At 67.1% G+C, this 57671-nt stretch carries 47 protein-coding genes (2 of these 47 cut by a window edge); 27 read left to right on the top strand and 20 right to left on the bottom strand.

The features are described from left to right. The 7 genes from EAH76_RS19135 to EAH76_RS19105 all read right to left on the bottom strand — a co-directional run. Positions 1 to 1188, bottom strand: partial view of an NtaA/DmoA family FMN-dependent monooxygenase gene (locus EAH76_RS19135; protein WP_140851871.1) — the 5' portion only. 93 nt of this gene lie to the left of the window's left edge; only the first 1188 of its 1281 coding nucleotides appear in the window; its start codon is at positions 1186 to 1188; its stop codon lies off the left edge, out of view. Further along, a complete protein-coding gene (locus EAH76_RS19130; protein ID WP_140851870.1) occupies positions 1188 to 2111 on the bottom strand; it encodes an LLM class flavin-dependent oxidoreductase in 924 nt (307 codons plus the stop codon). The genes EAH76_RS19135 and EAH76_RS19130 overlap by 1 nt, the downstream gene beginning before the upstream one ends. A gap of 8 nt (positions 2112 to 2119) precedes the next feature. After that, complete coding sequence (locus EAH76_RS19125) at positions 2120 to 3427, bottom strand: M24 family metallopeptidase (protein WP_241659794.1); 1308 nt, start codon at positions 3425 to 3427, stop codon at positions 2120 to 2122. After that, entirely contained in the window at positions 3424 to 4758 is a 1335-nt protein-coding gene (locus tag EAH76_RS19120; protein ID WP_140851869.1) for an MFS transporter, read from the bottom strand. Before EAH76_RS19120 ends, EAH76_RS19125 begins: the two co-directional genes overlap by 4 nt. Further along, positions 4758 to 5774: a phosphotransferase enzyme family protein gene (locus EAH76_RS19115; protein ID WP_140851868.1), complete on the bottom strand. Its 1017-nt coding sequence runs from the start codon at positions 5772 to 5774 to the stop codon at positions 4758 to 4760. The genes EAH76_RS19120 and EAH76_RS19115 overlap by 1 nt, the downstream gene beginning before the upstream one ends. A gap of 24 nt (positions 5775 to 5798) precedes the next feature. Continuing rightward, entirely contained in the window at positions 5799 to 6614 is an 816-nt protein-coding gene (locus tag EAH76_RS19110) for an alpha/beta fold hydrolase (protein WP_140851867.1), read from the bottom strand. Between the two features lie 387 nt (positions 6615 to 7001). After that, positions 7002 to 7910 (bottom strand): LysR family transcriptional regulator, encoded by a 909-nt coding sequence (locus tag EAH76_RS19105; protein WP_140851866.1) that lies wholly within the window; start codon positions 7908 to 7910, stop codon positions 7002 to 7004. A gap of 67 nt (positions 7911 to 7977) precedes the next feature. On the opposite strand from EAH76_RS19105, the gene EAH76_RS24010 reads away from it, so the two are divergent. The 5 genes from EAH76_RS24010 (at position 7978) to EAH76_RS19085 (ending at position 11847) form a co-directional block, all read left to right on the top strand. Continuing rightward, a complete protein-coding gene (locus EAH76_RS24010) occupies positions 7978 to 8133 on the top strand; it encodes a hypothetical protein (RefSeq protein WP_161989096.1) in 156 nt (51 codons plus the stop codon). 60 nt (positions 8134 to 8193) lie between these two features. Beyond that, a complete protein-coding gene (locus EAH76_RS19100) occupies positions 8194 to 9738 on the top strand; it encodes an FAD-binding oxidoreductase (protein ID WP_241659793.1) in 1545 nt (514 codons plus the stop codon). Positions 9739 to 9823: 85 nt separating this feature from the next. After that, the gene (locus EAH76_RS19095) at positions 9824 to 10117 is read left to right on the top strand and encodes a DUF1330 domain-containing protein (protein ID WP_140851864.1); all 294 of its coding nucleotides are present in this window, start codon (positions 9824 to 9826) and stop codon (positions 10115 to 10117) included. A gap of 120 nt (positions 10118 to 10237) precedes the next feature. Beyond that, on the top strand, positions 10238 to 11479 hold the full coding sequence (locus EAH76_RS19090; RefSeq protein WP_140851863.1) for a class I SAM-dependent methyltransferase: 1242 nt from the start codon (positions 10238 to 10240) through the stop codon (positions 11477 to 11479). Then, the gene (locus EAH76_RS19085; RefSeq protein ID WP_140851862.1) at positions 11476 to 11847 is read left to right on the top strand and encodes a hypothetical protein; all 372 of its coding nucleotides are present in this window, start codon (positions 11476 to 11478) and stop codon (positions 11845 to 11847) included. The genes EAH76_RS19090 and EAH76_RS19085 overlap by 4 nt, the downstream gene beginning before the upstream one ends. 178 nt (positions 11848 to 12025) lie before the next feature. Here EAH76_RS19085 and EAH76_RS19080 read toward each other — a convergent pair whose 3' ends face one another. Continuing rightward, positions 12026 to 13225, bottom strand: coding sequence for an FAD-dependent oxidoreductase (locus tag EAH76_RS19080; RefSeq protein ID WP_140851861.1), 1200 nt, complete (start codon positions 13223 to 13225; stop codon positions 12026 to 12028). 290 nt (positions 13226 to 13515) lie between these two features. Between EAH76_RS19080 and EAH76_RS19075 the strand changes: the two genes are divergently transcribed. The 4 genes from EAH76_RS19075 to EAH76_RS19055 all read left to right on the top strand — a co-directional run bounded on the left by EAH76_RS19075 (position 13516) and on the right by EAH76_RS19055 (position 17995). After that, positions 13516 to 14274, top strand: coding sequence for a maleate cis-trans isomerase family protein (locus EAH76_RS19075; RefSeq protein ID WP_140851860.1), 759 nt, complete (start codon positions 13516 to 13518; stop codon positions 14272 to 14274). 138 nt (positions 14275 to 14412) lie between these two features. Continuing rightward, a complete protein-coding gene (locus EAH76_RS19065; RefSeq protein ID WP_140851858.1) occupies positions 14413 to 15327 on the top strand; it encodes a polysaccharide deacetylase in 915 nt (304 codons plus the stop codon). Further along, positions 15324 to 16475: an FAD-dependent monooxygenase gene (locus EAH76_RS19060; protein ID WP_140851857.1), complete on the top strand. Its 1152-nt coding sequence runs from the start codon at positions 15324 to 15326 to the stop codon at positions 16473 to 16475. The genes EAH76_RS19065 and EAH76_RS19060 overlap by 4 nt, the downstream gene beginning before the upstream one ends. Next, positions 16472 to 17995, top strand: a complete 1524-nt coding sequence (locus EAH76_RS19055; protein ID WP_140851856.1) for an aldehyde dehydrogenase family protein — start codon at positions 16472 to 16474, stop codon at positions 17993 to 17995. The genes EAH76_RS19060 and EAH76_RS19055 overlap by 4 nt, the downstream gene beginning before the upstream one ends. A gap of 122 nt (positions 17996 to 18117) precedes the next feature. Here the strand turns inward: EAH76_RS19055 and EAH76_RS19050 are convergent, their stop codons facing one another. From EAH76_RS19050 to EAH76_RS19025, 5 genes are all read right to left on the bottom strand, one after another. Next, positions 18118 to 18906, bottom strand: coding sequence for an IclR family transcriptional regulator (locus EAH76_RS19050; RefSeq protein WP_140851855.1), 789 nt, complete (start codon positions 18904 to 18906; stop codon positions 18118 to 18120). A gap of 118 nt (positions 18907 to 19024) precedes the next feature. Beyond that, positions 19025 to 20137 carry a zinc-binding dehydrogenase gene (locus tag EAH76_RS19045; RefSeq protein ID WP_140851854.1) on the bottom strand — a complete coding sequence of 371 codons (1113 nt, stop codon included), beginning with the start codon at positions 20135 to 20137 and terminating at the stop codon, positions 19025 to 19027. 133 nt (positions 20138 to 20270) lie between these two features. Next, a complete protein-coding gene (locus tag EAH76_RS19040; protein WP_140851853.1) occupies positions 20271 to 21134 on the bottom strand; it encodes an isocitrate lyase/PEP mutase family protein in 864 nt (287 codons plus the stop codon). 154 nt (positions 21135 to 21288) lie between these two features. Continuing rightward, a complete protein-coding gene (locus EAH76_RS19030) occupies positions 21289 to 23166 on the bottom strand; it encodes a hydantoinase B/oxoprolinase family protein (RefSeq protein ID WP_140851851.1) in 1878 nt (625 codons plus the stop codon). Between the two features lie 11 nt (positions 23167 to 23177). Further along, positions 23178 to 25226, bottom strand: coding sequence for a hydantoinase/oxoprolinase family protein (locus EAH76_RS19025; RefSeq protein WP_140851917.1), 2049 nt, complete (start codon positions 25224 to 25226; stop codon positions 23178 to 23180). A gap of 185 nt (positions 25227 to 25411) precedes the next feature. On the opposite strand from EAH76_RS19025, the gene EAH76_RS19020 reads away from it, so the two are divergent. The 3 genes from EAH76_RS19020 to EAH76_RS19010 all read left to right on the top strand — a co-directional run bounded on the left by EAH76_RS19020 (position 25412) and on the right by EAH76_RS19010 (position 29288). Then, positions 25412 to 26917: an aldehyde dehydrogenase family protein gene (locus tag EAH76_RS19020; RefSeq protein WP_140851850.1), complete on the top strand. Its 1506-nt coding sequence runs from the start codon at positions 25412 to 25414 to the stop codon at positions 26915 to 26917. 140 nt (positions 26918 to 27057) lie between these two features. Then, positions 27058 to 28491 carry an aldehyde dehydrogenase family protein gene (locus EAH76_RS19015; RefSeq protein ID WP_140851849.1) on the top strand — a complete coding sequence of 478 codons (1434 nt, stop codon included), beginning with the start codon at positions 27058 to 27060 and terminating at the stop codon, positions 28489 to 28491. Then, positions 28491 to 29288: an alpha/beta fold hydrolase gene (locus EAH76_RS19010; RefSeq protein WP_140851848.1), complete on the top strand. Its 798-nt coding sequence runs from the start codon at positions 28491 to 28493 to the stop codon at positions 29286 to 29288. The genes EAH76_RS19015 and EAH76_RS19010 overlap by 1 nt, the downstream gene beginning before the upstream one ends. 22 nt (positions 29289 to 29310) lie before the next feature. Here the strand turns inward: EAH76_RS19010 and EAH76_RS19005 are convergent, their stop codons facing one another. From EAH76_RS19005 to EAH76_RS18995, 3 genes are read right to left on the bottom strand one after another with little or no spacing between them, the layout of a single operon-like run. After that, complete coding sequence (locus tag EAH76_RS19005; protein WP_241659792.1) at positions 29311 to 30114, bottom strand: alpha/beta fold hydrolase; 804 nt, start codon at positions 30112 to 30114, stop codon at positions 29311 to 29313. Further along, a complete protein-coding gene (locus tag EAH76_RS19000) occupies positions 30111 to 30608 on the bottom strand; it encodes a VOC family protein (RefSeq protein WP_140851846.1) in 498 nt (165 codons plus the stop codon). The genes EAH76_RS19005 and EAH76_RS19000 overlap by 4 nt, the downstream gene beginning before the upstream one ends. Positions 30609 to 30618: 10 nt before the next feature. Beyond that, on the bottom strand, positions 30619 to 31293 hold the full coding sequence (locus EAH76_RS18995; RefSeq protein WP_140851845.1) for a hypothetical protein: 675 nt from the start codon (positions 31291 to 31293) through the stop codon (positions 30619 to 30621). Between the two features lie 264 nt (positions 31294 to 31557). Between EAH76_RS18995 and leuC the strand changes: the two genes are divergently transcribed. The 10 genes from leuC to EAH76_RS18945 all read left to right on the top strand — a co-directional run bounded on the left by leuC (position 31558) and on the right by EAH76_RS18945 (position 40379). Then, positions 31558 to 32967, top strand: a complete 1410-nt coding sequence (leuC, locus tag EAH76_RS18990; protein WP_140851844.1) for a 3-isopropylmalate dehydratase large subunit — start codon at positions 31558 to 31560, stop codon at positions 32965 to 32967. Further along, positions 32964 to 33587: a 3-isopropylmalate dehydratase small subunit gene (leuD, locus tag EAH76_RS18985; protein ID WP_140851843.1), complete on the top strand. Its 624-nt coding sequence runs from the start codon at positions 32964 to 32966 to the stop codon at positions 33585 to 33587. The genes leuC and leuD overlap by 4 nt, the downstream gene beginning before the upstream one ends. Further along, positions 33584 to 34213: an isochorismatase family protein gene (locus EAH76_RS18980; protein ID WP_140851842.1), complete on the top strand. Its 630-nt coding sequence runs from the start codon at positions 33584 to 33586 to the stop codon at positions 34211 to 34213. Before leuD ends, EAH76_RS18980 begins: the two co-directional genes overlap by 4 nt. 178 nt (positions 34214 to 34391) lie before the next feature. Beyond that, positions 34392 to 35324 (top strand): hydroxymethylglutaryl-CoA lyase, encoded by a 933-nt coding sequence (locus EAH76_RS18975; RefSeq protein WP_140851841.1) that lies wholly within the window; start codon positions 34392 to 34394, stop codon positions 35322 to 35324. After that, on the top strand, positions 35321 to 36004 hold the full coding sequence (locus tag EAH76_RS18970; protein WP_194151044.1) for an isochorismatase family protein: 684 nt from the start codon (positions 35321 to 35323) through the stop codon (positions 36002 to 36004). The genes EAH76_RS18975 and EAH76_RS18970 overlap by 4 nt, the downstream gene beginning before the upstream one ends. 117 nt (positions 36005 to 36121) lie before the next feature. After that, on the top strand, positions 36122 to 37015 hold the full coding sequence (locus EAH76_RS18965) for a polysaccharide deacetylase family protein (protein ID WP_140851840.1): 894 nt from the start codon (positions 36122 to 36124) through the stop codon (positions 37013 to 37015). Further along, complete coding sequence (locus EAH76_RS18960) at positions 37012 to 37929, top strand: polysaccharide deacetylase family protein (RefSeq protein WP_140851839.1); 918 nt, start codon at positions 37012 to 37014, stop codon at positions 37927 to 37929. The genes EAH76_RS18965 and EAH76_RS18960 overlap by 4 nt, the downstream gene beginning before the upstream one ends. Then, positions 37926 to 38780, top strand: coding sequence for an alpha/beta fold hydrolase (locus tag EAH76_RS18955; RefSeq protein ID WP_140851838.1), 855 nt, complete (start codon positions 37926 to 37928; stop codon positions 38778 to 38780). Before EAH76_RS18960 ends, EAH76_RS18955 begins: the two co-directional genes overlap by 4 nt. A 109-nt stretch (positions 38781 to 38889) precedes the next feature. Continuing rightward, positions 38890 to 39225, top strand: a complete 336-nt coding sequence (locus EAH76_RS18950) for a hypothetical protein (protein ID WP_161989094.1) — start codon at positions 38890 to 38892, stop codon at positions 39223 to 39225. Then, the gene (locus tag EAH76_RS18945) at positions 39222 to 40379 is read left to right on the top strand and encodes a class I SAM-dependent methyltransferase (RefSeq protein WP_140851836.1); all 1158 of its coding nucleotides are present in this window, start codon (positions 39222 to 39224) and stop codon (positions 40377 to 40379) included. Before EAH76_RS18950 ends, EAH76_RS18945 begins: the two co-directional genes overlap by 4 nt. 66 nt (positions 40380 to 40445) lie before the next feature. Here EAH76_RS18945 and EAH76_RS18940 read toward each other — a convergent pair whose 3' ends face one another. Next, the gene (locus EAH76_RS18940; protein WP_140851835.1) at positions 40446 to 43442 is read right to left on the bottom strand and encodes a TonB-dependent receptor plug domain-containing protein; all 2997 of its coding nucleotides are present in this window, start codon (positions 43440 to 43442) and stop codon (positions 40446 to 40448) included. A 261-nt stretch (positions 43443 to 43703) separates the two neighbouring features. On the opposite strand from EAH76_RS18940, the gene EAH76_RS18935 reads away from it, so the two are divergent. Continuing rightward, entirely contained in the window at positions 43704 to 44978 is a 1275-nt protein-coding gene (locus EAH76_RS18935; RefSeq protein ID WP_241659791.1) for an MFS transporter, read from the top strand. After that, positions 44975 to 46594 (top strand): glycoside hydrolase family 43 protein, encoded by a 1620-nt coding sequence (locus tag EAH76_RS18930; protein WP_140851834.1) that lies wholly within the window; start codon positions 44975 to 44977, stop codon positions 46592 to 46594. The genes EAH76_RS18935 and EAH76_RS18930 overlap by 4 nt, the downstream gene beginning before the upstream one ends. Before the next feature lie 7 nt (positions 46595 to 46601). On the opposite strand, the gene EAH76_RS18925 is transcribed toward EAH76_RS18930, so the two are convergent. Continuing rightward, positions 46602 to 47630 carry a LacI family DNA-binding transcriptional regulator gene (locus EAH76_RS18925; protein WP_140851833.1) on the bottom strand — a complete coding sequence of 343 codons (1029 nt, stop codon included), beginning with the start codon at positions 47628 to 47630 and terminating at the stop codon, positions 46602 to 46604. 288 nt (positions 47631 to 47918) lie between these two features. Here EAH76_RS18925 and EAH76_RS18920 point away from each other — a divergent pair, with 288 nt between their 5' ends. Both EAH76_RS18920 and EAH76_RS18915 read left to right on the top strand, forming a co-directional pair. Continuing rightward, the gene (locus tag EAH76_RS18920; RefSeq protein WP_140851832.1) at positions 47919 to 49880 is read left to right on the top strand and encodes a glycoside hydrolase family 127 protein; all 1962 of its coding nucleotides are present in this window, start codon (positions 47919 to 47921) and stop codon (positions 49878 to 49880) included. 42 nt (positions 49881 to 49922) lie between these two features. After that, the gene (locus tag EAH76_RS18915; RefSeq protein ID WP_140851831.1) at positions 49923 to 52358 is read left to right on the top strand and encodes a glycoside hydrolase family 95 protein; all 2436 of its coding nucleotides are present in this window, start codon (positions 49923 to 49925) and stop codon (positions 52356 to 52358) included. A 14-nt stretch (positions 52359 to 52372) separates the two neighbouring features. On the opposite strand, the gene EAH76_RS18910 is transcribed toward EAH76_RS18915, so the two are convergent. Further along, the gene (locus EAH76_RS18910; RefSeq protein WP_140851830.1) at positions 52373 to 53455 is read right to left on the bottom strand and encodes a LacI family DNA-binding transcriptional regulator; all 1083 of its coding nucleotides are present in this window, start codon (positions 53453 to 53455) and stop codon (positions 52373 to 52375) included. 433 nt (positions 53456 to 53888) lie between these two features. Between EAH76_RS18910 and EAH76_RS18905 the strand changes: the two genes are divergently transcribed. Continuing rightward, a complete protein-coding gene (locus tag EAH76_RS18905) occupies positions 53889 to 55310 on the top strand; it encodes an MFS transporter (protein WP_140851829.1) in 1422 nt (473 codons plus the stop codon). A gap of 42 nt (positions 55311 to 55352) precedes the next feature. On the opposite strand, the gene galA is transcribed toward EAH76_RS18905, so the two are convergent. Beyond that, positions 55353 to 57671 carry the 3' portion of a beta-galactosidase GalA gene (gene galA, locus EAH76_RS18900; RefSeq protein ID WP_140851828.1) on the bottom strand. 189 nt of this gene lie beyond the right edge of the window, so the window shows 2319 of its 2508 coding nt (coding positions 190-2508); its start codon lies beyond the right edge, outside the window; the stop codon is at positions 55353 to 55355.

The following is a 57671-nucleotide window of genomic DNA, read 5'->3' as shown; positions in this document are numbered from 1 at the left end:
CTCGTCGCAGAACACTTCGAGCTCGAACGGCATGAACCCCGGCTGGAGCGTGAAGCCGTCGCACGCACCGGCGTCGATCCAGGTCTCCATATGATCGGCCATCTGCTCGGGCGTGCCGACGAAGATGCCGTGCCCCCGGGGTTTGCGCGCATAAGCCTGGCAGAAATCCTTGATCGCGGTGCCCGCCTCGACCGCGGGCATCAGCTGTGCGCGCACGCCCTCGGCGGGGAATTCGCAGCGTGCGACGATCTCCTCGATCGGGAACGGCTTGTCGATCGGATGCTGTGTGAGGTCGTAACCGATCGACTCGCTGAGATATTCGACCGCCAGCACATCATCGGCAAGTTCGAGCACTTCGGCGTGGCGCGCCTTCGCCTCGGCCTCGGTCCCGCCGATCACCAGCGCGAGGCCGGGCATGATCTTGATCCCGTCGGGATCGCGCCCGAGCGCGCTCGCCCGCGCGCGCATGTCGTCGCGATAGGCCTTGCCGGCTTCCATCGTCGGCGCGGGGCAGAAAATCGCCTCGGCGGTGCGCGCCGCGAAATCGCGGCCGTCGCCCGACTGGCCGGCCTGAACCAGCACCGGGCGTCCCTGCGGGGGCGCAACGAAATCGAGCGTGTCGTCGATCTCGAACCAGTCGCTTTTGAGCGCCGCGCGGTCGATCTTCTTGCCGCATGCGCTGCCCCAGAATACCTCGGCCGCTTCGACGAATGCCGCCGCGCGCTTGTAGCGCTGCGACTTTTCGAGCAGCTCGGTCTCGCCGAAATTGAGCGGCGAATTGGGGTGCGCGGTGGTGACGATGTTCCACCCGGCGCGCCCCTGGCTGACATAATCGAGCGTCGCGAACTTGGCGGCGACTTCGGCCGGCTCATTGTACGTCGTCGAGACGGTCGCGACCAGGCCGACATGCTCGGTCACCCCCGCCATCGCCGACAGCAGCGTGAACGGGTCGAGCGTCGGGATGGCGAGCCGGCCCGGCGTACGCCCGGCGGCATCGCGGCCCTGCAACTGGTCGCCGAACACGATCGCGTCGAAGCGCGCCTTCTCGACCATCCGGCCGATCCGTTCGTAATAGGCGCGGTCGAACACCGCTTCGGGGGTGGCGGCGGCATGACGCCAGCCGCCGGGGAAGAAACCGATCCCCTGGAGAAACGCCCAGAGGTGCAAGCGGCCATTGGCACGGGACATCAGACGAGCGCCTTTTGCGTGAAGGGGTTGATCGGCGGGGCCATGCCGAAGCGCGCGCGCGCGGTGTCGCCGGGCTGCGTCCTGGCGGGAAGGCGCGCGCGGGCAGCGGCGACGGTCGCGGCGTCGGGATGGCCGATCAGGTGCATCCCGTCGGCGCCCTCGACCTCGAACGGCAGGTCGAGCGAGCGGCCAGCCGTCACCTTGAGCAGGATCGCGGCGTTCGCGGTGCCGGGCGCGGCGCGCAGCCGGACGATCGCGTCCTCGGCTTCGGTGATCGTCTCCGCACCGAGCAGCACGACGTCTGCAGGCAGTTCGGAATCGGCCGACAGATCGTTCATGTCGCGCACCAGCAACGGATAGCCCTGCGGCGGCCGCGCGGCGTTGAGCGAGCCCATCGTCGAGAAATATGGACCGCGATAATCGACGCGGCGCACCTTTGCGCTGTCGAGATATTCGCCGCTCGCCTTGTCGATAATCAGCGCATCCTGGTCCCAGCTATCCCACAGCGCCTGCGTCGCGCGCAGGAAGTCGTCGTGTTTCGCTGGAGCTTCGGCATCGCTGATCGCGTACTGCTGGCCATAGGCGCGGTCGATCACCTCATGGTTGGCGCAGACCGGTGCCCAGCCCGCGCGCCCGGCGCTGACGAAGTCGATCGCCGACAGCGCGCGCGCGACGTGGAAGGGGATGCCGTGGAGCGCGGGCAGTACCGCGACCACCGCCGCGCTCGTGACGAGCCCCGCCGCCCAGGGCAGATTCACCAGCCCCTCGAGCCGACCGGGGATCAACGCGGTGTCGCGCTCGCCCCCGAAGATCACCAGATCGGGCGCGATCGCGTCGATCGCGCGCAGCCGGTCGCTGAAGTGGCGGAAACCCTCGGCGCCGATTTCGTCGGGCGCGAGGTCGATCGTCAGGGATAAAAGCATGGTCGTCCTCAAACCGTGGTCACGTGATCGCCAATGTCGTGGATCGGCACGGCGCCGTCGGCGGTGATGAGCATCAGATCCTCGATATGGATCGATCCGCCGATGCCCGTTTCCAGGCTCGGGCAGTCGACGCTCAGCACCATATTCTCCTCGAGGATCAGATTGTCCTTCACGAAGAAATCGCCGCCCTCGACGCCCGGCTCGTCGGTGTGCATCATGCCGACGCTGTGCGGGCCGAAGCCGACCTGCTCGGCGACGCCCAGCTTGCGCAGCGTCTCCATCCCCATCGCGGTGATGTCGCGGTAGCTGAGCCCCGGGCGGAGCTGCTCGCGGATCGCCTTCCACCCCTCGACGATCGCGCTCGACAGCCGCCGCGCGGCGGCGGTCGGCTCGCCGACGAAGACGGTGCGGGCATAGTCGCCATGATAGTTCTGGAAATGGCTGACCCCGTCGAGGAACAGCGTCTGCCCGTCGCGCACCGCATCCTTGGTGGGGAGTTCGGACGAGACCCGGTCGATCGTCATGAACACCGCGCGATTGCCGCGCTTGGCCGCCTCGACCGCAAACAGCCGGCGCAGGTCGCGATAATTGGCCCCTGCCCCGACCGCCTCGATCACGGCGCCGACCGCTGCGGTGTTACCCTGCGCGCCGCGCCGCATCAGCGCGATCTCGAGCGGCGACTTGATGATGCGGATGAAGCGCAGGATATTGTCCGCCGGCACCAGCGTGCCCGGCCGCTCGTGCCGCTCGGCGATGCTGCGGATCAGCGGATGATCGTAGCCGACCGTGCCGGTCCACAGCCCCATCGCCTTCAGCGCGCGGACCAGCGCGCCGCCGGCATCGGCATGCGCCGGCTCTATCGCGAGCGCGCCCGCGGTCCGCTGTTCGCGGCGCTGCTCGACCTCGGTTTGCGGCGCGGCGCCGCGATCGGCGAAAAGCCCCGGATACGGCGCCTGCTGGCGCTCGTCGCCGGCATCGCCCGCATCGATATAGAGATAGCTCTGCAGCCGCTCGCGCGGGCCGCCATCGACGAAGGTGTAGTAATAGATGAAGTGCGAGGTCACGATCCCCGGCGCCTGGCGCTGGTCGCGCGACAGGATCGCGAAGGTCGTCGGCGGCTGGCCGAGCCGCGTCGTCGCGATCTGCGGCCAATAGCCGAGCATATGGAAGACGTTGAGCGGATCGGTGACGACGAGCCCGTCGAGCCCGAAGCGCTCCATCACCTCATAGGCACGCGCGAAGTTCATCGGCCCGCGCTGCTGCAATTGCTCGAGCAGCGCGTCGTCGCCCGCCATCAGCGTGTCGATCTCGGTCATGCTGTCAGTTCCCGCAGTTCGCGCGCATCCTGGCGGCGGTTGAGGTGCGCGGTCAGCGCGTAGAGCGCGGCGGCACCGAGATAGGCTGGCGCCGCGACCGTCAGGATTGCCCAGCCGACGAGCTTGGGATCGCCGAACAGCCGTTCGGTCAGCAGCGCGACCAGCACCGGCCCGATCGCAGCGCCGAGCAGCGTGTTGACGAGCCCGGTGATCGACACCGCGATCCCGCGCATGTGCGCCGGCGCGATCGCCTGGAGATAGGCGAGCGTCGCCGTGCCGACGAGCGCGGTGATACCGAGCTGGCTCGCCGACAGCAAAGCGGCGCTGAACGGCGTCGGCATAAGCACGGCGAAAGTGCTCGGCACCGCGAACAGCGGCAGCACCGCGAGCAGCCGGAGCAGCCCGGCATTGCCCGACCGCTTGATCGCCGCATCGACCAGCGTGCCGCCGACCAACGGCCCGAGCAATCCGAAACAGATGCTGAGCGGGCCCATCATCCCGGCCACGACTGCAGGCGACAGCGCGAACTTGCGGCTGATCATCGCGACCTGCCACGCCGCCGCGCCATACGCGCCGAGGAAGCAGGCGGCGAACCCGAGATAGACGCCGAAATAGCGCACGCGCTCACGCCCGAGATGGCGGAATACCGTGCCGATCTGCGCAACCAAAGCGCGCGGCGCTTGCTCGCCACGATCCCCGCGCGGCGGTTCGCGCGTCAGCAGGAACGCCGCCGAGACGAACAGCCCGGCAACGCCGCACAGCACGAACACAACGCGCCACGGCGCAAGCGATGCGATCAGCGGCCAATGCGCGAACGCACCGTTAGAGGCGGCCGACAGCAAGCCGCCGCAGATCCAGATCGAAATGCCGTTGGCGACCGCCTGCCCCATCAGATAGATGCCGATCGGGCGGCCACGCTGCCCCGGCGGGAAAAGATCGGCGATCAGCGAGATAGCCGCCGGCGCGAGCGCCGCTTCCCCCAGCCCGACGAGCAGGCGCGCAAGGAACATCGTGCCGAACGATTGTGCCAACCCGCCGCCGATCGTCGCGAGGCTCCACAGCCCGATCCCGGCCACGATCAACAACCGCCGCGACGAACGATCGGCGACGAAGCCGAGCCACACCCCCATCGTCGCGTAGAAAATTCCGAAGGCAAGCCCCTGCAACAGGCTGATCTGGACGTCGGTCATGCCGAGATCGCCCTTCACCGCATCGACCACCACGTTGAGCACGGTGCGGTCGATGACGGAGACGATCGAGGCAAGGAACAGCAAGGCGATGGTCGCCCACGCCTGGGTCCGCGACGGCAGGATTGCAGGGGCCACGCTCATCACAGCAGGCCGAGCGGCCGTGCGCGGGTCTTGATATAGTCGCCGAGCCAGTCGAGCCCGCGGAAGCGCAGCGTGCCACGCCCGACCGCGCTCGACGAATGCGCCATGCCGGCGACCAGGCGGAACGCCTTGGCCAGCAGGAACAGCTCGCGATACTGCTTCTCGGCTTCGGTGAACGGCCGCACACTCTCATAGCCGCGCTCGAACGCCTCGCCGTAACTGTCGGAGAAACCGTAAAAAAGGTTACCCCAGACGTAATTCTGGACGTCCTGCATCATATAATCTTCACCCGCGCCGTCGAAGTCGAGGAAGGTGATCACACGATCCTCGGTGACATGCACGTTGCTCGGGTGGAAATCGCAGTGGCAGATGCTCATCGGCACATCTTCCTGCCGCATGTCGATCAGCTTCTGCTTCAGGCGCTCGGCGATGATCGCATAGTCGCGCAGATCGTCGGGGCGATCGTACACGAAGTCGAGCAGCGCGGGCATGTTGACCTCGAAGCGCGTGGCGTTCTCGGTGCCGAAGACATGGTCGGGGCCAGCATGCTTGATGCCGAGCAGATGCATCTCGGCAAAGCGCGCGCCGATCATCTCGGCGGTGGTGATGTCGAGCATGTCGCCGAACTTCTTGCCCGGCGCCCAGGTATAGACCGCGATCGCCCGCGCGCCCTCGGGTGCAGCGACCTTGAAGTAGAGCTTGCCCTCCCGGTCGCGGATGCCGACCGAGGCGGGGAAATTCTGCTCGCGCAGATAATCGAGGAAATCGAGCTCATAGGCGACCTCGTCGACGTCGCGATAGGTCTTGCGCCAAACGCGGACCGCATAGCGCTCGGTCGGCCCCTGCAGCATGTAGACGTCGTTCATCCCGCGATAGAGCAGGAAGGCGTTGATCGGACCCGGCAGATCGTATCGCCGCGCGACTTCGCGCGCGATGAACGCGGGGTCGACCACCGAATGCGTGATGTCGGGAACGACCAGATCGGCATCCGAGGTCTTTTCGAGATTGGCTAGCACTGGGATCTCCTTGGATGGGCGTCGTTACTGATCGAGGAATCGGCGCATCTCCGCGCTCATGCGGGCGATGGCTTCGGGAAGGTCGAACAGGTCGCGGTCGAACTCGGGCAGACCGACGACCTGACCATTGGGGAACAGGGTGGCGGCTGCGATGGACTGTGCCATGATCGCCTCGGCTGGCTGCAACAGCAGCGTGGATTGACCGACTAGCGGTAAACGCGCCGCAAAATCGTACGACCACACGCCGTGATACGCCCATTGCGCACGATCGAGCGGCGTCAGCTTGTCGACCCACACACGCGCCGCGCGGGCCAGTTCGACGCCCGGCGTCCGTGCCGCGACGACATAGTCCCACAGACCGCGTGCCATCGTCAGCGCGACATCCCCCGATTCGTCGAGCACCGGCGCCGCTTGCGCGTTCGCCAGGCGCTCGGCGCATTCGGCCGGGCTGCGCATCGGCAGCCCGGTAACGACGACGCGTCGCACCGCCTCGGGCACGGCGATCGCCAGCTCGATCGCGAGCAGCGCGCCGGTGTGGAACCCATAGACGTCGCACGCATCGGCATCGGCGAGGCCCATCGCGGGCAACGCCTCGGCGAAGCAGGCGGCATAGCCCGCCATATCGAGCGGCGCGGGCGGCGCATCGGACATGCCATAGCCCGGCGTATCGAAGGCGATGACGCGACGATCGCGTGTCAGTTCCTCGATCAGCGCTTCATATTCGAGCGAAGACGACGGGTTCTGGTGCAGCAGCACGAGCGTCGGCCTGCCGCCGTGCGCGCCGGCCGCGCGGTAATGCAGCTGGCCGTAGCGGCCGGGCGTATAGCCCCGCACGATCACGCGCCGCGCCGATCGGTCGGTCGCCGGCTGTCGTGAGGGGCGTCGGCCGGTGCAGCGGGTCGAGCGGAAAGAGCAGGCGTCACGGCAATCTCACCCGTAAATGGGAACGGCATTCGAAAATCGTCACAAGGACGAAAAAAGGGTTCGCTTTCCTGTCGGCAGCCGCTAAGGGGCTGGGGCACTGCCTAGTGGATAGGCAGCATGCTTGCTTTTTAAGCAGCTCCGGACAGTGCTCTGGAAAAAGCGGGCCGACGTTGCCGCCGACCCGGAGGTTTATTTAGAGCCCGGTCTTGGTCGCAGATGGCCCGACGGTCATCAAATTGAAATACTGCATAACCGATACGATTGCTGCATCGCAGCGCGATTGCTCGTGGGCGGGTCGATCGATCAGGCCGCGTCGAGTTCGCCGCACACTTCATGCAGGATGGCGATGAACGCGCGTTCGGCCGGCGACAGCTTGCCGCCTGCGCGCCGGAACAGCCCCGCGGGGCGCTCATAGCGCGGATAACCGAGGTCGAGCGCATGGACCAGGCCGGCATCGATCTCGTCCGAATAGCTCGTATGGTTGCCGAGCGCGACGAAATTGCCCGAGAGGATGCACGCCTTGGTCACCTGCAGCGACGAGGTGCGGAGCGCGATCGACGGAACGGGCACGCCGTCGTCGAGAAACATCTTCGACCAGCCCTCGACCACCAGCGGCTGATCGGTGACGATCCACGGCACGGCGGCGAGGTCGGCCAGCCGCGGCGGCGCGCTCCGGCGCAACACCGGGTGCCCGGCGCGGATCATCACGCCGGCGCTCTCGATCTTCAACTGTTCGAACAGCAGATCGCCCATCGGCAGATACGACGCGCGCAGCCCGAGCGCGAGGTTGAGCCGCCCCTCGCGCACCGAATCAAGCATGTCGGCGAAATTCTCTTCCTTGACGACGATCTGGATGTCGGGATGCCGCTCGACCATATAGCCCAGCGCCGCGGGCAATTGCCGCATCGCAAAGCTCGAATCCGCACCCACCGTGACCAGCCCGCCCGACCGTCCGCGCAGCGCGCTGATCGCCGACAGAGCGCGGTCGCGCTCGCTCAGGATGATGCGCGCATGCGGCAGCAACTGCTCGCCGAGCGTGGTGAGCGTCACGCCCCGCGCCCCGCGATCGAACAGACGCGAGTCGAGACTGTCCTCGAGCAACTGGATGCTGCGGGTGAGCGATGGCTGCGATACCGCGAGCAGCTCGGCCGCACGGTTGAAGCTGCCCAGTTCGGCGACCGTGATGAAACGTCTGAGCTGCCGCAGGTCCAAGAAGCCGTGTCCGATACCACACCGCGTGCCGCCGTCCTGTCGCCGGCGTTTAACATCGCGCAAGTTTATGCCGCATCCGATCTGCCACGATGCCGCCCCGGACGAAAGCCGTAACTGCCCCGCCGCCCCGAATGCCGGCGCGATCGACCTCGCCGACGCCGTGGCGATCGGCCAGGCTGACCGCTTATCGGATAAAGCTGGTCAACCAATCGCCGTGCGGTAAGCGCGTGCGCATCACCGGTCGATAGCCCCGCCGACATGCTGGCCAATGCGAGACGCGCGAATGACCCTCAAGACCCAGCTCATCGCCGCGATCGGTGAAGCCGCCGTCAGCGAAGACCCGGCACTGCGCAGCGTGATGGGCAACGACGTCTATCGCAGCGGCGGCATCCCGGCGCTGATCGTTCGACCCGAGAGCGTCGAAGCGCTGCAGGCGGCGGTGCGGGTCTGCGCCGCGGCGGGGGTGGCGATGGTGCCGCGCGGCGGCGGCGCGTCGTACACCGACGGCTATCTGTTCGATGCCGGCGGGCACGTGCTGTTCGACACCGGCGCGCTCGACAGCATCGAAATCGACGCGGAGAATGCGGTCGTCACCGTCGGCGCTGGCGCGACCTGGGCCAAGCTCAAGGACGCGCTCGCCGCGCACGGCCTGCGCACGCCGTTCTGGGGCCCGTTCTCGGGGCTCGCCGCGACGGTCGGCGGCGCGGTCAGCCAGAATACGGTGAGCCATGGCAGCGGCGCGTACGGCATTTCGGCGCAATCGGTCCTGTCGCTCGACGTGGTGCTCGCCTCGGGCGAACTCCTCAAGACGGGGGCATCGACCGCGACGCGCTATTACGGGCCCGACCTGACCGGCCTGTTCACCGGCGATTGCGGTGCGCTCGGCATCAAGACGACGATCCGCCTCCCGCTGATCGCGATCCGCGAGGCGTTCGAGGCGGTGAGCTTCGCCTTCGACGATTTCGCCGCCTGCCATGCCGCGGTCAGCCACGCGCAACGCGAAGGGCTCGACGATTCGCATTTCGGGCTCGATCTGTCGCTGTCGCAGGGGCAGATCGGCCGCCAGGAAGGCACCAGCGCAAAGCTCAAGATCGCGCGCGAATTGTTCGCCGCCGCGCCCAACGCCTTTGCCGGGGTGAAGCAGCTCGTCCGCATGGCGCTGGCGGGCAACACGGCGATGCAGGCGGGCGCCTATATGTGCCACTTCATCGTCGAGGGCGTCGATGCGAGCGACGCTGCAGCGCGCGCCAATCGGCTGCGCGCGGTCGTCGCGCCGCACGGCCGCGAGATCGCCAACAGCGTGCCGAGCTTCGTCCGCTCGCTCCCCTTCGCGCCGCTGACCAACATCCTGGGGCCGAGCGGCGAGCGCTGGGTGCCGATCCACGGCGTGCTGCCGCAGCGGCAGGTCGTCGCGTTCCACGAGGCGCTGATGGCGCTGTATGCGAGCCGCAAGGTCGAGATGGACCGGCTCGGCATCTGGTCGGGAACGATGTTCAGCCCGGCGAGCGCGAGCGGCTTCCTCTACGAGGTCGCGCTCTATTGGCCCGACGATCGCACCGATTATCACCGCCACACGCTCGCACCCGCGCATATCGCGAGCCTCAAGACGTTCGACGACAATGCCGAAGCACGCGCCTACACGCACCAGCTCAAGGCCGACATCATCGCGCTCTACCAGGCATACGGCGCCGCGCACTTCCAGATCGGGCGCGCTTATCCCTATCGCGACCGGCTCGACCCGCACGCCTCGGCGCTGCTCGACACGATCAAGGCGGCGCTCGATCCAAAGGGGCTAATGAACCCGGGCGTGCTCGGGCTGGGCGGCTGACCGGCAGGCGGACATTCGCCCTGCCCGGCTTCGCCGACGCGACACCGCGACTAGGCTTTGGCCACACCACGCAAGGACAGACTTCATGGCCGCCTATATCGTCGCCACCGTCACCATTTCCGATCCGGTCAAGTTCGCCGATTACGCCAAGGCGATCGCGGGCCTGAGCGAAAAGCATGGCGGCGAATATCTCGTCCGCGGCAAGGTCGCCGAAGTGCTCGAGGGCGATGTGAACCCCGACGAACGCGTCATCGTCAGCCGCTTCCCCGATGTCGCTTCGGCCAAGGCCTATGCCCAGTCGCCCGAATACAAGGCCGGCGCCGCACTGCGCGAAGGCGCCGCATCGGTGCAGATGCGCCTGCTGGTCGACCCGGCCTGACACCAGGCCATCGTGGCGATGCGCGCTGTTTGTCCGCCTGGCGGATAACGGCGCGCGTCGGCGCTTGCTTTTTTGGGCGTCGGTCGCACGCTGCGCGCCATAGAGATGGAGTAACGGCTTATGCTCAACACCTTCCAACAGGGGCATCACGCGATGCTCCCCACGCTGACGCACGACGAAGCGTCGCGTCAGGAATTCACCAAGAGCTTCAAGGGCTTCATCCAGAGCAATCTGCTCCCGGGCCTCGCGCCCGTGTTCAAGGCGCGAGTCGCCCCGGTGTTCGAGCGCGAGCATGGCCGCGCGCCGGTCGACCGCCGCGACATTCGCGCCGGGATGGTCGATAACCTCTATTTCCAGCATTACGCCGCGGCCAACCGCATCGCGCAGGAGATCCTGTGGGAATCGGTCAATATCAGCGTCGATCGTGAGCTCCCCGAGCTGATTGAAAAGGCGAAGGAACTCTCGGCCTCGACCAACGCTAAGCTCGACATCCCCGAAGGCTTCGTCGCGCCGCGCTACGTCACCGCGCTCGACATCCATTGCATGCCCGGCGGCTACACCACCGAAGTCGCACCCAACGATGTGTCGGTCGGCGTGCTCTACGATCGCGGCGTCTATCTCTATGCGATGGGCTATACCGGTCCGCTCAACGACGACATGGGCCGCTCGGTCTGCAACTATATCAAGCGCAAGTTGGGCGGCTTCACGCCGCGCCGGATCCTCGACATGGGCTGCACCGTCGGCCACTCCACCCTCCCCTATAAGGAGCTGTTCCCCGAGGCAGAGGTGTGGGGCATCGACGTCGCCGGCCCGCAGATCCGCTATGCGCATGCGCGCGCGGCAGGGCTCGGCCTCGAGGTCAATTTCGCGCAGATGAATGCCGAGGCGACGAGCTTCCCCGACGGCTATTTCGATCTCGTCGTCAGCCACATCCTGCTGCACGAGACGAGCGGCAAGGCGATGCCCAAGATCTTCGAGGAATGCGCGCGCGTGCTCAGCCCCGGCGGTTACATGATCCACGCCGATCTGCCGCCGTTCGACCTGATGGACCCGTTCACCCAGTTCATCCTCGACAATGAGACCTGGTATAACAATGAGCCGTTCTGGGGCGCGATGCGCGACCTCGACCAGCCCGCCCTCGCCGTGCGTGCAGGGTTCGACCGCGCGGACGTCCGCTTCGACACCGCGCCGATGGCGGTGATGGAATTCGCCGCGCAGTCCGACGGCTATAGCGCGGAGGCCGCGACCGCGGTCGCCGAGCGCGATTTCACCGCGGGCGAGTTCGCCCCCGGCGGCGGCTGGGAAGTGCTGATCGCGCAGAAACCGATGACGCAACCCGAGTTGAAGGCAGAGGCAGCATGAGCACCGCAACGCAGGACCGCCCGCACGTCGTCAAGGACGCGAAGGGCAAGCGCCCGAGCTTCTACGAAGCGCCCGGCATGGACCAGGCGATGTCGATGATCATGGTGCTGGCGAACGAGATCGCGGTGATCCACGACCGGCTCGATTCGGCCGAGCGTGTCGCGGCGAAAGCGGGGATCGATCTCGCTGCCGGGATCGAGACGTTGGAGCTCGACCAGGCGGCGCTCGAGAAGCGCGAGGCGTGGCGGCAGGATTTCCTCGAGCGGCTGTTCTACCTGATGCGCAAGGATGCGCATGAGGCGGCCGGGGCGTATACCAAAGAGGGCTATGAGGCGACGATCGCGGATATTGCGGTGGGGAACCTGTAACACACATTTCGCCCCTCCCCTTAAGGGGAGGGGATGGGGGTGGGGGACGCCTCGCAGAGACCTGCGCTCGGTTGATACGCCCCCACCCCAACCCCTCCCCTGAAGGGGAGGGGCTAAGAAAACAGAAGGGCTCCGGCGCGTTGCACCGGAGCCCTTTTCTTTGCCGCTACGCCGCCAATCAAACGATCGCAGCTTCCTCGCGCAAGCTCTCGTACATCGACTGCCGCAACAGATACGCCCGCCGTTCCTCAGGATTCTCCGCCATGTGCGCCATCTTGGCCTCCTGCTCGCTGCGCCCGTCCTGCGTCGGCGATTCGAGCAGCTTCTTGTTGGCGATCGTCTGCGCCTGGACGAAGCTGCGCGCGATCGCCTGGCGCTGGCGCGAATAGCGGGCGAGCAGCGGCTGCGCGTCGGCGCCATCGAGCAGGATGTCGCGCAGCTTGCCCGTCAAATTCCAGATGTCGTGGACGCCGCTGTTCATTCCGAACCCGCCGAGCGGATTGTTGAGATGCGCCGCATCGCCGGCAAGCAGCACGCGCCCGTGATGAAAGCTCTCCGCCACGCGCTGATGCACGCGGTACAGCGTGCGGTGATAGGTCTCGACCCCCTGCCCGTCACCGGTCAACCCGTCGAAGATCTTGTCCTTGTTCGCGTCGGACAGCAGTTGCGCATCATCGGCCGCCGGGTCGGTCGGCACGAGCACGCGCCACAACTCGGGCACGCGCAGCAGCACGCACCATTCCTGCGCATCCGACACGTAATTGACCTGCGCCAGCCGGTCGAAATGCTGCTCGAGCGGATAGCGCGTCGAGAGCGTCAGGAAGCGCTCGGGATAGGTGAAGCCCTCGAACTGCGTGCCGGTCCATTTGCGGACGGTCGAGTTCGCGCCGTCGGCGCCGATCAGATACTCCGCGCGGATCTGCTCGATCCCCATCGGGGTCTCGAGCGTGACGGTCACGCCGTCGGAATCCTGCTCGTACCCCAGCACGCGGCGCGAGAAGAGCGCCTCGCCGTGCGGATGCGCATCGAGCTTGGCGGTCAGCAGCCGCGCGATCTTGAACTGCTCGCATTGCAGCCGGTACGGGTGCGCCGAAACGTCGGCCAGTTCGCCCAGATCGAATTCGATCACCGCGCCGCTGCGGCGATTGCGATATTGATAGACCGGCGCGCGCAGGCCGACCGCCTCGAGCTCGTCGAGCACGCCGAGTTCGGCGAGCATTTCGAGTGTCGGCGGATGCAGCGTCGAGGCGCGCATATCCTCGGGGCAATCGGCCAAGGCCTCGAGCAGGATCGTGTCGATTCCGGCGAGCGCGAGCCGATACGCGGCGATCGCGCCGACCGGACCGCCGCCCGCGATTACCACCTGCGTCCGCTTCATGCTGGTAGCGTTACCCAAAGTCCCCCGCACACCGTTACCCCGCTTCTGACACTGCGTTTCTTGGATCGGCACGTAGCCACGCCGCAGCGCCGGGGTCCGCGTGCGGCTCGGGAGTGTCCGTCTGCCGGGGAAAACGGTCCCCTTGCGAAATATCACGGCGATCCCCGGTGGTTGCGACTGGCGCCGCGCCGGGCCCGCGATGACCGCTATGCGGAGAGTGCGTGGCGCGCGCTTTCGTCGGCGCGCGGCGGATGCTTCGGCGGGCGAACAACCTTGAAAGGCGCGAGCGCATGGTCGATTCCCTGGGACACCGAATGAAGTTCGCGGTGGTCGCGCCCTCGACCAACACCAGCGTCGAACCCGAATACGCGGCGATGCAGCCGCGCGGCGTGACCAATCACTTCAGCCGCATCGCGATCCCCGATACCAAGGTGACCGACGATGCGAGCTTCATGGTGATGCTCAACACGATCCGCGATTCGACCTCCGGCGCGGTAGACATCTCGATGTCGATGGAGCCGGGCTGCGTCATCATGGGCATGTCGGCCGAGACCTTCTGGGACGGCGCGGAAGGGGCGGAGCGGCTCCACAAGAAGATGCTCGAGCGCACCGGCGGCATTCCCGTGATCATGGGATCGACCGCGGTCGATGCCGCGATCAAGGCGTATGAGGCCGATGCCAAGCCGATCAGGAAGATCGGCATCATCACGCCGTACATGCCGGTCGGCGATGCCAATGTGAAAAAGTTCTTCGAGGACCAGGGCTATGAGGTGGTCAATCTGATCGGCCTGAAATCCCCCTCGCCGATGCTGATCGCGCATGAATCTAAGGCGGTACTCAAGAATGCCGCGATCGCGGTGTCCGAGGGCGTCGACGCCGTCATTCAGGCGGGGACCAACCTGGCGTTTGCACAGGTCGCCGCGATTGCCGAATTCTGGTTGGAAAAGCCGGTGATCGCGATCAACACTGCGACCTATTGGCACGCGCTACGCACGATGGGGATCCCCGACCAGGCCGATTGCTTCGGCCATTTGCTCGCGCATTGCTGATCTAAGTTCCTCCCCTCCCTGGAAGGGAGGGGTCGGGGGTGGGTAGGCCCGTTGTCGAACGCGACCCCGGCCTCAGACCGACCCACCCCCAGCCCCTCCCTTCCAGGGAGCGGAGTTCCGAAATTCGAGGAGCGTCCCATGGACTACAACTACATCCCCTTGCCCGAGCGCCAGCCGCTGGTGTGGCCGAACGGCGCGCGCGTCGCGCTGATCCTGACCTTCAACCTCGAGACCTGGGATCTCACCAAGGATACCGACAAGCCCTATTATGCCGGCGGCCCGTCGATCCTGCCCGACATCCTGCCGGGCAACGTGCCCGATTTCCCGAATTACTCCTGGCGCGAATATGGCCAGCGCGTCGGCATCTGGCGGCTGTTCGACCTGTTCGACGAACTTGGCGCCAAGGCGAGTTGCACGACCAACGCGGTTACTTTCGAGCGGCGGAAAGCGATGACCGATGCGGTGCTCATGCGCGGCTGGGAATTGCTGACGCACAATTGGGAGCAAGGCGAATTGCTCACCAACTTCGCGGGCGATCCGGCAAAGGAGCGCGAAGTGGTGCTGCGCACGCTCGACGCATTCGAGCAGCACACCGGGCGGAAATCGAAGGGCTGGCTGTCGTCGAGCTTGCGCGGCACGCTGCAGACCGCCGACATCCTCGCCGAGTACGGCGCGACCTTCTACTGCGACATCATGAACGACGATCAGCCGTATCTGCTGAAGACGCCGAACGGACCGATCGTGTCGGTGCCCTACTCCAACGAGATCAACGATTTCACCTTCATCACGCGCAAGAACTTCACCACCGACCAGTTCTCCCAGGCGCTGATCGAGGAACTCGACGTGCTGTACGAGGAAGGTGCCACGACCGGCCGCATCATGAACGTCGGGCTGCACCCGCACGTCTCGGGCCGCGCGCACCGGATCCGCGCGATCCGCGAGTTCATCCAGCATGCGCAGTCGCTGTCCGGCGTATGGTGGGCGACGCGCGAGGAGATCGCCGACTGGTATCTGCAGAATCACGAAAGCCATATCCCCGGCCAGCTCGCATGAGCCGTAGCGAACGGATCACGATCGTCGGCGGCGGGATCGGCGGCGTCACCGCCGCCGCCGCGATCGCGCAGGCGGGGTTCGCGGTGACCTTGCTCGAGGCGGCGCCGCAGTTCGGGGATATCGGCGCGGGGGTGACGCTGTCGCCCAACGCAATGAAGGGCCTCGATTACATCGGCGTGATGGAAGACGCGGCCGCGGCGGGCGTCGAGCCCAAGCGCCAGCGCATCCAGCATTGGGAGGACGGCCGCGTCCTCGTGCCGATGGAACGCGCCAGCGCGCGCGCGAAATATGGCGCGCCCTATGTGACGATCCACCGCGCCGATCTCCATGCGCAACTGCTCAAGGCGGCGCGCGCCGCGGGGGTCGAGCTGCGGACCAACGCCGGGGCGGTCGATACCGAAGGCACCACGGTAATCCTGCACGACGGCAGCCGCGTCGAAGGCGATGTGATCATCGGCGCGGATGGCCTGAAGTCGGTCGTGCGCAAGCGCTTCGAGACCGTCCCCGCGCATTTCACCGGCCACGTCGCCTGGCGCGCCCTGGTGCCGGTCGACGATGCGGTGCGCGGCGTCACCGAATGGCCCGGCATCCATATCGGCCCGGGCAAGATGATCACGCGCTATCCGGTGCGCGGCGGGACGCTGCTCAACATGGTGTTCTTCGCGCGGCAGGACGGCTGGACCGACGATGGCTGGACGCTGCCCGCCGCCCCGGCCGACCTCGCCGCGACCTATGCCGGCTGGTGCGACGAGGTGCAGGCGATGATCGCCGCCGCCGCAAAGGTGCCGCTCTACAAATGGGCGATCAACGCGCGCTCTCCGCTGGCCGACTGGACCGTCGACGGCAATGTGGCGCTCCTCGGCGATGCCGCACACGCGATGACGCCGTTCCTCGGCCACGGTGCCGCCTGCGCGATCGAGGATGCCGTCGTGCTCGCCCGCGCGCTGGGAGGATCGGACACGATCGCCGATGGCCTCGCCCGCTATGTCGCCGCACGGCACGACCGCGCGACCTTCATCCAGGCCGAATCCAACGCCAATGCCGATCGCATGCAGAGCCCCGACGCGGCGATGTTCGGGATCGGCGCGATGAAGGACGAAGAGAGCCTCGGTCTCTTCGACTATGATTGCAGGACCGTCGCGATATGAACGCCCTTACGCCCAACATTGCGCCGTTCGACGGCCACCTGATCGCGCCGCAGACGCGCGCCTTTCTCGACCGCAAGCACAAGCTGCTGATCGACGGCCTGTGGGTCGATGGCGAGACCGGCGAGACGATGGAAACGCGCGATCCGGCGACCGGCCTGGTGCTGACCGAGTTCGCGATCGGCACTGCGGGCGATGTCGATCGCGCGGTCGCCGCCGCGCGCCGCGCGTTCGAGGGGCCGTGGTCGCGCCTCAGCGTCGCCGAGCGCACCGCCCTCCTCACCCGCTTCGCACGGCTGATCGCGGAACATGCTGCGCTGCTGACCGAGCTCGAGGTGATCGACAATGGGATGCCGCGCTTCATCGCCGGGCTGTGCGTCGATAATTGTGTCGAGATGGTCGACTATTATGCCGGGTCGATCATGCGCATTCAGGGCACGACGATCGCCCCGCCGCGCCATGTCGCCGCCGAAGCCGAGGCGCTGACCTATACCGTCAAGGAGCCGGTCGGGGTCGTTGCGCAGATCACGCCGTGGAACGTGCCGCTGGCGATGGCGATCCTCAAGCTCTCGCCCGCGCTCGCGGCAGGCTGCACGATCGTGATCAAGCCGTCGGAGGAAACCCCGCTGTCGATGCTGCTGCTCGGTGACCTGCTGCTCGAGGCGGGCTTTCCGGCGGGCGTCGTCAACATCGTCAACGGCCTCGGCGCGACGGTCGGCCAGGCGCTGTCCGAGCATCCCGACGTCGACAAGATCTCCTTCACCGGCTCGACCGCGACCGGCAAGCGCATCATCCAGGCCGCGACGGGTAATCTCAAGAAGGTGACGCTCGAGCTCGGCGGCAAATCGCCGGTGGTGGTGATGCCCGACGCCGATCTGGCGCTGGCGATCCCCGGCGTGGCGATGGCGACCTACTTCCTGCAGGGCCAGAACTGCATGGCGGGCACGCGGATCTTCGTCCATGTCGACATTCACGACGCTTTGGTCGAGGGGCTGGTGCAGTTCTCGCAGGGGATGACGCTCGGCCACGGGCTCGACCCAACCTCGATGCAGGGGCCGCTGATCTCGCAAGTCCAGACCGACAAGGTGATGGGCTTTATCGAAGGCGCGGTCGCCGAGGGCGCGACGCTCGTCGCGGGTGGCAAGCGGCTCGAGCGGCCGGGCAATTTCGTCGAGCCGACGATCTTCACCAACACGACCCGCGACATGCGCGTGGTGCGCGAGGAGATCTTCGGGCCGGTGATGGCGATCCAGCGCTTCGAGGGCACCGATCTCGATGCGATCGCTAAGCTTGCCAACGATACGCCGTTCGGGCTGTCGGGCAGCGTGTGGACGCAAAATCTGGGCTGGGCGCACAAGCTCGTCGCGCGGATCCGCGCGGGGCATGTGTCGGTCAATTGCCACGGTGCGGTAGGCACGAACATTCCGTTCGGCGGCTATGGGCAATCAGGTTGGGGGCGTGAGTTCGGGCAGGAGAGTCTGGAGGGGTATCTCGAGACCAAGGCGGTTACGGTTCGGCTGTAATTCTTCTTAGCCCCTCCCCTTTAGGGGAGGGGTTGGGGGTGGGGCAGTGTCTCACCGAGAGCCCGCTTAGAAGGCACAGCCCCACCCCAACCCCTCCCCTGAAGGGGAGGGGCTTAGAGTCGTCAGGCTTCCCCGGAAACGTCACTCAAATCATGGCTGATCGCAGCAGCAGCCGCCTTCAGGTCCTCGAGATACGTATCCAGCGCCGTATCCAGCTTCATCGCGGTGACGAAGAACACCATCGTCATCGCCGCCTCGAACATCCCGTTATGGAAGATCGGCACCGCGATCGAGGTGGTCTTGCCCGGCGTGCGGTTGAAATGGTTGCGCCCCTGCACCGCATAGCCGCGCTCGCGGATCCGCTCGACGTCGAGGCTCGCCTCGGCGGTGGCGAGATATTGCAGGTCGATCTCCTGCGAAACGCGCATCCATTTCATGATCATCTCGCGCTCGTCATCGGGCGCGAACGCCATCGACAATTTGCCCGAGGCGCTGTCGAGGATCGGCAGCGTGAAGCCGGGATAATATTGCTCGAAGGTCAGCGAGGTGTTGGCGTGGGTCGAATCGCGCAGCATCATGTTACGCCCGACCCGCGTCGCGATCGACACCGGCCAGCCGACCTTCTTCGTCAGCGCGACGATGTGCGGCCGCGCGGCGCGGACCAGATGATTGTCCTGCTGAAAACCGTGCGACAGCGTCTGGACGAGCGCGGTCGGGCGGTAGCGCTTGCGGGCGGGCTCCTGCTCGATCAGGCCTTCATAGAGCAACGTCTGCACGATCCGACACGCGGTCGGATAGGGGACAGCCGACGCCTTCGAAATTTCCATCATCGACAGCGAGCCGTGCCGGTTGATCGCCTTCAAGGCGGCGATCGATCGGCCGATCGAGCGGATAGGAACACCTTTTTCCATGGTCGCGTCTCTCCGATGACGTGTTGATTACACCAACATGACATAGCGTGCGCCAATGACCGACACGTGGCAACGACTATCCGCCTGTCGGATAGTTACCCGCCGTTTCTGGATAGTTTCAGGGCTTGACCACCTGCCGGATGGCAGCGCCGCTGGCGAGTTTGTCCATCAGGCCGTTGATCTCGGAAAGCGGGCTGATCGAGGTGAGCAGGCGTTCGACCGGCAGGCGTCCCGCGCGCCACAAAGCGACATAGCGCGGAATGTCACGGCTCGGGATCGACGAGCCCATATAGCTCCCCGTCAGCGTCTTGCCGTCGGCGACCAGGGACAGGGCCGAGATTTCGAGCTTTTCGGACGGATTGGGCAGGCCGACCGTGACGACGCGGCCACCGCGGCGCGCGGCGCCATACGCGGCGGCGAGGACGACGGCCTTGCCGACGGTCTCGATCACGACGTCGGTCTTGGGAAGCGTGTCGGCTTCGTCGGGCGCGACCGCCATCGCCGCGCCGAGTTCGAGCGCGAGCGCACGCTTCTCAGGGGACGGATCGATTGCAGTGACCGGCTGCGCGCCAGCGGCGAGCGCGCCGAGCAAAGCGGCGAGGCCGACGCCGCCGAGGCCGTAGACCAGGACGCTCTCGCCCGGGCGGACCTGCGCCGTGTTCATCACCGCGCCGACGCCGGTCAGCACCGCGCAGCCGAACAAAGCGGCGGTCTCGGACGGGATGTCGCGATCGACCTTCACCGCCGAGCGGCGATCGATGACGGCGTGCGTCGCGAAGGCGGAGACGCCGAGATGGTGGTGCACCGTCACAGCGCCCTCCGACAGGCGCGAGCCGCCGTGCATGAGCTCGCCCCGGCCGTTGGCGGCGGCGGCGTTGGGGCAGAGATACCCCTCGCCCGAGGCACAGGCGACGCATTCGCCGCACGACGGCAGAAAGACGAGCACGACCTGGTCGCCGACCGCGAAGTGTTTGTCATCGGGGTTGCCGAGCGCGACGATCGTCGCGGCGGCCTCATGGCCGAGCGCCATCGGCATCGGGCGCGGGCGATCGCCGTTGATGACCGAGAGATCCGAATGGCAGATGCCAGCGGCGTCGATCCGGACGAGCAGTTCGCCGGGCTTGGGGTCGGCGAGCGTGAGCGCCTTCACCGCGAGCGGGGGGCTGTCCGCGTACGGGCGGGCGTGGTCGCCGCTTTGCGCGAGGACGGCTGCGGTGATTTCGATGCTCATGGGTTGCTTCCTCGAAACGCGTAAGCCCCTCCCCTTCAGGGGAGGGGTTGGGGTGGGGCCGTAACGGGCGCCCGTCTCGGTGAGACTTCCCCCACCCCCAACCCCTCCCCTCAAGGGGAGGGGCGAAAAAGGGCTACCGATCCTTGCCCCACTTCTTCTCGAACGCCCAGACATCGTCGAAGCCGATCAGCGAGCAGAATTCCATGAAGTTGAAGATGCCGTCGGGCTCGCCAATGCCCTTCTCCTTGAGATCGACCAACGACTTCTCGATCGCCGCCGCGGCCACCAGGCTGGTCAGCGAAGGGTAGATCGCAAAGGCATAGCCGATCTCGGCGAGCACATCGGCCTGCGGCACCGGGGTCAGGCCGCCGTTCGCCATATTGGCCATCACCGGCTTGTCGAACGCGGCGCAGGCGGTGCGCATCTCTTCCTCGCTCTGCATCGCCTCGGGGAAGAGCACGTCGGCGCCCGCCTTGGCATAGGCTTCGAGCCGGCGAAGCGCGCCGTCGAGCCCCTCGCTCTGCCGCGCGTCGGTGCGGGCGACGATGAGCAGGTTCTCCTTGTCGTCGCGCGCGTCGCAGGCGACCTTGATCTTCTCGACCATGTCCTCGGTGCTGATGAGGCGCTTGAACGGCGTGTGACCGCACTTCTTGGGGAATTCCTGGTCCTCGAGCTGGACCGCGGTGACGCCCGCCGCTTCATAGCCCTTCACGGTGTGATGGACGTTGAGCAGGCCGCCATAGCCGGTGTCGGCATCGGCAATCAGCGCCGCGGTGCTGGTGCGTGCGAGCGTTGCCATCCGGTCGACCATCTGCGTGTAGCTCGCGATCCCCGCATCGGGCAGGCCGAGCGCCGAGGCGGTCAGCCAATAGCCGGTGCCATAGACGATATCGAAGCCGACCTTGTTGGCGATCACCGCGGTGATCATGTCGTGGATGCCGGGGACGACGAAGAATTCGCCAGTGGCGAGCTTGGTGCGGAGGATCGGGTTGGCCATGCGGTACGTCCTTGTGCGCCCGGTTGGGCGGATTCGAGTGTATTGAACGCTCACCGTCACCCCGGCCTTGTGCCGGGGTCCACCGGGCCGCGTATCCTGCGCGCCGACGGTCTCGGACGACGGTGGACCCCGGCACAAGGCCGGGGTGACGATGTCAGGCAGCCACCTTTGCGGTCGGATGCCAGACCGGTTGTTTGGGCGCCGGGAGGCCGGTCTCGGCGAGGCAATTGGCGCGCAACGTCTCGATGTCGGGGCCGTAGTTGAAGGTCGGCAGCACCTCGGGACGGGCAGCGCGCATCTCGGTGCGGAGCTGCTCGGTCGCGGCTTCGTCGACCAGCCCGTCGACCAGTACCACGCCGTAGCGGCGCGATCCTTCGACCGTCACCAACCCCTGCGTCAGCTCCTTCGCGAGCAACGCCGGGTCGCGCTCGAGCGGGTCCCCCCAGCCGCCGCCGCCCCAGGTGATGAACTTCAACTGCTCGCCGGCCTCGACCTCATAATCCTCGAGCTTGTTGCCGAGCACGATCTCGGTCCCGTCATTCTTGACCAACACCTTGCGCGCGCGCGTGCCGGGCTCGCCGCCATTGACGCCCCAGGGCGGCACGAACCAGCGATCGTCATGGATCGCGATCACGCCGTCCTCGAGGAAGCGGTACACCATGTTGATGCCGTTGCCGCCGCGGTGCAGCCCCGCACCGCCGCTGTCCGCCACCGTCTCATAGACTTCGATCCGCAGCGGGAAGTAGCGCTCGAGGAATTCGTTGGGGACGTTGGTGAAGCCCGGCCAGAGCGAGTGACCGTCGGGCCCATCACCCATCGGCCGTGCGGGGATGCCGCCGAAGCCGATCTGGAACAGCTGGAACCACTTGCCGTCCTTGTCGGTCCCCGCGTAGAACAGATGCGGCGACGAGGAGAAGCCCGCGGCGTTGAGAAACTCGGGCGTCCCCTGCCCGAGCAGCCCGCCAAGGATATCGAACAGGCGACCGAGCGCGTGGGTGCGGCCCGACAAAGCCGAGGGGAATTTCGGCTTGAGCAGCGATCCCGCCGGGATGCGCACGTCGATCAGGTCGTAGAAGCCGTCGTTGAACAGGATCTGCGGGTCGAACACCATGATCATGTAGATTCCGAAAAACATCTTCATCATGTTTTCGTTGAGGAAGAAGTTGATCGACGCCTTCGACTGCGGGTCGGTCCCGTCGAAGTCGAGAATCACGCGGCCGTCTTCGCGCCACATCGTGCATTTGATCTTGTACGGGCCATAGCCCATGCCGTCGTCGCAGATGTAATCCTCGAAGCTGACCTTCTCCTCGCTGACCGAGGTCTCGACGAGATGCTTCATCGCGCGATAGTTGCGCTCAAGCAGCATGTCGGTCGCCGAGGCATAGACATCGTCGCCGAAGCGCTCGCACATCTCGACGATGCGGCGCGAGGCGACGCGGCAGGCGGCGGTCAGCGCGTTGAGATCGGCGATGTTCCATTCGGGCGTGCGGACCTGATGCATGATCAGCTTGATCAGATCGGCATTGTAGACACCCTGCTTCCAGATCTTGACCGGCGGGATGCGCACACCCTCCTGGAAGATGTTGGTCGCATCGATCGGCATCGAGCCTGGGACCTTGCCGCCGATGTCCGACATATGCCCGAACATCGAGGTGTAGGCGACCAGCCGGCCGTTGCGGAACACCGGCAGCAGCACGAGCCAGTCGTTGCTGTGGCTGATCGCGCCGCCGACCGAATAGGGGTCCGACAGGAAGATCAGATCGCCCTCCTCGACTGTGCCGTCGAAGCCGTCGAGGAACGGGCCGATGTACGAGCCGAACTGTCCGACGATCATGCGGCCCTTGCTGTCGGCGATCAGCGGAAAGGCGTCGCCCTGCTCGCGAATGCCGGGCGACATGGCGGTGCGCACCAGCGTCGCGTCCATTTCGATGCGGGCGTTGCGCAGCGCGTTCTCGATCACTTCGAGCGTGACGGGGTCGATCGCGACCGTGTTGAAGGGCGTCGAATCGGCCTGGATGATCTGTGCGGGCATAAGGGCTCCTGTCAGGCCAGAGTGATGAGGATGTTGCCGACCGCATCGACCGCGCCGGTGCAGCCGGCCTCGATCAGCGTGGTCGAATCCATCTCGATGACGATCGCGGGACCGGGGATGATGTCGCCCGCGCAGAGCTTGGCGCGGTCGTAGATCACAGCGGGTGCCATCGCGCCGTCGGCCCAGAGTTCGTGGTCGCGCAGCTTGGCATTGATCGGGTCGCCATTGCCCTGCGGCAGCGCCGGCGCCTTAAGGTCGAGCAGCGGCCCGAGCGCCACGGCGCGCAAATTCACCAGCTCGTGCGCGGTGTCCATGTTGAAGGTGAACAGGCGGCGATGCTCCTCGTCGAAGCGCGCCGTGATGCCGGCAAGGCCGTCGCGCGTGAGCGTCTCGGCATCGATCGACAGCGGCACTTCGAACGCCTGACCTTCGTAGCGCACGTCGATCTCGAACAGCGAGGTGACGTCGCTATCGGCGATCCCCTCGGCGACGAGTTCGGCGCGGGTCTGCGCGGCCATTTCGGAGAGGATCGCCTGGACTTCCGCCTCGCCGGTCTCGCTGAAGCGGCGCGAGAAACTGCGCGCGGTCTCGGTGCGCATCTGCGTGGTGGCATCGCCGAGCGCGCAGAGCACGCCGGGGCTGACCGGCGAGATGGCGGGCCAGCTGTTCATCAGCCGCGCGACCGCATTGACGTGGAGCGGCCCGGCGCCGCCGAAGCCCATCAGCGCGAAGTGGCGCGGATCATAGCCCTGCTGGACCGAGATCATCCGCAGCGCGCCGAACATATTCTCGTTGACGATGTCGATGATGCCGCGCGCGGCCTCCATCAGCCCGATGCCGAGCTTGTCGGCGATCGTCTGGACCGCCGCCTTGGCGCCTGCGCGATCGAGCTTGAAGGTGCCGCCGAGCAGCGACTCGGGGAGATAGCCGAGCACGACATTGGCATCGGTCACGGTCGGCAGCACGCCGCCCTTGCCGTACGCCACCGGCCCGGGAATCGCACCGGCCGATTGCGGGCCGACACGCAGCGCGCCGGTCAGCTCGGGGACATAGGCGATCGAGCCGCCGCCCGCGCCGACGGTCTTCACGTCGAGCGCCGATGCCCGCACCGCGAGATGGCCGACCTCGGTGGTGCGCACGCGGCGCGCTTCCAGATTCTCGATCAAGGCGACGTCGGTCGAGGTTCCACCGACGTCGAGCGTCAGGATGTTTCGGATCCCGGCATTCTTGCCGACCCACAGCGCGCCAGTCACGCCGCCCGCAGGACCCGACATCAGTAGCGAGACGGGATGCTCCTCGGCCTTTTCCGACGACATCAGCCCGCCGTCCGAGCGGAGCAGCGAGAGCGAGCCCGCCATCCCGCTGTCGCGCAGCTTGGTGCGCAGGTTGCGGACGTAGGTGCGCATGATCGGGCGGACCGCGGCGTTGGCGACCGTGGTGAGCGTGCGCTCATATTCCTGCATCTCGGGCAGGACGATGTGGCTGAGCGACATCGGCACGTCGGGCAGGATTTCCGCCGCCAGCTCGGCGACGCGGTTCTCGTGCGCACCATTTAGGTAGGCGTTGACCAGGCTGATCGTCAGCGCCTCGATCCCTTGGCTTTTCAGCTTTTCGAGCGCGGCGCGGATGTCGGCATCGTCGATCGGGCGGATCTCGTTGCCCTGCGCATCCATCCGGCCGACAATCTCGACGGTATCCTCGAGCGCGGCGAGCGGCACGGGCTTGGGCCAGACGATCCAGCCGGCGAGCCCGCCAGGGACGAAGCTGCGCGCGATCTGCATGATCTGGCGATAGCCCGCGGTGGTGACGAGCCCGACGCGCGCGCCCTTGCCTTCGAGCACCGCATTGGTCGCGACCGTCGTTCCGTGAAGGAAGATCTCGACGTCGGCAGGCGTAATACCCGCGCTCGCGCAGATTGCATCGACCCCGGTGAGGATGCCGACCGAGCTGTCATGCGGGGTCGACGGCGTCTTGTGCCGCCAGAAGCCGCCGCTCGCCTGATCCAGCAGCAGCAGGTCGGTGAAGGTCCCGCCGACATCGACGCCCAAACGATACGCCATTGTGATCCCCGCTAAATGGATGTGCGTGGTGCCGGCCATGCGGCACCGTTGCCCCGGGTCTTACGGCAGCGCGATTTGGCAAAGCCGCTGCGTGGTGACGACTATCCGACCTGCGGCTTTTCGCGGCTGGCGGTTGGGCGCTGGGAGCCACGTCGGCCAAGGTCGGCGCACCACAGGAGAAGCCCATGCCGATCGTCCGCCCCGATCTCCGTCCCGACACCCTCGCCTTCCTCGCGCGCCGCGGCGCCGGCAGCGGCCTGCTGATCGACGGCGCATGGCAGAGCGCCGAGGGCGGCAAGACGCTCGCGACGCTCGACCCGGCGACGGGCAGCGAGACGGCGCAGATCGCCGCCGCATCGGCGAGTGACGTCGATGCCGCGGTTAGCGCGGCACGCGCGGCGTTCGATGGCTGGCGCTCGACCCCGCCGCTCAAGCGCGCGCGGATCCTGTGGGATATCGCCGATTTGCTCGAGAAACATATCGACGAGCTGGCCGAGCTCGAGACGCTCGACCAGGGCAAGCCGCTGTTCGTCGGGCGCTGGGCCGAGATCCCGGGTGCGATCAACCAGTTCCGCTTCTTTGCGGGGCAGGCGATGGCGATCGAGGGCAATACGCTCGAAACGTCGATCGATTATCAGCCGGCGGGCAAGAAGGTCTCGGCCTGGACGGTGCGCGAGCCCGTCGGCGTGGTCGCGGCGATCGTGCCGTGGAATTCGCCGCTGGTGCTGACCGCGATGAAGCTCGCCCCTGCCCTCGCCGCGGGTTGCACTTTGGTGCTGAAGCCCGCCGAGGACACGTCGCTGAGCGCCTTGCGGCTCGGCGAGCTGATGATGGAGGCGGGGCTTCCTGCGGGCGTGCTCAACATCGTGACGGGGCTCGGCAGCGAGACAGGCGCGGCGCTCGCCAATCATCCCCATGTCGATAAGATCGCCTTCACCGGATCGACCCAGACCGGCCGCGCGATCCTCGATGCGGCCAAGACCAATTTCAAGCGCGTGACGCTCGAATTGGGCGGCAAGTCGCCGACGATCGTGCTGCCCGATGCCGATCTCGAACTTGCGATTCCTGGCGTGGCGAACGCGATCTTCTTCAATGCCGGACAGGTCTGCATCGCGGGGTCGCGGCTGTACGTGCATCGCTCGATCCACGATCAGGTGGTCGAGGGTGTGGTCGCCTATGCGGAGACGCTCAAGCTCGGCCACGGGCTCGACCAGACGACGCAGATGGGGCCGCTCGTCTCGGCGCGCCATGCCGCGCGCGTCGCGGCGTTCGTGTCGGAGGCGCGCTCGGCGGGTGCGTCGATCCTCACCGGGGGCGAACTGTCGGGCGAGGCGGCGACCTTCATGCCGCCGACGGTGGTCGCCAACGTCCATGCGCAGATGGACATCGTCCGCGAGGAAGTGTTCGGCCCCGTGCTGGTCGCGCAGGCCTATGACGAGATCGAAGAAGTCACCGCCGCCGCCAACGACAGCCAGTACGGCCTGGCCGCGAGCGTGTGGACCGAATCGCTGTCGAGTGCGCATCGGTTGAGCGGGGCGCTGCGCGCTGGCACGGTGTGGATCAACAGCCATGCGATGTACGATCCTTCGCTGCCGATCGGCGGCATGAAGGCCTCGGGCTGGGGTCGCGACAGCGGCAAGCAGGCGATGGACAATTATCTCGAGTGGAAGACCGTCTGCGCGATCGTGTGATCCGCGCCGCGCTCCTGCCGTCACCCTCGCGAAAGCGAGGGTCCCGCTTCTTCTACCAGCGGCGGGGCCAGGCAGCGGGATCCCCGCTTTCGCGGGGATGACGACGCCTTCGTTTTTGCCAACTGGCCATAGGTTTTCCCATGACGACGCTCAAAGACGTCTACCCGCTCTACCTCAACAACAAGGCCGCGCAGCCCAATGCCGACCTTGCGGTCACCGACAAATTCACCGGCGAAGTCGCCTTCCATGTCGCCCAGGCCGATGCCCCGACGATCGAGGAGGGCATCGCCGGTGCGGTCCGCGCGGCCGAGCCGATGGCGCGGATGCCGGCCTATGAACGCCAGGCGGTACTCCAGCACTGCGTAGACCGCTTCAAAGCGCGCAAGGACGAGCTCGCCTATGCGCTGTGCGTCGAGGCGGGCAAGCCGATCAAGGACAGCGAGGGCGAAGTCGGACGCCTGATCGACACCTTCCGCCTGGCGGCCGAGGAAGCGACACGGATGACCGGCGAAGTCCAGCCGCTCGACATTTCGCCGCGGGCGAAGGGCTATCAGGGGATGTGGAAGCGCGTGCCGATCGGGCCGTGCTCGTTCATCTCGCCGTTCAACTTTCCGCTCAACCTCGCCGCACACAAGATCGCGCCCGCGCTGGCGGTCGGCTGCCCGTTCGTGATGAAGCCCGCGAGCCGCACGCCGCTCGGGGCGCTGATCATCGGCGAAGTGCTCGCCGAAACCGATCTGCCCGAAGGCGCCTTCTCGATCCTCCCCGCGCACCGCGAGGGCGCCGATCTGTTCACCACCGACGACCGGCTCAAGCTGCTGAGCTTCACCGGCTCGCCTGGGGTCGGCTGGGATCTGAAGGCGCGCGCGGGCAAGAAGAAGATCGTGCTCGAACTCGGCGGCAATGCCGCGGTGATCGTCGATGCCGACGCCGATCTCGACGATGCGCTCGAGCGCGTGATCTTCGGCGCTTTCTATCAATCGGGGCAGAGCTGCATCGGGGTGCAGCGAATCATCGTCCATGAGTCGATCTATGACCGTTTCCGCGCCATGCTCGTCGCCAGGACCAAGGCGCTGGTCGCAGGCAACCCGCACGATCGCGCGACCTTCATCGGCCCGATGATCAGCAAAGGCGAAGCGCGCCGGCTCGACGGATGGATCCAGGACGCGGTGGCGCGCGGCGCGACGCTACTGTGCGGCGGCAAGCGCGACGGCGCGATGCTGGAGGCGACGCTGCTCGAGAATGTCGATACTGCGAGCGACGCCTATCGCGAGGAAGCGTTCGGGCCGCTCGCGATGCTGAGCCGGTTCAGCGATTTCGACGCCGCGCTCGACGAGGTCAACGACAGCAAGTTCGGACTACAGGCGGGCATCTTCACGCGCGACCTGTTCAAGATGTTCGAGGCATGGGACCGGCTCGAGGTCGGCGGCGTCGTGATCAACGACGTGCCGAGCTTCCGCGTCGACAACATGCCCTATGGCGGGGTCAAGGATTCGGGCCTCGGCCGCGAAGGGATCCGCTTCGCGATGGAGGACATGACCGAGATCCGCAATCTTGTGATCCGGCGGACGTGATGCGCGAGATCCGCAAGACCTATGTCGACACCCCCCGCGGACAGGTTCACGCGCATATCATCGACGGCGTCCAGCCCGCGATCGTCTTCCTCCACCAGACCGCGACTTCGGCGGCGAGCTACGACGCGCTGCTGCGCACGCTCGATTTGCCCAACCAGCTCGTCGCGATCGACACGCCGGGGTTCGGCGGGTCGTTCGACCCGGAGGGCTGGCCGTCGCTCGGCGACTATGCCGCGATGGTGCTGGCGGCGATCGACGCGCTGGGGATCGCGCGCTTCCATCTGTTCGGCCATCACACCGGCGCGACGCTGTCGATCGAGCTCGGCGCAAGCGTCCCCGATCGCGTCGCCTCGCTGATGCTCGCAGGGCCGGTGTTCATGACGCCTGCCGAGCAGGTCGCGTTCGAGGCCGACTATAGCACGCCGATCGCGCTGCGCCGCGACGGCGGCCATCTGCTCCGCAACTGGCACTATGCCGCGGGCTACAATCCCGACTGCGACCTCGAACTGCTCCACGGCGAGGTGATCGCGATGCTGCGCGCCTGGCGTGGGCGTCCGCAGGCGTATCGCGCGGTCGCGCTCCACGACAGCGCCGCCGCGATGTGCCGCGTGGCAGCGCCGGTCTTGCTGCTGACCTCGCCCGACGATTTCTTCCATTTCGGCTTCGACCGCGCGGTCGCACTCGCACCGGGCGCGATGGTGGTCGAAACTGGCGGCGGCAATTTCCAGCCCGGCGCAGATGCACCCGGTGTAGCACGCGCGATCGAAGGGTTCTTCGCGGAGCGCGAATTGTCTTGAAGCACGATTGGCGGGGCTGGCTTCAAAGCCCTTGGAGGAATCCCGCCACCGCATCGGCCCACGCCTCGGGCTGCTGATCGACGATGTCGACACCCCCGCCCTCGAGGGCCACGAACGCGAAATCGGGGCGGATCGCCCGCGCCGCGAGCGCGTGCGGATAGATGATGTCGCCGGTGTTGGTCAGAATCATACCCGGCTGCGTCACCAGCGCGAGCCGCTCGTCCTGGCGATATTGGTAGGCGGCGTGGTGGCCGTACCAGAACAGCCCCTTCCCGCTCAGCGCCTGGACGACATAGTCGCTGATCCGCGCGAGCGGCACGGTCCCCGCGGCGAATGCCTCGCGGATTTCGAACAGCTCGTTGAAATGCGTGCCGCCGCTATGCTCGGCCCAGTTGAGTTCCCATTGATGGCCGGTCGCCCAATATTTCTGCCGCTCGGCCTCGTCGATCACCAGCGGTCCGTTGAGGATGATCGCGCGCACGCGCTCTGGGAAGAGGATCGCTGCCTCGTTCGCGACCAGCGCCCCGGTGTGATGGCCGAGCACATCGGCCCGCGCGATCCCGAGCGCGTCTAACACCGCGGGCACGATCTGCGCATAATCGGCGATCGTCGGCGTGACATCGGTCGGGTCGGACTGCCCGAACCCCGGCATGTCGATCCCGATCGCGCGAATCCCGCGCGCGGCGAGCGGGGCGTAGACGTTGTCGAACTGTGCGGCGGTCATCGGCGCCTGGTGGAGCAGCACCAGCGGCGCCCCCTCGCCTTGCTGCTGGTAATGGATCTGCCCGAACGGCCCGTCGGCATAGCCGCGCCGCGCGCGGCTCACGCGCCTTCGCGTCCGGTCAGTTCCTGCTCGGCCGGATCGTTCTCGACCAAATTGAGTAGGATCCCGTCGGGATCGCGCATGCACACTTCGGGCTGTTCGCGGTGCGGCATGCGGAACATCTCAGGCTCGGGCGACCAGCTCGCGCCGGCCGCACGCAAGGCGGCGAGCGCGCGCTCCATCGACGCGACGTAGAACACCAAAGCGACCTCGCCGATCCGCGCCGGGCCGGTCGCCATCGGCACCGTTTCGGGCGCGAGCGTAGGGTCGATCTTGAACAACCCGATCATGCCGTAATTGGGGCCCCCACTCTTGACGATGCGGATCGCGAGCGGTCCGTGATCGGCAAAACCGAGGATGCGCGAGGCCGAGGGATCGTCAAGCACGCCCTCGTAATAGATTTCGGTAAAACCGAGCGCGGCGTAGAAGGCGGCGGCCTTTTCGAGGTCGCGCACGAAGATCGTGCCGCGGATGAGCGAGGAGACGGATCGGGTCATACGGGGCCTTTCAGGCTTCGGTCAGTTCGGCCAGCACATAGCTGGCATCGACATGGCTCCAGTCGAGCTTGAGGAACACGCAATCCTCGGCGCGCACCCAGAGATCGGCGGCGGGCCAGGACGGGTCCCAGCGCAGCGCATAATGCCGCGCGGCGAAGCTGCCCGCGGGAACGTCGATGCGCTCCTCGCCGAGATAGGCGACCTCGATCGTCACGGGCCGCACACCCACCGCCTCGTCGCCGTCGGGCGAGATCGAGTTGGTCGCACAGGCGATCGGGACGAAAACGCCGGGCTGGTCGGTGCCGCGCGCGTTGACGATCAGCGCGTCGCCCTGCAGCGGATGCAGCCCGAGATAGGCGAGCGGCTCGGCGAGCGCGAGCCTGGCCTGTTCGACCCGCGCGCCACCGATCCAGCCGTTCAGGACTACATCGTGCGCGCCGACATCGAACCACAAGGCCGCTTCGCGCGCGCCGTGCCGACTGATCCGGCAGAAGCCGTCGAGCGGTCGCCACTGCGCATCCATCGCCAGCGTGACGTCCCGCGTCAGAGCGACGTCGTCCATCTCGCAGAACGCGCGCAGCGTGACGTCGGCGGGCGAGCCGATCAGCTCGAAACGCTCGCGCCCGGTCTCGCGCCCGTCGCCCGCCAGATACTGGATCCGGCCCGAGATATGCCCGGCGCGCATCACTGTCGTCCGGCGCGGTGGCCTGAATGAGGAACAATCATGGGCATGTCCTTCCACGCGTTGCGGCATCAGCCGGCATTGGGGAGTGAATAGGACTGGCGCGGTGCGCCGGGTCGAGCTTGATCCGCTGTGTGATCGACAGGCGGCTATCCGCGGCGCCCGACGCGATGTGTCCGCCAACCGGATAGCACGACGAGCGGCTAGGGAAACGCGCGCCGAAAAGCCTAGCCCGGGTCGCTCGCATCCCGAGCAAACTGGAATGCCATGCCCTCGACCCTCTACGACAAATTGTGGGACAGCCATCTCGTTGCCGATCTGCCCGGCGGCGAGGCGTTGCTCTATATCGACCGCCATCTCGTCCACGAGGTGAGCAGCCCACAGGCGTTCCAGGCGCTGCGCGACGCCGGGCGCAGGGTGCGCCGCCCCGAGACCCATCTCGCGGTCGCCGACCATGCCGTGCCGACGCGCGCGCGCGGCGGGACGATCGCCGATCCGCTTGCCTCGGCGCAGGTTGCCGAGCTCGAGGCCAATGCCGCGGCATTCGACGTGCCGTATCGCCGGCTCGACGGCGAGGGCCAGGGGATCGTCCATGTCATCGGCCCCGAGGCGGGCTTCACGCTGCCCGGCATCACGCTCGTCTGCGGCGACAGCCATACGACCACACACGGCGCGTTCGGCGCGCTGGCGTTCGGCATCGGCGCGAGCGAGTGCGGCACGGTGATGGCGGCGCAATGCCTCAAGCAGACGCGCGCCAAGACGATGCGCGTCGAGCTCACCGGAACGCTGTCGCCACACGTCACCGCCAAGGACGTCGCGCTCGCGCTGATCGCGCGGATCGGCGGGCTGGGGGCGGCTGGCCATGCCGTCGAATATATCGGGCCGGCCGTCTCGGCGATGTCGATGGCGGCGCGGATGACGCTGTGCAACATGACGATCGAGGCCGGCGGGCGGATCGGCCTGGTCGCGCCCGACGAGACGACCTTCGCCTTCCTCAAGGGCCGTGCGATGGCGCCGCAGGGGGCTCCGTGGGACCAAGCGGTTGCCTATTGGCGCACGCTCGGCTCGGACCCGGAAGCGGTGTTCGACAAGAGCGTGACGCTCGACCTCGGCGAGATCGCGCCGCAGGTGAGCTGGGGCACCGCGCCCGACGACAGCGCGCCGATCACCGCGCGCGTCCCCGATCCGACGACGCTCGCCGACCCGAGCGCACGCGCGAAAATGGAGAAGGCGCTCGCCTATATGGGGCTGAGCGCGGGCACCGCGCTCTCGGGAATCGCGATCGACCGCGTGTTCATCGGATCGTGCACCAACGGGCGGATCGAGGATTTGCGCGCGGCCGCGGCGATCGTCGCGGGCCGCCGCGTCGCGCCGGGCGTCACCGCGATCGTCGTGCCGGGATCGACCGCGACCAAGCATCAGGCCGAGCACGAAGGATTGGACGCGGTCTTCCTGGCCGCCGGGTTCGAATGGCGTCATGCCGGCTGCTCGATGTGCGTCGCGATGAACGACGACCGGTTGCTGCCGGGCGAACGCTGCGCCTCGACCTCGAACCGCAATTTCGAGGGGCGCCAGGGGCCGGGCGGATGCACCCACCTGATGAGCCCGGCGATGGCGGCGGCGGCGGGGATCGCCGGGCACCTCGTCGATGTCCGCACGCTGGAGCCGGCCCGATGACCCCGTTCACAACGCTGTCGGGCACGGCCGCCCCACTGCCCGAGGAGAATGTCGACACCGACATCATCTTCCCCGCGCGCTTCCTGCTGATCACCGCGCGCGCGGGGCTCGGGCGCTATGCGTTTCACGATCGGCGCTTCGATGCGCAGGGTGCCGAGATCGCCGGTTTCGTGCTCAATCGGGCGCCGTGGCGTGACGCGCCGATCCTGCTCGCGGGTGCCAATTTCGGCTCGGGCTCGAGCCGCGAGCAAGCCGTCTGGGCACTGCTCGGCCAGGGCATCACGTGCGTGATCGCGCCGAGCTTCGGCGAGATCTTCTACGGCAATTGCTTCCGCAACGGTGTCTTGCCGATCCGCCTCCCCACCGCTTTGGTTACCGCGCTGACCGAGCGCGCAACGGCGGGCGAGCGTTTCGCGATCGATCTCGAAGCGCAGACGCTGCGGGTCGGCGACGACCCACCGATCGCGTTCGAGGTCGGCGCCGAGCAGCGGCTCGCTTTGCTCAACGGCTGGGACGAGACCGCTTTGATCCTCAACGCCAGCAGCGACGATATCACCGCGTTCGAGGCGCGGCAGAAGACCCTCCAGCCCTGGCTGTACGACATGGGAGCATCACGATGAGCGACGATCTGGCCGCCAATTACGCCAAGGCCTATGGCACCCGCGTCGGCTTCGGCGCCAAGCCGGCGCTGATCCTGATCGATTTCTGCCAGGGCTATTTCGACCCGGAGTGCGATCTCTATTCGGGGGTCGAGGATGCGCTCGCCTCGGCGCTGCGGGTGCGCGCGGCGGCGCGGGCGGCGGGCGTGCCGGTGATTCTGACCAATGTCGTCTATCATCCGCTCGCGCTCAACGGCGGGCGTTTTTACGAGAAGGCGGCGCCGCTGCGCTATTTCCTCGAGGGCAGCGCGATGGGCGCCTGGCCCGCGGGACTCGTTCCCGAAGCCGACGAGTTGGTGGTCTCGAAGCAATATCCGAGCGCGTTCTTCGGCACCTCGCTCGCCTCCACGTTGACGGCGGTCGGGGTCGACAGCGTCCTGCTGACCGGGCTCACCACGAGCGGCTGCGTCCGCGCGTCGTGCGTCGATGCGATGTCGCACGGCTTCCGCACCGCGGTGGTCGCCGAGGCGTGTGGCGACCGGCATCCCGGTCCGCACGAGGCCAATCTGTTCGACATGAACGCGAAATATGCCGATGTCGTGAGCGAGGATGAGGTGGTGGCGTTTCTGGGCGGCTTGAAGGTCTAACCGCGCTGCCTCGGCAACGATGGCGAACTGCGCATCGATCATCTCGCTCGTCATCCCCGCCGCGGGCGGCGTCGGTATCCGACATTCGAGATAAATCTTCAAAAGACCGATCTGTGAGATGACAGAGCGAATGCATTTGGTATAGCTATAGGACAAATTACCGCGAAACGGAACTTTGATGGCCGAAATCGACGTCCTGGTAAGTGAGGTTGGCCCGCGCGACGGGCTCCAAAGCATCACCCGCATCATGCCGACCGCGGCTAAAAAGGCGTGGATCAGCGCCGAAGCCGCCGCCGGCCTGCGCGAGATCGAGGTCGGCAGCTTCGTCCCCGCCAAGCTCCTGCCGCAGCTCGCCGACACCGCCGAGATCGTCGCGCACGCCCGCACGATTCCCGGACTGACGGTCGCGGTGCTGGTGCCCAATGCCAAGGGCGCCGAGGCGGCGATCAAGGCCGGCGCGCACAAGATCACGCTGCCGCTGTCGGTCAGCGAGACGCACAGCCTCGCCAACCTCCGTCGCACGCACGAGCAGGTGCTCGCCGAGGCGAAGCTGATCGCCGAGATGATCAAGGCGCTCCCGACGAGCGAGCGGCCGCATTTCGAGGGGTCACTGTCGACCGTGTTCGGCTGCACGCTCGAGGGGATGATCCCCGACGCCCAGGTCGCCCGCCTCGCCGAGTCGCTGATGGCGGCGGGGTGCGACGAGGTCGGGCTGTCCGACACGACCGGTTTTGCCGACCCGGCGGCGGTCAAGCGGCTTATCACGCTCGTCAAAGCCGCGGCGGGCGATGCCGCGCTGACCGGGATCCACCTCCACAACACGCGCGGGCTCGGGCTCGCCAATGCGCTGATGGCGCTCGAATGCGGGCTGACCACGCTCGATTCTTCGCTCGGTGGCCTTGGCGGCTGCCCATTCGCGCCGGGGGCTTCGGGCAATATCGTCACCGAGGATCTGTGCTTCATGCTCGCGGCGATGGGGCTCAGGACCGGCATCGACCTCGACGCGCTGGTCGCGGTACGGTCAATCCTCGCCGAGGCTTTGCCGGGCGAGCCGCTCTACGGCTTCCTTCCGGATGCCGGCCTCCCGCTTGGATGGAAAGACGCAGCATGACGATCATCGGAACCAAGATGGTGCGCTCGGACAAGACCGCGCGCGAGCTGTTCGAAGAGGTGATGGCCAATCCGGCGCGCAGCAAGTTCGGCTTCGGGAGCAAGCTCGCGATCGTGAACATCGATTTCCAGAACGCCTATACGCGGATCGACGAGTTCAAGACCGCGTACGAAACCGACCCGCGCCAGATCGAATATGCCAACACCATCTCGCGGCTCGCCCGCGAGAAAGGCATGCCGGTGATCTGGACCCACGTCGCCTATATGGACGATGCGAGCGACGCCGGCGTGTGGGGCACGCGCACCGACACGCCCGACAGCCTGCAGAACATCAAATACGATTCACGCCGCCATGCGTTCGATGATCGCTGCGAGATCGATCACGCCAGGGATGCGATCTACACCAAGCGGATGCCCTCGCCCTTCTTCGAGACGCCGCTGCAGAGCCTGCTGGTGTGGCACAAGGTCGACACCGTCGTGATTACCGGCGGCTCGACCTCGGGCTGCGTCCGCGCCGCCGCGGTCGACAGCCTCAGCCGGGGGTATCGCACGATCGTCCCGATCGAGACCTGCGCCGACAAGCATGAGAGCTATCACTTCGCCAATCTGACCGACCTTCAGCTGAAATATGCCGATGTCGAGCCGGTCCAGACGGTGATCGACTGGCTGGAGGCAAAGTGATGACACCGTCCCTCATCCCGTCATCCCCGCGAAAGCGGGGATCCCGCTTCTTTTCCCCCGTCGCGAAGAAGCGGGATCCCCGCTTTCGCGGGGATGACGGAAGGGAGGGCAACCATCATGCATGAAGGCGCCCCCGACCCCGAGCTGTACGATTTCTCCCCGTACCGCGGCCGCAAGCCGCTGGTCTGGCCCGGCGACAAGAAAGTCGCCGTCTGGGTGTCGCCCAACCTCGAATATTACGAGATCGACCCGCCCGCCAACCCGCACCGCAAGAGCTGGGCGAAGCCGCATCCCGACGTCGTCGGCTATGCCCACCGCGACCATGCCAACCGCGTCGGCCACTGGCGGATGGCCGAGGTGATGAGCAAGCACGGCTTCCCCGGCTCGGTCTCGCTGTCGGTCGCGCTGTGCCAGCATCACCCCGAGGTCGTCGCCGACGGCGCGGCGCGCGGCTGGGAGTTCTTCAGCCACGGCATCTACAATACGCGCTACAGCTACGGCATGGATGAAGTGCAGGAGCGCGCGATCATCGAGGATTCGATCCGCACCGTGCGCGAGGCGACCGGCCAGACGATCCGCGGCTGGCTCGCCCCCGCGCTGACGCACACCCCGCGCACGCTCGACCTGATCGCCGAATACGGCATGGATTATACCTGCGACCTGTATCACGACGACCAGCCGATGCCGGTCAGGACCGCCAGCGGCGACCTGATCTCGATGCCCTATAGCCTCGAAGTCAACGACCATTACGGCTTCTTCATCTACAATATGAGCCCGCGCGAATACGCTCGGACGCTGATCCGCCAGTATGAGCGCCTCGCCGACGAAGCGGAAAACCAAGGCGGTGCCGGCGGCACGGTGATGTGCATCCCGCTCCATTCCTACCTGATCGGCCAGCCGCATCGGATCGGCGCGTTCGAGGAGGTGCTGCGGCATATCGCCGCCGACGGCCGCGCCTGGATCACCCGCGCCGGCGACATCGCCGATGCCTATCGGGGGCAGATCGCATGAGCCTCGCGCCCGATTATCTCGAATACGCCAAGCGCCGCTTGGGGTATGACCACGACCTCTATCCCTACGAGACGTTGCCGAAGCGCGCGCCGATCGCCTGGCCCAACGGCAAGACCGTCGCGGCGTGGATCGTCGTCAGCCTCGAATGGTTTCCGATTCTACCCAGCGACACGCCGTTCCGCGCGCCCGGGCACATGCAGACGGCCTATCCCGATTACCGCCACTATACCGCGCGCGAATATGGCACGCGCGTCGGCTTCTACCGGCTGCTCGATGCCTTCGCCAAGGCGGGCGTGAGCGTATCGGTCGCGGCGAACAGCGCGATCGCCGAACGCTATCCCTCGATCATCCGCGACGTGGTCGCGGCCGGGCACGAGATCATCGCGCATTCGACCGACATGAACGGCACGATCGCCAGCGGCCTCCCGATCGCGGAAGAACGCGCGCTGATCGCGCAGTCGCTCGACACTCTCGAAGCGGTCGCGGGAACGCGGCCGCGCGGCTGGCATTCGATCGCGCGCTCGCAGAGCTTCAACACCGTGCCGCTGCTCAAGGAAGCGGGCGTCGACTATTGCGTCGACTGGGCGAATGACGAAGCGCCCTGGGCATTCTCGAACGGCCTGATCAACGTGCCACTCAACCACGAACTGTCCGACCGCCAGATCCTCAACGTCCAGCAGCAATCGGTCGACAGCTATGCCGAGCAGATCCTCGACGCGCACGACTGGCTGACCAAGGAGGCCGAAGCGCAGGGCGGCGGGCGGCTGCTGCCGCTCCACCTGACGCCGTACATCATCGGCCTGCCCTATCGCATGGACGCGTTCGAAGCGCTGCTCGCTGAGCTCGCGGCGCGACCCGCCACCTGGTTCGCGCGGGGCGACCAGATCGTCGATTGCCTGGGCGGCCCTTCGTGACCGAGCCCGGCGCTGCGGTCGCTGGAAAGTTCGGCGCGCACGTCACCCGCGCATACGCGCCAAGCCGCATCGGTCAGCTGCACTATCGCATCGCCGCGCCGGCCAAGGATGCTTCGGCGCCACCCTTGCTGTGCCTCCACCAGACCCCGTCGAACAGCGTCGATTGGGAACCGTTGCTCCCGTTGCTCGGCGCGGACCGCGTCGTCGTAGCGGTCGATACGCCGGGCTATGGGATGAGCGACGCCCCACCCGCCCCGCTCACGATCGAGATGCTCGCCGCGGTGATGGCGGAAGTGATGGCGCATCTCACCGAGCACGGGATCGTGCCGCCGGGTCCGTTCGATCTGCTCGGGCAGCATACCGGATCGGTGATCGCGACCGAGCTCGCGCGCGCCTTTCCGGCACGCATCCGCCGTCTCGTCCTGTTCGGGCTCGCCGCCTTTCCGCCCGAGATCCGCGCGGCGCACCTGGCGATGCTGCGCGCCGCCTTCCCCGCCCCCGATGCCACGCTCGCGCATGTCGAAAAGCTCTGGGCGGCGATCGGCGCGCTGAGCGATCCGCGGCTCGGCGCCGAGGCGCGCCACCGCCACATGGCCGAATGCCTGCGCGGCGGATCGCGCATCGCGTGGGGCTATGAATCGGTGTTCGCTTACGACTTTCTCGGCGCGATCCCGCAGGTGACGCAGCCGGTGCTGGTGATGAACCCCGAAGACGATCTGTGGGATGTCACGCTGACCACCGCCGGGCTGTTCCCCAATGGCGAGCGCTTCGACATGCCGGGCGTCGGCCACGGCGTCCTCTCGCTCGAGCGCGACCGGGTCGCCGCCCGCATCGAAGCGTTTCTGGGATGAAACCCACCACCTCGACTGTCCGCCCAGCGACCAGAGCAGGATTGCCGTGGTCGCCGCGTGGCACGACGCCTACGCTCCGCGCCAAACCCCTCGAGTCCGAAAGATGCCCGTGACCCAACATCGGTTACCGCGTACCCCCAAGAAGCTCGATCAGATCCCCGGCCAGCGCGGCCAGGACGAGCAGGCGATCGCCATGATCCTCGCGCTCACCGCCGAGCTCAGCATCGTCCGCGCGCGGCTCGACACGTGCGAGCGGCTGCTGGTCGAGGCCGGTGTGTTCAAGCCCGACGCGATCGAGACCTTTACGCCGGACGCAGCGGCCTTGGCCGAACGCGAGCAATTGCGGACCCGCAGTATCGCCAAGATCCTGCGGCCCCTGCACGAGCTGGCACAACAGGATCTCGCCACGGTGACCGGCGTCGCGCACAAGGAGCAGACAGTATGAGCGGTTGGAACGAAGGTGCCGTCGCGCAAACCCACCCCCTGATCGCCCAGCCGTCGCATGACGAGCTGGTCGAACAGCTCTTCATCCGCGATCTCAAGCTCCACGTGATGCAGACGCTCGAACCCGCGCAGAAGAAACTGGCCGGGGCGATCGTCGCACAGACCGAGACGAGCGCTGCGCCGAGCAACGATCCGGTCGGCGATCTGCGCGGGAAGATGGAGGCGCTCGACAGCTTCCGCACCTGGCTCACCGTCAAGCGCGAGTCGCAGCGCCAGCTCTGGGCCGCGGTCGGCGACAGCGTCGAGCGCCAGGCCGACCAGCTCGAGGCGCTCGCCGATCTGCCGACCCCGCTCGGCTCGGTGACGCTCGACGCAGCGTTCGACGTGCCCGCCTATATCGACCGCGGCGACATCCATTTGATGCCCGGCGGCAACGCGCATGACGACGGCTCGATCCTGCAGGGCGCGGTGATGGACCGCGGCGGCGCGGTCTATATGCTCGGCCGCAACGGCGGGATGCTCAACGATCTGCGCGGGCAGACCGCGATGGCGCATCTGCTGACGGTCTATCCCGAGATCGAGCCCAAGCGCATCCTCGACATGGGCAGCGGGATCGGCACCAGCACCGTCCCCGCCGCAATCGCCTTCCCCGATGCCGAGGTGCACGGCGCCGATGTCGGCGCATCGATGCTGCGCTACGCCCATGCCCGCGCGGAACATCTCGGCGCGCGCGTCCTCTTCTCGCAGCAGAATGTCGAGAAGACGAACTTTCCCGACGGCCATTTCGACGTCGTGTTCAGCTGCGTCGTGCTGCACGAGACCTCGCAGGCGGCGATGGCCAACATCCTCGCCGAGAGCCACCGACTGCTCCGCCCGGGCGGCGTCGCGATCCATCTCGAAGTGCCGCTGATCCACAATTTCGGCGATCTGTGGGAAGAGCTCTCGTCCGAGCTCGAAGCGCAGTTCAACAACGAGCCCAATTGGCGCGGTGCGCTTTCGGCCGATTATGGCGCGCTGATGGAGGCTTCGGGTTTCACCGACGTCAAGGTCGGCTATCAGTCGACCGCGTTCCAGGCGCGCAGCGGGCCGCTGGTGTTCAAGGACACGTCGGACGGCGTGTTCCGCTCGTGGTTCGTGACCTCCGGCCGCGCGTGAGACGACAGGAGCGGGCCGGTCGCCCGGCCCGCTCCCCGCTGAACTCCCATCGCACCCCGTCGCGCGTCAGAACTCGAAGCGCACCCCGACGCGGTAGAGCCGCCCGACGATGTCGTACAACGCCGGGTTGGCATAGGTCGGCGACGGTGCCGGATCGTGGTCGAACGCATTGTCGACCTTGAAATAGGCGGTCAGCTTCTTGGCGAAGGTATAGGACCCGCCAATGTCGAAATAGAATGCGCCGGGCATGAAGTTCTTGTCGATCGTCGGCGCGTTGGTGGTCGAGACCGGGCAATTGCCCGCGGCGCAGACGACATATTGGTTGCCGTAATTGCCATCGCTGAACCACCGTTCCTGCAGCGTGAAGCTGAAATGGTCGTTGGCATAGCTCTGGATCGCGAGCCACTTCCAGCGCGGCGTCGATCCGGTGTTGACGCCTGCCGAGTCGGTCGGCGCGACACCAGGGAGGCCGGGATCGGTGATGAACTCGAAGATGTGCGTCGCGAGCGCACGGATCGTGAAGGCCCCCGGAAGACCCAGCGGGCGCTGCCAGCGATAGCTCGCCTCGGCATCGAAGCCGTCGGTCTTGATCGACGCCAGATTGAACGCCTGGACGTTGATGAAGTTCGGCCCCGACTGGTTGTTGAGATTGTACGCGCTGCAGGTCTGCGGCTGGATGTTGCGGAAGCACAGATCGACGATCTGCGCCGCGCTCAGGCTCGAGATGACGTCCTTCACCTTGATCCGGTAGTAATCGAACGACAGGCTCAGGCCCGGCAGCCAGGGCGGGTTCGAATAGACCGCGCCGATCTCGGTATTGCGCGCATTCTCGGGCTTGAGGTTGGGGTTGCCGATCGCATTCTGGATCGCGACGACGTTCACGTTGCGTGTCGGATCGAGGAAATTGGGCAGCGTCGTCGTGACCGGCGCGGCGAACAGCTCGGACAGATTGGGCGCGCGCACATCCTTCGAGGTGACCGCGCGCAGCCGCAGACCGGTGATCGGCGTCTCCCACGTCCCCCCGATCTTCCACGTCCAGTTGGTGCCCGACGTGCTGTACCCGGTCACGCGCGCGGCGCCGTTGAGGTTGGCACGGCCCACGACATCCGATTTGAACAGCGGCAGGTTGAGCTCGAGAAAGCCCTCCTTGACGTCATACTTGCCGCTGCCGTTCTTGTAATTGCCCGCGTACCAATTGTTCCCGGCAGCGAGCAGCGTCGGGTCGGCTGGATAGTCCGCGGTGTTCGGGCTCAGGTCGGAGACGCCCGCGCCATAGGGGTCGGCGCGGACCGAATAGGCCTCGCGGCGATACTCGCCGCCGAACGCGACGGCGAGCGGCCCCGCCCACAGGTCGATCGGCGTGCCCGAGAAGGACAGGCTCGCAACGTTCTGCGTCATCCGCAGCCGCTGGAACGCCCCCTTCGCCGGCTGGACATATTGCAGCGCCGCCGCCGAAGGCGTCGCCCCGCCGATGATGTTGAGCGGCACACAGCCGTTCGCGCGCGCCACCGGATCGGCGCAGACGATCGCGCCGTTCAGCGAGATCGCCTGGATCGCCTGGTTGAAATGCGTCGAGAGCACGATGTTCTTGACGTCGACCGCGGTCGTATTGAGGCCATGCTCGTAATAGGCGTCATACGACCAGTCGGTCCCGAACAGCCCGAACTTACCCTTCAGCCCGCCGACGAAGCGATATTGCCGGCGATCGGTATCGACCCGCGTGTTGGGCAGCAGCGCGTTGGCGGTGCCGTACTGGAATTGCGTCACCCCCGCGGTCGCGCACGCCTGCTGCACCGATGCCGGGACGAACGGGTTGGCGCACTGCAACACCAGACCGGTCCTGTTCGCGCCATTGGTCGGCTGGTTGTGCGTCCGCACCTGGCCGATATTGACGGTGACATAGGCCTCGTTGTTCTCGGCGAAGTCGTAGCCGATGCGGCCATAGCCATCGACGCGCTGGATCGCCGATTGCAGCGTGCGGCCGGTGTCGGTGTTGCCCGACAGATCGCCCCCGACGCAAAAGCCCGGGAAGCAGCCGTTGACCGCGCCATTGGCGGCGCGCGACGGGGTGCCGTTCGAGCCGTATTGGAACTGGAACGGCTGCCCGGCCTTGTCGAACGCGATGCCCTGCAATGGCCCGGCGGTGATCAGGCCGTATTTGGTGAAATTGTACGGCTGCGCGTAATCGCGCATGACATATTGCGGCGAACCGTCATTGGTGACGTTGCGGTTGATCATCGTCGTCTGGGTGAACCAGTCGCGACCGCTGGCGAGGCTCGTGCCGAAATCACCCGGGCCGACGCCGCCCTCCTTGGCGAATTCGCCGCTGACCACGACGTGCAGCCGATCCTGCAGGAACGAGCGCCCGGCGGCGAGCTGGATGAGCCCCTGCCCGTCATCGCCGTACGTGCTGATGCCGCCCTGCACATTGCCCTTGATGCCGGTGAAATGCGTATCGGTGATGAAGTTAACGACCCCACCGACCGCGTCCGAGCCGTAGGAGGCGGAGGCGCCGCCGTTGACCACGTCGACGCGCTGAACGAGCAATTGCGGGAACAGGCTTATATCGGTGACGCCGGTGTAATACGCGCCGACGACGCGCTGGCCGTCGAGCAATGTCAGCGTGCGGATCGTGCCGAGTCCGCGCAGCGAGAAGGAGCTCAGCCCCTGCTGCCCGCTCGAGGTGCTGAAGGTGTTGGTGGTCGATCCGCTCGATCCCTGCAGCGAGGGCAATTGCGCGATCGTCGTGAAGATGTTGGGCTGCGCGTTGTTCTGGATCTGCGCGACGTCGACCATCGTGGTCGGCGTCGGCGCGGTGAAGCCGCTCGCCTTGATGCGCGATCCGGTGACGACGATATCGTTGGCGGTCTGGTCGGCCTGGCTGATGGCCGCGGCTTGCTCGGCTCCCTGTTGCGGGGCAGGCGCGGGTGTGGCGCTCTGCGCGAAAGCCGGTGTCGCCAGCGCGGCGATCAGCGCGACGGCACTGCCGCTCAGCAGCGCACGATTACGCCGCAGATTGACGACGGATTTGGAGTTCGGACGCAACGACTCTGCATGCTTCATGGATTTTCCCCTCTCCCTGAACCGCCGGTGGCTTGCGCACCTGACAGCGCTAAATGATCCCGCGACGCTGTGTCGCCGCACTACGGTAACGTTATCATCAATGGCTATCGAGACTTGACAGGAGAGTCAATACTCCGACAAGAAACTTCGCAATACGGCGCTGATCGACGTCTGAAACCAATCCAGGGCGCGCCAACGCTCTAGATATTCGACCCAAGCCGGGTATGTGAGCGTTACCATACGATCAGGAGACGGAGTCGCGTGAACGATACGGCACACCCCAGCACGCCGAGGTTGCGGCCGTTCCCCTATCTGCGCTGGAGCATCATCGCACTGTTCGTCGGCGCGACAATTCTCAACTATCTCGCGCGCTCGGTGCTCGGCGTGGCGGCGCCGGTGATCCTGCGCGAGCAGGCAATCTCGAGCGAGCAATATTCGTGGATCACCAGCGCCTTTCAGATCGGCGTGATGTTCCAGCCGGCGATCGGCTATCTGCTCGACGGCGCCGGGCTGCGGATCGGGTTCACGCTGTGCGTCGCGGTCTGGTCGCTGATCACCATGGCGCATATCTGGGCGCAAGGCTGGCCGTCCTTCGCGGGCTTGCGCTTCGCGCTCGGGCTTGCCGAAGGGTCGGCACAGCCGGCCGGGCAGAAGCTCGTCGCCGAATGGTTTCCGGCGCGCGAGCGCGGGCTGGCAGGCGGGATCTACAATATCGGCGCATCGTTCGGCGCGGTGTTCGCGCCGCCGCTGGTCGCCTGGGCGGTGCTGACGCAGAGCTGGCGGCTGGCCTTCCTGGTGGCCGGTGCGCTCGGGCTGGTGTGGTGCGTCGGCTGGCTGTTCTGGTATCAGACCCCTGCCCGCCACCGCCGCCTCAGCGCACGCGAGCGCATCCATATTGAATCCGGGCAGGAGCAACGCCTCTCCGCCGGCGCGAAACGCCAGCGCCTGTCCAAATTGCTCCGTCGGCGCGACCTGTGGGGGATCGCGTTGCCGCGGCTGCTCGCCGATCCGGTATGGGGGATGCTCTCGTTCTGGATGCCGCTCTATCTCGTGCGCGTACGCGGGTTCGACCTGACGCAGCTCGCGATCTTCGCCTGGCTCCCCTTCCTCGCCGCCGATCTCGGCTGCCTGTTCGGCCCCGCGGTGGTGGCCTATCTCCAGCGGCGCGGCGTCGACCTGATCGACGCGCGGCGCTGGGCCTTCTCGCTCGGCGCGGTGCTGATGACCGGAATGGCGTTCGTCGGCATGGCCTCCAACCCTTATGTCGCGATCGCCCTGCTGTGCCTCGGCGGGTTCGCGCATCAGACGCTGTCGGTGACGGTCATCACCATGGCATCCGACCTGTTCCCGCGCGACGAAGTGGCGACGGTCGCGGGGTTTGCCGGGCTGGCGGCCAATCTCGGCGTGCTGCTGTTCACGCTCGTTCTCGGGCGGCTGGTCGATCAGATCGGCTATGGCCCGTTCTTCCCGGTGCTGGGCATGCTTGATCTGCTCGGCGCCATTCTCCTCTGGACGCTGGTACGCAAACCCAAATGACGCACCTGACCAATCCCGTGCTGCGCGGCTTCAACCCCGACCCCTCGATCGTGCGCGTCGGCGACGACATCTATATCGCGACCTCGACCTTCGAATGGTATCCGGGCGTGCGGATCCACCACAGCCGCGACCTCGTCCACTGGCGGCTCGCGGCGCGCCCGCTCGAGCGCGCGAGCCAGCTCGACATGCTCGGCGATCCCGATTCGTGCGGCGTGTGGGCGCCCGACCTCAGCCATGCCCATGGGCGCTTCTGGCTGATCTACACCGATGTGAAGCGCTATGGGCAGACCACGGTCAACGGCGCGACGGGCGTGTCGCTGCGCGATTTCCACAACTACTTGGTCACGAGCGAGACGATCGAGGGACCGTGGTCAGATCCCGTGTTCCTCAACGCGAGCGGGTTCGATCCGGCGCTGTTCCACGACGATGACGGGCGCAGCTGGCTGCTCAACATGCTGTGGGACCATCGACCCGGCAGCTCGCGCTTCGCCGGGATCGTCATCCAGGAGCTCGACCGGGCGACGCTGACGCTGGTCGGCGAACGGCGCGTCATCTTCGAGGGGACCGCGCTCGGCTTCACCGAGGGACCGCATCTCTACAAGCGCGATGGCTGGTATCATCTGCTGGTCGCCGAAGGCGGGACCGGCTGGGACCACGCCGTCGTGATGGCGCGGTCGCGCTCGCTGTTCGGGCCATACGAGGTCCATCCCGACGGCCCGGTGCTGACCGCGGCAGGGCAGCGTTCGGGGCCGCTGACGCGGACTGGCCATGGCGATCTGGTCGAGCTTGCCGATGGAACGACGTGGATCGCCTATCTTTGCGGCCGCCCCCTGCCGGGGCGCGAGCGCTGCGTGATGGGGCGCGAGACCGCGCTGCAACCCGTGCAATGGGGCGATGATGGCTGGTTGCGAACGCTCACCGACGGCGCCGCGCCCGACCCGCATCCGGCGGCGCCTGCTCTGCCGTCCGCGCCTTGGCCCGAGATCGAATGGGACGGCGAATTTGCCGATCCGATGCTGCCCGAGGCATTCCAATGGCTGCGGACCGCGCAGACCGAGGCGCTGTTCAGCCTGACCGAGCGCCCCGGGCACCTCCGCCTCTACGGCCGCGAAAGCATCGGCAGCAGCTTCCGCCAGGCGCTGGTCGCGCGCCGGCAGGAGCATTTCCGCTACACCGCGACGACGCAGGTCGAGTTCGACCCGGTCAACTTCCAGCAGGCCGCCGGGCTGATCTGCTACTACAACAGCACCAAGTTCCACTATCTCCACATCACCCGCGACCAGGGCGCCCGCCAGCTCCAGGTGATGAGCGCCTGGCCCCACGATGGCAGTTGCACGATGACGCTGGTCACGGACGCGCTCCCCGACGGCGCGATCGATTTGCGCGTGGAGGTAGAGGACGACCGGCTCCGCTTCGGCTGGCGCCGCGCGGGCGACATGGCGTGGCACGACGCGGCCGGGATCCTCGATGCGAGCATCCTGTCGGATGAGGCCTCGCTCGGCGGATTGCCCAACTTCACCGGCACCTTTGTCGGCATGGCGTGCCAGGACATGGCGGGCACCGCGATCCCGGCCGACTTCCGCTCCTTCCGCTACGAAGGCAGCGATCCCGGCTGATCGGGCGTTATGCGTCCGATGGCGCGGCGGTCGACTGGCGGTGGACGATGCCATGCTCGAGGATATGGTCGCTCGAGGGCGCCGACGGCGCGGCGATCTCGGCGACGAGCAGGCCGAGCGCCTCGGCGGCGAGCTTGCGCACCGGCTGGTTGATCGTGGTGAGCGGCGGCCACAGCATCACCGCGGCGGTGGTATCGTCGAAGCCGACCACGGTCAGTTGCCCGGGCACGTCGAGATGCCGCCGATGCGCGACCGAGACGACCGCCGCCGCCATATCGTCGTTGCTCGCGAAGATCGCGGTCGGCGCCGACGGTGCGCCGAGCAACTGCTCGCCCGCGACGAGCCCCGAAGCATAGCTGAAATCGCCCTGCGCGATCATCGTCTGCACGTCGCCCGCCTCGCGCACGGCAGCGTGGAAGCCCGCGAGCCGCTCGGCGCTGGCCGACTGGTCGGGATTGCCGACGACGAAGCCGAGCCGCCGGTGGCCCAGCGCGATCAGGTCGCGCGTCATCTCATAGGCCGCGCGCCGATCGTCGATCCGCACGCAGATCGCGCCGTCCACGCCATGCGCGCCGACGCACGCGACGGGCAGCTCGGCGTCGCGCAGCATCTGCAGCACCGCCGGGGACTCGCCGAGCGGCGGCGCGAGGATGACGCCCGAGACGCCCGACGCGACGAAATCTTCCAGGTCGGATTGCGCCGGAGGACGCCCCGCCTCGCCTTTCAACAGGATCAGCCGCGCCCCGCGCACCGTCGCTTCCTCGAAGACGCCGGTCAGGAAATCGCTCATGAACGCCGCGCTCGGGTTCGAATAGATCACGCCGATCCGCAATTCGCCCGAGGTGACCAGGCTGCGCGCGGCGACGTTAGGCGAATAGCCCAGCGCCCGGATCGCCTCGACCACGCTCGCACGCGTCTCGGGGCCGACCCCAACGCGGCCGTTGATGACGCGCGATACCGTCATCGGGGAGACCCCGGCCCGTGCCGCCACGTCGATGATCGTCGCGCTACGTCCGCGCGTCGGACTTCTTGCCAATGCTCACACCCTTGCCGAGCTGTAGATTCGCCTCGCTACCAGCCGGAATGGCCTGCGCCCAGCGCGATCGCCATTCCGGAACGCTCGATCGCCGAAAAAGAGGCTGAGGATCATGTTTACGTTATCATATCCATGTCGCTCGTGGCGGGTGCGCCCAGCGGCAGGCGTAGCGGCCATCGTCGCTAACGAGCTGGCCATCGCCAGGCATGGGCACTTCGTCCCGAACTTGACATCGGATCGCGAGAAAGCGATTTTGTCCGACAAGAACGATACCAGGCGAGGTTTTGCATGTCCGATCACTGTTCCAGCCAGCCGCGCCGGAATTTCCTGCTCGGGGTCAGTGTCGGCGCGCTGGCAAGCTGCCTGCTCGTCGATCCCGCGCCGATCCTGGCGGCACCAGTTGCCGGCACCCCGCCCGTGACCAAGCTCCAACCGTTCGATATCGCCGATGTGACGCTTCTCGAGAGCCCGTTCCTCCACGCGCAACGCATGACCGAGGCGTATCTGCTGGCGCTCGAGCCCGATCGCCTGCTCCACAATTTCCGCGTCAATGCCGGCCTCGCCGCGAAGGCCCCGGTCTATGGCGGATGGGAGTCGGAGCCGATCTGGGCCGACATCAATTGCCAGGGCCATACGCTCGGCCATTATCTGTCGGCCTGTGCGCTGGCCTACCGGTCGACCAGGGATGCGCGCTTCAAGCAGCGCATCGAGCATATCGCGAGCGAGTTGGCGCAATGCCAGAAGGCCTCGAACAGCGGGCTGGTCTGCGCCTTCCCCGACGGCCCCGCGGTCGTCGCGGCGCATCTGCGCGGCGATAAGATCACCGGCGTGCCATGGTATACGCTCCACAAGATCTATGCCGGGCTGCGCGATGCGGTCTTGCTCACCGACAGCGCGACATCGCGCGCGGTGCTGTTGCGCTTCGCCGACTGGGCGGTCGTCGCGACCCGGCCGCTGAGCGACGCGCAGTTCGAGACCATGCTCGAGACCGAACATGGCGGGATGAGCGAGACCTTTGCCGATCTGTTCGCGATGACCGGCAATGCCGACTATCGCCTGCTTGCCGAGCGCTTCTCGCAGAAGGCGGTGCTCACCCCGCTGGCGCAGCGCCGCGATACGCTCGACGGGATGCACGCCAACACGCAGATCCCCAAGATCATCGGTTTCCAGCGCGTCTGGGAAGCGACCGGCAAGCCCGAATATCACGAGGCGGCGGCGTTCTTCTGGAAGACCGTGGTGCTCAACCGATCGTTCGCGAGCGGCGGGCATGGCGACAACGAGCATTTCTTCCCGGTGGCGGACTTCGCCGACCACGTCTTTTCCGCCAAGGGCTCGGAGACGTGCGGCCAGCACAATATGCTCAAGCTTACGCGGTCGCTGTTCCTCCACGATCCGCAGCCGGCCTATGCCGATTTCTATGAGCGCACGCTCTACAACGGCATCCTCGCCTCGCAGGATCCCGAGAGCGGCATGGCGACCTATTTCCAGGGTGCGCGCCCGGGCTACATGAAGCTCTACCATACGCCCGAGCATTCGTTCTGGTGCTGCACCGGCACGGGCATGGAGAACCATGTCAAATATCGCGACTCGATCTACTTCCACGACGCCGACGCGCTCTATGTGAACCTGTTCATCCCCTCGTCGGTGGCGTGGAAGGCGAAGGGCGCCGTGCTCACCCAGACGACGCGCTTCCCCGACGCGCCGGTGACGACACTCAAATGGACCGCGCAACGGCCCGTGCGCGCGGCGCTGCGCCTGCGGCATCCGGGCTGGAGCGCAACCGCGATCGTCCTGGTCAACGGTGCGGAGGTGGCGCGGTCCGCAAACCCCGCAAGCTATGTCGAGGTCGCGCGGACCTGGCAGAATGGCGACGTGGTCGAGCTGCGGCTGGCGATGGAGGTCGCCGTGCAACATGCGCCCGCCGCGCCGGACATCGTCGCGCTCACCTATGGGCCGCTCGTGCTGGCGGGCGCGTTGGGCCGCGCGGGATTGGCGCCCGGCGCCGACATCATCGTCAACGAACGCAAATATGGCGATTACAACGATGCGCCGTTTGCGGCGCCGATGCTGACGGGCAATCCCGACAGCATCGCGCGCGCGGTCACTCCCGGGGACCGACCGCTCGAATTCACGATCGCCGCGTCCAATCAGGCGCCGGTGCGCCTCGTCCCATATCATCGCATCGCGCACGAGCGCTATGCGACCTATTGGAAGCTGACGCCCGAGCGCCGGACCGACCGACCGACGTGACGATCCGGCGGCCGCTCTAGCCGACGCCGACGGGGAACCGCGATGCCATCGACCAAAACGCCCTCGGCCTTCAACCGCCGCGAAACGCTGGCCGCCGGGCTTGCGCTCGGCGCCGCGCCGTCGCTGCTGTCGGCCCAGCCGCCAGCGGCGCCGCAGCGCGATCGGCTCTGGTATCAGCAGCCGGCCGGGCTGTGGACCGAGGCGCTTCCGCTCGGCAATGGCCGGCTCGGGGCGATGGTGTTTGGGCGGGTGGCGCAGGAGCGCTTGCAGCTCAACGAGGACACGCTGTGGGCGGGCGCCCCCTACGACCCCGACAATCCCGAGGCGCTCGCCGCGCTGCCGCAGGTGCGCGCGCTGCTAGCCGCGGGGCGCTATAAGGAAGCGACCGATCTTGCCGCGGCCAAGATGATGGCCAAGCCCTTGTCGCAAATGCCGTACGGCTCGCTCGGTGACCTGCTGCTCGACTTTGCGGCGGCGCTGCAACCGAGCGCATATGAGCGCGAGCTCGACCTCGCCACCGGCATCGCCACCACGCGCTACAGCGATGGCGCAGCGCGGTACACGCGCGAAGCGTTCGTCTCGGCACCCGATCAGGCGATCGTGGTGCGGCTCGAGGCAGAGGGCGGAACGCTCGACTTCGACCTTACCTATCGCGCGCCCCGCGCGGTCCGCACACCGCGCGCGCAATTCGGCGAGGGTGCCGCGCCGCTCGCGAGTTCCACCACCGATTGGCTGCTGCGCGAGGACGCGGGCCCCGACAAACCCGGCGTCGTCATCGCCCCAGACGGCGCGCGCGCGATCCTGGTTACCGGCGGCAACGAAGCATCGAGCGGCATTCCGCCGGGACTGCACTACGCGCTGCGCGTCCATGCAGCGGGCGACGGCGCGATCGTCACCAGCGAACACGGCATCAGCGTGCGCGGGGCTCGGCAGGTGACGCTGCGGATCACCGCCGCGACAAGCTATGTCGACTTCCACGACACGGGCGGCGATGCGGTCGCCAAGGCGCGCGCGGCGGGGGTCGCTGCCGAACGGCACGCCTATGCGGCGTTGCGCCGCCGCCATGTCGCCGACCATGGCGCGCTGTTCGGCGGCTTCACGATCGACCTCGGCACCAGCCCCGCCGCCGCCTTGCCCACCGACCGGAGGATCGCGGCGGCCGAGGACGGCGGCGATCCAGGGCTCGCCGCGCTCTACCTGCAATATGGCCGCTACCTGCTGATCGCTTCGTCGCGCCCGGGGACGCAGCCGGCCAATCTGCAGGGCATCTGGAACGAGGGGACCACCCCGCCCTGGGACAGCAAATATACGATCAACATCAATACCGAGATGAACTATTGGCCCGCCGATCCCGCCGCGCTCGGTATCCTCATCGAGCCGCTCGTCCGGATGACCGAGGCGCTGGCGATCCGCGGCGCGAAGACCGCGCGGACGATGTACGGCGCGCGCGGCTGGGTGGCGCACCACAATACCGACATCTGGCGCGCGACCGCGCCGATCGACGGACCGCTCTGGGGGCTGTGGCCGTGCGGCGGCGCGTGGCTGTGCAACACGCTGTACGACCATTGGGATCATAGCCGCGACGATGCCTTCCTCGCGCGGCTCTATCCGCTGCTGCAGGGCGCGTCGCACTTCTTCCTCGACACGCTTGTCGAGGATCCGAACGGGCGCGGGCTCGTCACGTCGCCGTCGCTTTCACCCGAAAACGCGCATCCGTTCGGATCGTCGCTGTGCGTCGGTCCGGCGATGGACCGGCAGATCATCGGCGACCTGTTCGCCAATACGGTGGCGGCGGGACGACGGCTGCGGCGCGACGAGGCCTGGCTCGAACAGGTCGCGGGCGCGCGCGCACGGATCGCGCCCGACCGGATCGGCGCGGCGGGTCAGTTGCAGGAATGGCTCGAGGATTGGGACGAGGCCGCGCCCGACATCCACCACCGCCATGTCTCGCACCTCTATGCCGTCTATCCGAGCGCGCAGATCAATCTGCGCGACACGCCGGCATTGATCGAGGCGGCCAAGGTCAGCCTGCGCCGGCGCGGCGATCTTTCAACTGGCTGGGCGACCGCATGGCGGCTCTGCCTGTGGGCGCGGATGGGCGAAGGCGACCATGCGCACGCCGTGCTGAACGGGCTGCTCGGTTCGAAGCGCACCTATCCCAACATGTTCGATGCGCATCCGCCGTTCCAGATCGACGGCAATTTCGGCGGCAGCGCCGGGATCCTCGAGATGCTGGTCCAGTCGTGGGGCGGCGAGCTTCACCTGCTGCCCGCGCTGCCCTCGGCATGGCCCGACGGCGCGATCAGCGGCTTTCGCGCGCGCGGCGCGCTCCGCGTCGATCTGCGCTGGCGGCAGGGGCATCCGAGCGCGCTTGTCGTGCGCGGGACGGCGGGTTCGACGGTCGCAGTGCGATCGGGTGCCGAGCGGTTCGAGATCACGATCCCCGCTTCGGGACGCTTCGCGCGCGACTGGGGCTAGCGCCTGGTCGGCCGTCAGCCGAGGTGGCGTCGCGCCGTCGGGGCCGACCGCGGGACGGCATCGGACTGCCGGCGGATCAGCGTGTAGTCGACCAGCATATGCGGGTCGGCCAGCACCTCGGCATCGCCCGCGCGCTGCGCGCGGATCGCCTGTACCAGCAGCTCGACCGCCTTGCGCGACATCTCGGTCACCGGCTGGCGGATCGTCGTCAGTTCGGGCCAGATCGTCGTTGCGAGCGCGGTGTCGTCGAAGCCGCACACCGTCAGGTCGCTGGGGACGTCGAGCCCGCGCCGATGCGCGATCGCGACGCTCGCCGCCGCCATGTCGTCGTTCGACGCGAAGATCGCGGTCGGCGGATCCGGCAGCGCGAGCAGCACTTCGGCCGCGGCCAGACCCGAGCGATAGGTAAACAGCCCCTGCTCGATCAGTTCCGGCGCATCCTCGAGCGCCATGTCGGCCAGCGCCGCACGGTGCCCCGCGAGCCGTTCGGCGCTCGCCGCCTGGTTGGGGTTGCCGATGATGAAGCCGATCCGTCGATGCCCAAGCGCACCAAGATGGCGGGTCATGTCATAGGCGGCGCGGTGATCATCGATGCTGACCGACAATGCCCAGTCGGGCGCGCGCCCGGTCGCGACGGCGACGATCGGCAGGCCGGTCGCGCGGATCACGTCGAGCACGGCGGGTGAATCACTGAGCGGCGGCGGCAGCACGATGCCGTCGACCCGAGCACTTACCAGATGCGCGACCGCCGCCTCGGCATCGCGCGCATCGTCGCATTTCTCGACAAGCATCTGGACATTGCTACGGCTCGCCTGGTCGAGGCTGCCGACGAGGAATTCGCTGAGATAGGCAAAGCTCGGATTGGAATGGAGCAGGCCGATGCGGATCTCCTCGCCCCCCGCCAGCGTCCGCGCGGCGGCATTGGGCGCGTATTTGAGCGCGGCGACCGCGGCTTCGACGCGCTTGCGCATCTCGTCGCGAACCCCGCCCTTGCCGCTGACGACGCGCGAAACCGTCATCGGCGAGACGCCGGCATGCGCTGCGACATCGCCGACCGTCGGCACATTGTGCCGCCGCGAGCTGCGCGTTTCCTTCATGCCGATCCCTCTGCCCTCTCCTTCTACCGATAGGCGGAGGTCCGCCGCGGACGCAAGCAAATGCTCGATCCGAACCGGTCCAGTCGCGGGACTGTACGAGACGGCGCCAAGTGGAGAACGCCGCGCCGCGCTGGCGGCAGTGCGGCGGAGCGCGGGTAGGTTGAGCGCCGGCGTCCCCGTTGGGGCGAGCGAGACCGATCGACCATGCCCCCCGGGGACCAACCCGCGTTCGGCGGCGCAGATCGTGCATGGGACGCTGCATCGAAAGCGGCTAAAGGCTCCACCCTATGCCAAGCGATTCCCCCGCCTTCGCACCGCCACCGCGTCGCTCGAAGCGGCGAGATGAGCGGGTCACGTCGGTCGCACGCAAAGCGTGCCGGCCGGACAGCGCGCCGCCGCGGTCCCACTTCCGCCGCCAGCTTGGTCCAAGCGCATGAACGCCACGCTCACCCCAGTGTCCGATCACGGCCAGGCGCAGGTCGGCGCAGGCAGCGCGGTGCGACACCCGAATTGGACGATCGCGGCGACGATGCTCGCCTCGAGCCTCGCGTTCATCGACGGTTCGGTGACCAACGTCGCGCTCCCCGCGATCGGCACGACGCTCGATGGTGACGCGGCGGCGGTCCCGTGGATCATCAACGCCTATCTGCTGCCGCTCTCGGCGCTGCTGCTGCTCGGCGGCGCGGCGGGGGATCATTTCGGGCGCCGGCGGATGCTGACGCTCGGGATCGTGCTGTTCGCGCTGGCATCGGCCGGGTGTGCGCTGGCGCCCAATTTGCCCGTCCTACTCGCCGCGCGTGCCGCACAGGGCGTGGGCGCGGCGATCCTGATGCCCAACAGCCTGGGCATTCTCGGCAGCTCGTTCGAGGGCGAGGCGCGCGGGCGCGCGATCGGGACGTGGGCGGCAGCCGGCGCGATCGCCAGCGCGATCGGCCCGCCGCTCGGCGGCTGGCTGGTCGAGACGGTGGGCTGGCGGGCGATCTTCTACCTCAATCTCCCCGTCGCATTCGCTGCGATCGTCGTCGCGCGCCGCTACGTCGCGGAAAGCGGACGCAGCCCGCAGCAGCTCGACTGGCGCGGGGCTTTGCTCGCGACCAGCGCGCTCGGCGCGCTGACCTGGGCACTGACGTTGTGGTCGAGCCGCCATGCGGCATCGAGCGGAACATGGATCGGCCTCGGCGCGGGGCTCGCGCTGCTGGCGGCGTTCCTCTGGACCGAACACCGCGCCGGCGATCGCGCGATGATGCCGCTCACGCTGTTCGCATCGCGACCGTTCGTCGGGCTGAGCGTGCTCACCCTGCTGCTGTATGGCGCACTCGGCGGACTTCTCGTCTCGATCCCCTATCTGCTGATCGTCGGGGGCAGCTATTCGCCGAGCGAGGCGGGGTTCGCTTTGCTGCCCTTTTCGATCGTGATCGGCGTCGCCTCGCGGCTCGCCGGGCGGCTGGCCGAGCGGATCGGGCCGCGCTGGCCGCTCACCCTCGGGCCGCTCGTCACCGGCATGGGGTTCCTCGTGATGAGCCGCATCGATCCGTCCGCGAGCTATTGGACCGGCGTGCTGCCGGGCATCGCGATCGTCGCGCTCGGCATGGCGGGGGCGGTCGCTCCGCTGACCACCGCCGTCCTGGCATCGGTCGACGATCGGCACACCGGGACGGCGTCGGGCTTCAACAGCGCGATCGCGCGGACCGGCGGCCTGATCGCGACGGCGCTTGCCGGCGCAGTGATCACCGCATCGGGCGCGGCGCTGATCGGCCAGTTCCGGACCGCCGCGCTCGCCGCGGCGGTATCGGCGATCGCGGCGGGGCTGACGGCGTTCTTTACGCTGGATCGCAAGGCCGCGAAGACGGCCTGACGATCGAGCCGGCGCACCGCTAGGCCATCCGACCAGCCGACGTCACACGCTTCGCGCAGCGCTCAGCCGGATCGAAGCCGGGGTGAGCGCGCTCCCGTCGGCCGCAAACGCCTCGACCGTGAGCGCACCCGGGCGACCGGTCGATTGGACGATCAACTGGGCGAGCCCGTTGAACAGCATGCGCTGCGGCGCGGTGTCGCTTTCGAGGCTGTTGGGGTTGCCGTTGCCGACGCCGATCAGCTTGCCCGCGCCCGATACGCGGAAACGCAGCGCGTCGTTCGCGGTCGGCACCGCGCGACCGCGCGCGTCGAGCAGATCGACCGTCAGCATCGCAACATCGCACCCGTCCGCGGCGATCGTCTGGCGGTCGGCTGTCAGGCGCAGGCGCTGCCCCGGCCCCGTCGTCTCGCGCCGCTGGCGCAGCACGATGCGGCCATCGCGGCGGCCGATCGCCTCGATCACGCCGGGCGTATAGGGCACTTGCCATTCGACGTGCTTCAGGCGCGGCATCGGCTTGGGGCCGAGGCTCTGCCCGTTGAGCAGCAATTCGATCTCGTCGAGATTGGAATAGACCCAGACCGAGACCGGCTTGCCCTCCTGCCCCGCCCAGTTCCAGTGCGGGAAGAGATGCAGGCTCGGCGCCTTCCCCCACCACGCCTTGTAGTAATAGTAATAATCCTTCGGGAAACCGCACAGATCGACGATCCCGAACTGCGACGCGTTCGACGGCCAGGAATAAGGCGTGGGTTCGCCGCGATAATCGAACCCCGTCCAGGCGAACCCACCGGCGAGCCAGTCGTGCGCGCCATATTGGCTCCACCATTGCTCAGGCGTCGTGCCCCAGCCGACCACGCCATCGTACGAACTCATCGTATGGCGCGCGGCATCGGTGCGATATTCGCCGCGCGTCGCGATCGCGCTCGACGTTTCCGAGCCGTAGATCGGGCGCTTGGGGTATTTCTTGTGGAACGGCTCGGGGAATTCGGGGTGATAGTTGAAGCCGATGATATCGAGCGGCTCGGACACGCCCGCCTCGTTGTTCCAATTGACCGCCGCGGTGACTGGCCGGGTCGGGTCGAGCGCGTGGCAGCGATCGACCATCGCCTGCGCGATCCGCGCGCCCTGTGGCGCAAGGTCGCCTTGCTGGAGGATATATTCCTCATTGCCGATCGACCAGCCGATGATCGAGGGGGAATTGCGGAAGCGCTTCACCATCAGTTCGAGCTCGGCCATGCCGCTCGGGTTCGAGCTCAGCTGGCGCGTTTCGCAGAGCAGCATCACGCCCATCCGGTCGCACGCCTCGACCCATTCGGGCGTCGGCATATTGTGCGACGAACGGACCGCGTTGCAGCCCATGCCTTTCAGCACCTCTAGCCGGTAGGTCTGCAGCCGGTCGGGCAAGGCCGCGCCGACACCGGCATGATTCTGGTGGTTGCACGTCCCCTGGATCTTGAGCGGTACGTCGTTGAGGAAGAACCCGCGATCGGCGTCGAAGCGTGAGGTGCGGATGCCGAAGCTGACGCGCTCGGCGTCGCGAAGCGTGCCGTTCGCGATGACCTTGACCACCGCGGTGTAGAGGTGCGGCGTCTCGAGCGACCACATCGCAGGGTTCGCGACGCGCGCACTGGTGCGGTAGGTCGCCGTTCCGGCCGGAGCGATCGTCTGGGCGGGTACAGTCGCGCGCGCGACCACGGTCCCTTTCGCATCGACGATCGTCCAGTCGAGCGCGGCATCGGCCGCCACGCGTCCGGCATTCTCGATGATCGTCGACAGGTCGAGCGTCGCGCCGCCGGCACCGGGCGTCGCGCGCACGACCGTCTCCCACGCGCCGAAATGAACAGGGTCGGTCTTTCGCAGCCAGACGTGGCGATAGAGGCCGGCCCCTTCGTAGAACCAGCCGTCGCCGAAGCTCGCATCGACGCGGATCGCGATGGCGTTGGTGCCGCCATAATCGAGGAAATCGGTCAGATCGAAGGCGAAGGGCGCATAGCCATTGGCGTTGCGGCCGATGAAGCACCCGTTGACGAACACCAGCACGTCGCGCATCGCGCCGTCGAATTCGATCGTTATCCGTCGCCCGAGATCGCTCTTGGGCACCGCGAAGCTCCGCCGATACCAGCCGACGCTGGTGGCGGGATAGCGCCGCCCGAGCGGCCGATAGCCATGCGAGCGCAGTTGCGCATCGCCCTCGCCTTTGTCGTCCTGGACGAAGGGGAGTTCGACAGCCCAATCATGCGGCAGATCGACCGTGCGCCACGCTTTGTCATCGAAATCACTCTTGGCGATCTTGATGATCCCGGTCTTCGAGAAGTCGGCCTGGCCAAAGCCGAAATCGAAATCCTTGGTCGGATCGGTGCCGTG

Source organism: Sphingomonas glacialis, assembly GCF_006439055.1.
Taxonomy (GTDB): Bacteria; Pseudomonadota; Alphaproteobacteria; order Sphingomonadales; family Sphingomonadaceae; genus Sphingomonas; species Sphingomonas glacialis_A.
The sequence above is the reverse complement of the archived record's forward strand: the minus strand, read 5'-3'. Positions and strand labels throughout refer to the sequence as shown.

Coding starts and splice junctions, on each gene's coding strand:
- EAH76_RS19130 (WP_140851870.1), bottom strand. CDS start 2,111: ATGCTTTTATCCCTGACGATCGACCTCGCGCCCGACGAAATCGGCGCC.
- EAH76_RS19125 (WP_241659794.1), bottom strand. CDS start 3,427: ATGACCGAGATCGACACGCTGATGGCGGGCGACGACGCGCTGCTCGAG.
- EAH76_RS19120 (WP_140851869.1), bottom strand. CDS start 4,758: ATGAGCGTGGCCCCTGCAATCCTGCCGTCGCGGACCCAGGCGTGGGCG.
- EAH76_RS24010 (WP_161989096.1), top strand. CDS start 7,978: ATGCCGCATCCGATCTGCCACGATGCCGCCCCGGACGAAAGCCGTAAC.
- EAH76_RS19100 (WP_241659793.1), top strand. CDS start 8,194: ATGACCCTCAAGACCCAGCTCATCGCCGCGATCGGTGAAGCCGCCGTC.
- EAH76_RS19095 (WP_140851864.1), top strand. CDS start 9,824: ATGGCCGCCTATATCGTCGCCACCGTCACCATTTCCGATCCGGTCAAG.
- EAH76_RS19090 (WP_140851863.1), top strand. CDS start 10,238: ATGCTCAACACCTTCCAACAGGGGCATCACGCGATGCTCCCCACGCTG.
- EAH76_RS19085 (WP_140851862.1), top strand. CDS start 11,476: ATGAGCACCGCAACGCAGGACCGCCCGCACGTCGTCAAGGACGCGAAG.
- EAH76_RS19080 (WP_140851861.1), bottom strand. CDS start 13,225: ATGAAGCGGACGCAGGTGGTAATCGCGGGCGGCGGTCCGGTCGGCGCG.
- EAH76_RS19075 (WP_140851860.1), top strand. CDS start 13,516: ATGGTCGATTCCCTGGGACACCGAATGAAGTTCGCGGTGGTCGCGCCC.
- EAH76_RS19065 (WP_140851858.1), top strand. CDS start 14,413: ATGGACTACAACTACATCCCCTTGCCCGAGCGCCAGCCGCTGGTGTGG.
- EAH76_RS19060 (WP_140851857.1), top strand. CDS start 15,324: ATGAGCCGTAGCGAACGGATCACGATCGTCGGCGGCGGGATCGGCGGC.
- EAH76_RS19055 (WP_140851856.1), top strand. CDS start 16,472: ATGAACGCCCTTACGCCCAACATTGCGCCGTTCGACGGCCACCTGATC.
- EAH76_RS19050 (WP_140851855.1), bottom strand. CDS start 18,906: ATGGAAAAAGGTGTTCCTATCCGCTCGATCGGCCGATCGATCGCCGCC.
- EAH76_RS19045 (WP_140851854.1), bottom strand. CDS start 20,137: ATGAGCATCGAAATCACCGCAGCCGTCCTCGCGCAAAGCGGCGACCAC.
- EAH76_RS19040 (WP_140851853.1), bottom strand. CDS start 21,134: ATGGCCAACCCGATCCTCCGCACCAAGCTCGCCACTGGCGAATTCTTC.
- EAH76_RS19030 (WP_140851851.1), bottom strand. CDS start 23,166: ATGCCCGCACAGATCATCCAGGCCGATTCGACGCCCTTCAACACGGTC.
- EAH76_RS19025 (WP_140851917.1), bottom strand. CDS start 25,226: ATGGCGTATCGTTTGGGCGTCGATGTCGGCGGGACCTTCACCGACCTG.
- EAH76_RS19020 (WP_140851850.1), top strand. CDS start 25,412: ATGCCGATCGTCCGCCCCGATCTCCGTCCCGACACCCTCGCCTTCCTC.
- EAH76_RS19015 (WP_140851849.1), top strand. CDS start 27,058: ATGACGACGCTCAAAGACGTCTACCCGCTCTACCTCAACAACAAGGCC.
- EAH76_RS19010 (WP_140851848.1), top strand. CDS start 28,491: ATGCGCGAGATCCGCAAGACCTATGTCGACACCCCCCGCGGACAGGTT.
- EAH76_RS19000 (WP_140851846.1), bottom strand. CDS start 30,608: ATGACCCGATCCGTCTCCTCGCTCATCCGCGGCACGATCTTCGTGCGC.
- EAH76_RS18995 (WP_140851845.1), bottom strand. CDS start 31,293: ATGCGCGCCGGGCATATCTCGGGCCGGATCCAGTATCTGGCGGGCGAC.
- leuC (WP_140851844.1), top strand. CDS start 31,558: ATGCCCTCGACCCTCTACGACAAATTGTGGGACAGCCATCTCGTTGCC.
- leuD (WP_140851843.1), top strand. CDS start 32,964: ATGACCCCGTTCACAACGCTGTCGGGCACGGCCGCCCCACTGCCCGAG.
- EAH76_RS18980 (WP_140851842.1), top strand. CDS start 33,584: ATGAGCGACGATCTGGCCGCCAATTACGCCAAGGCCTATGGCACCCGC.
- EAH76_RS18975 (WP_140851841.1), top strand. CDS start 34,392: ATGGCCGAAATCGACGTCCTGGTAAGTGAGGTTGGCCCGCGCGACGGG.
- EAH76_RS18970 (WP_194151044.1), top strand. CDS start 35,321: ATGACGATCATCGGAACCAAGATGGTGCGCTCGGACAAGACCGCGCGC.
- EAH76_RS18965 (WP_140851840.1), top strand. CDS start 36,122: ATGCATGAAGGCGCCCCCGACCCCGAGCTGTACGATTTCTCCCCGTAC.
- EAH76_RS18960 (WP_140851839.1), top strand. CDS start 37,012: ATGAGCCTCGCGCCCGATTATCTCGAATACGCCAAGCGCCGCTTGGGG.
- EAH76_RS18945 (WP_140851836.1), top strand. CDS start 39,222: ATGAGCGGTTGGAACGAAGGTGCCGTCGCGCAAACCCACCCCCTGATC.
- EAH76_RS18940 (WP_140851835.1), bottom strand. CDS start 43,442: ATGAAGCATGCAGAGTCGTTGCGTCCGAACTCCAAATCCGTCGTCAAT.
- EAH76_RS18930 (WP_140851834.1), top strand. CDS start 44,975: ATGACGCACCTGACCAATCCCGTGCTGCGCGGCTTCAACCCCGACCCC.
- EAH76_RS18920 (WP_140851832.1), top strand. CDS start 47,919: ATGTCCGATCACTGTTCCAGCCAGCCGCGCCGGAATTTCCTGCTCGGG.
- EAH76_RS18915 (WP_140851831.1), top strand. CDS start 49,923: ATGCCATCGACCAAAACGCCCTCGGCCTTCAACCGCCGCGAAACGCTG.
- EAH76_RS18910 (WP_140851830.1), bottom strand. CDS start 53,455: ATGAAGGAAACGCGCAGCTCGCGGCGGCACAATGTGCCGACGGTCGGC.
- EAH76_RS18905 (WP_140851829.1), top strand. CDS start 53,889: ATGAACGCCACGCTCACCCCAGTGTCCGATCACGGCCAGGCGCAGGTC.